Raw genomic sequence first — 56,487 nt, 5'->3', positions numbered from 1 at the left:
GATCATGATGCGGGCGATCCAGACGCGCGCGCCGACCCGGTGCAGGATGACGTTGGAGGGCACCTCGAACAGGAAGTAGCCGATGAAGAACAGTCCGGCGCCGAGGCCGTAGACCGTCTCGCTGAAGCCCAGCTCCTGGGACATCTGCAGCTTGGCGAAGCCCACGTTCACGCGGTCGAGATAGGCGACCACGTAGCAGAGCATCAGGAACGGCACGAGCCGCCAGAACACCTTCGTATAGGTCTGTTCGACGAAGTCCGGCGCGGGCGCGTCGACGCCCCGCGCGGTTGCGGCTTGCACGCTCATGTTTCCTCCTGCCGGCGCCCACGGGGTGGGGCGCTGTTCTGGCGTTGCAGCATCTTGTCGTGGCGCGACTCGTTTTGGCAGCGCTTGCATCTTGGATACCAGATGTTGGCAGCGCTGCCAATCTGATTGTTGTGGCCGACTAACCTTGCTATGGGCTTTGCAGCCTCTGGAACAGGACGGACGCCGCCGATGAACGTGCATGAGCCCGAACGCCGGCTCGTGACCCTGGCCGACGTCGCCCGCGCGGCGGGCGTCGGCGAGAGCACCGTCTCACGCGTCCTGCGCAACCAGGGCTCGTTCTCGAAGCGCACGCAGGACCGGGTCGCCGAGGCCGTGGCCCGCCTCGGCTACGTGCCGAATCGGCTGGCCGGCATGCTGGCGGGCTCGGGATCCACGGCGGGGGCCAAGCTCGTCGGCATCATCATCCCGTCGCTGACCAACATCGTGTTTCCCGACCTCCTGCGCGGGGCCACGGCGGCGCTCGACCGGGACGGATTCCAGAGCGTGATCGGGGTCTCGGACTACGACCCCGAGCGGGAGGAGGCGCTGATCGGCGCCCTGCTCTCCTGGCGCCCGGCCGGCCTCATCGTCACGGGGCTGGAGCACAGGGCGGGCTCGGTGGCGCGCCTGCGGGCCTCCGGCATCCGCATCGTCGAGATGATCGACACCGACGGCACCGGCCTCGACATCGTGGTGGGATTCTCCAACCGGGCGGTGGGGTGCGACAGCGCCCGGCACCTGATCGCGCGAGGGTATCGCCGCATCGGCTATGTCGGGCACGACATCACCCTCGACCTGCGCGCGGCCAAGCGGCTGACGGGGTTTCGCGAGACGCTGGCCGAGGCCGGACACCCGCTGGCGGAGACCGAGATCGCCCCCGGCCCCTCCTCGGCGGCGGCCGGGCGCGCCGCCCTGGGGCGGCTGCTGGCGGCCCGGCCGGATCTCGACGCGGTCTATTTCTCCAACGACGACATGGCGCTGGGCGGCTACTTCCACTGCCTCGCGGACGGGATCGCGGTGCCGGAGCGCCTCGCACTGTTCGGCTTCAACGCCCTCGACATCGCCGCCGCGATGCCCCAGCCGCTGACCACGATCCGCACCCCGCGCCTGGAGATCGGCGCGGTCGCGGCCGAGCGCCTGACCGCCGGCGGCCCGGCCGAGACCGTCGATCTCGGCTACGAACTGATCCCCGGCGCCACCGCCTGAGAGCGCCCTCCCCCCAGCCCGAGGAACGCCCCATGAGCGAGACCAAGCTTCGCGAGCAGATCTGCCGGTTCGGCCGCTCGTTGTTCGAGCGCGGGCTGACGCCGGGCTCGTCGGGCAACATCTCCCTGCGCCTCGACGACGGCGGCTGGCTGGTGACGCCCACCAACGCCTCGCTGGGCTTCCTCGACCCAGGCACGATCTCGCGCCTCAACGCCAGCGGCGCCCTGGTCTCGGGCCACGCGCCCACGAAGGAGATCCCGCTCCACGCCGCGCTCTACGACAGCCGCACCGAGGCCCGCGCCATCGTCCACCTGCACTCGACCCACGCAGTGGCGGTGTCGATGCTGCCCGAGATCGACCCGAGGGCGGTGCTGCCCCCGCTTACGCCCTATTACCTCATGCGGGCCGGGGCCACGGCGCTGGTGCCGTATTACCGCCCCGGCGACCCGGCGGTGGCGGACGCCATCCGGGGGCTGGCCGGGCGCTACGCCTCGGTGCTGCTGGCCAATCACGGCCCCGTGGTGGCGGGCACCACCCTGGAGAACGCGGTCTTCGCCACGGAGGAGCTTGAGGAGACGGCCAAGCTCTATCTCCTCCTGCGCAACCTCAACCCGCGCCACCTCAGCCCGGCCCAGGTGCAGGACCTCGTCTCGCATTTCGGCCTGACGCTGCCGGAGCCTGACGGGCACGACCACGGGCATTGAGGAGGGGCGGCGCACGGGCGTTTGCCGGAAAGGCCGGGGCGCGTTCCCGCCCCGTCCGGTGCCGTCGTCGGCATGGGCGGCAGGCACGACGCCGCCCGCCCCCTCAGGCCGCCGCCTCGATCCGCGCCGCCGGCAGGATCGCGGCGATCTCGGCGGCGATGCCGGCCGAAGCGAGGTTCTTGGATTTGGCCTCGATCTCGAAATCCGCCCAGGCCATGTGGCGCGCCACGAGCGCGTTGACGGCCCGGTTCCACATCATGTCGGAATGGGCGGCGAGATCGCGCCAGTTGTGGCCGGCCTCCGTGAGCGCGGCGAAATCCGGCAGGGCGTCGGGCGCGTGTCCGTCGAGCAGGCCCTCGCGCGAGACGCTGATATGGGCCACGGGGCGCACGCCGCGCCAGGATTCGCGCACCCTCAGGACGCGCGGGTCGTCGGGCGCGATGTACTCGCCCCGGCTCTCGACCCAGTGATGGTGCAGGTCGAGCACCACCGGGACGGCGTCGGCCAGCTCCAGCACCGTGTCGAGCCCGAAGAAATTCTCGTCGTTCTCGACGGTGAGGAGGTCGCGCGCCGTTTGCGAGAGCCTGGGCAGGCTGTCGCGAAAGCCCGCGATGCCGGGGTCGCGGGCGCCCACATGGATGTTGATGTGCGCGCCGTGCGGGTGCCAGCCCGTGCCGTAGCCGAGCATCGCCATGAGCTCGGCGTGGTGCTCCAGTTCCTCGATGCCGTTGCGCTGGGCGTTCGGGTTCTGCGAGGCGATGACGCAGAACGGCCCCGGATGGAAGCTGAGCCGCACCGCGCCGGCCCGCGCGATCTCGCCGATTCGCGCCAGCCCGTCCACGACGAGGCGGCGCATCTCGGGCTCGGCGTAGATGTCGCGCGCGATCCCGTGGGTGTAGCCCGGCAGCACGTTACTGGCGATGCGCAGCAGGCGCTCGATCGGCGGGCGGGCCGCGACCCAGTCCACCTGCCGCTCAAGGGCGCCGAGGTTGTGGCGCACCAGCCCTTCGAGCTTGGCCCGGCGGGCGGCCGGGGCCAGCGACGTCAGGTGCGCCATGGTGGCGTGGGTGAGGTTCATCCGCAGGGTCGCCTCGCGGGCGGCCTTCAGGGTCTTGAAGGCGTCCGGCGGCCCGTCGAGGATGAACTTGCAGCAGAAGCCGAGGCGGGGCGCGTGATCGGTCGGGATGGGATCGGTCGGGATGGGATCGGTCATGGGGCGACAACGCGGCGGCGCGCCATTGGTGCGCGGCCGGAACCGGGCGCCCGTGCCGGCGCGTTGCCACGTCGCCGGGCCAGCCGCCGGCACGGGAGCCCCGCGATGGACGCCAAACTCGCAGACCAGGTCCGGCACGCGGCCGACCTCGCCCGCCGCCTGACCCTGGCCTACCCGAGCGGCACCCGCCGCGACGACTTTCCCTTCGCGGTGGTCGCAGGCTTCGACGCCGACATCCGGGGCCGGGTCGAGCGCGACCGCCGGATCGAGGACGAGCGCGACCGGGTGCTCATCGCCGCCGTCGACTTCGCCGAGACGCCTCCCGAGGACGAGCCCGAGGCCGTCGAGCCGGCGCGGCGCGCCCTTCTGGCGGCGATCGACTACCTCGAACAGGCGGTGCTGCGCTTCGGGATCGTCAACCGCGAGGGCGCGCGCTCCGGCTACGGCGAGGCCGGGCAGCGGGTCACGGGGCGCGCCTGACGGCGTCGCCGACGATTGTGAGGCTCCCCCCTGCGACCTCGGGGCCGGCCCGCGCGTTACCCGTCTCCGCCGGCACGTCCCCGGCGGTCCGTCTCTCCCAGCGTGGTCCCGTCCGATGCGCCGCCTGTTTCCCGTCTTCATCGCCACCGCCGCCATCCTGGCGGGGCTGATCCTATTCGCCTTCGTCAGGCACGGCGACACCGCCCACACCGCGCCGGTGCCGGAAGCCGGTACGAGCGCCCGCTGATGCCGCGCTGGCTGCCGCTCGCGGGTGCCGCCCTGTTCGCCATCCTGGTGGTGATCGGCCTCGGCCTGTGGAAGTTCGACCGGCTGCAGGAGGCCCGGATCGAGAATGGCGGGCGCCCGGCCATTCCCGCCTGCGCGCCCGACCGCGTCGGCGACACGGGCCTGGCGGCCAACTGCCCCGGAACGGCCTTCCCGCCGGCCAAGGCGCCCTGAGGAGGATTTTCCGGCGCTTGGCGTCGAGCGGGACGGCGCGGCTCAGGCCCCCTTGCCCTCGGCGTGTTCCTGCTGCCGGTCGACCTCGTCGCGGATGCCGCGGCCGGCCATCAGGATCTCGACCAGGAAGGCGCCGACGGCCGCCACTGTGCAGATCAGCGCGAGGCCGAAGCAGGCGAACAGGACCGAGGCGGTGGCGGCATCCCGCAGGGCGCCGACGAACAGGGTGAGCACCGCGATGCCGGTCGTCACGGCCCCGGTCGAGGCGAGCACGACCGCCACATCCAGCATGAACGAGCGGCGGCGCAGGAACGAGAGCTGGCGCGACAGGCGCCCCGCCTCGCGCGGATCGGCGCCCCGCAGGCCGGCGGCCGCGGCATCGACCTTGTCGGCGACGCGTCCGAGGCGGGTCGAGAAGACGTTGAGCAGCGTCGCGAGCGCGGTGAGCAGGAAGGCCGGCGCGAGGGCGATCTGGATGACGTGGGCGATGTCGTCGGGAGCGGTGGCGGCGGGGAGCGGCATGGCGGCGTGATGTAAGCCAAACGGCGCCGCGCCGGAACACGCTCCGTGCCGGACGCCGCCGCTTTTGCCGGCCCGGGCAGGATTCCCGTCGGGTCGCGTGTCAGAGGTAGTGGCGGAACACCACGTGATCGCCGCTGACCTGAGGGATCGCGGATTCGCTGCGCCGGGATTCGGGCCGGTCCGTGGGGGCCGTGACCGGCAAGACCATCGCCAGGAGGGTGAGGAGCCAGCGAAAGGGACTTGCTGCCGTCATCGGATCGCCTCCACCGGACCTCGCACCGAACCTTGGCTCCGGCGACGATGGGCGATCCGCATCCCGCCGGCTGTGCTCGGACGCACGCGGCTCGAACCCGGGGGCATCGCGCGCCGGCGATGGCCCCGGGCGGCGGAGAACGGGTTTTCCCGGGCTACTGGCCGCTGATCGAGGGGCCGCCGGCCGCGCCGCCCGTGCCGGGCGGGCCGCTGGTCGGGGTGCCGCCGATGTTCACGCCCGGCGTGCTGCCGGGCACGGCGGCCGGGCTGGGATTGCCGGGGACGCTCGGGGCGGGGCGCAGGCCCGCGCCCGTCTCGTTCGGGGCGGTGCCCGGAACCGTGCTCGGAGGCGTGACACCGGTATTGCCGGCGCCCCCGGTCGGCGCGAGGGTCTGGGCTTGCGCTGCCAGACCGAGGGAGACGGACAGGGCCGTGGCGAGGGCGAGGCGGCTCGGCGTCAGGAATCTTGGCGTCATCGGTTCGTCCGTTGGTGTGCGGGTGCTCACGCAACGGCCGGCGCCGGGGTTGGTTCGCGGCCCCGGCGTGATCCCGCTCAGAACGCGAGCTTCATCCCCCCGACGACGTTGCGCGGCGCGCCCGCGAAGATCGATCCCGTCGTGCCGGACAGCACCGCCGCGCCGTTCTGGAGCCCCGTCGTGGCGTTGAGGCTGTTGGCGAGGTTCTGGGCCGAGACCGCGTAGGTGGTGTCGAGGACATTGCGCACCTCGACGTAGAGGGTGAGGCGCTTGGCATAGCCGCCCGTCAGGTCTGTGGCGTAGTGCAGGTTGGCGTTCAGGAGCGCGTAGCCGGGCGCCCGCAGCTGGTTGGCGTTGTCGAGGAAGAAGCCGTCCTGCACCACCGTCTCGAGGTAGCCGCCGAGGCCGGCGAGCGGTCCCGTCGGCTGGTCGTAGCCGATGCGGGCGAGGAGCTGGTGCGCGGGCACGCCGGGGATGACCTTGCCCGCGCGGTCGAAGCGCTGCGAGAACGCCCCGGCGCTGAGCTGCTCGACGTAGCGGGTGTAGGTCTGATCGTCGAGGGTATAGGCGAGCACGCCGCGCCAGCCCGGCGCGAAGGCCCAGTCCGCTCCGACCTCGATGCCACGGTGCTCCGAGGCCGGCGCGTTGAAGGTGTAGCTCTGCAACCCCGCGCCGGGCGACTGCGAGACCAGCTCGTTGCGGAAGAACTCCTGGAAGCCGGTGAGGCTGACGCGCAGGGTTTCGGTCGGGGTCCAGTCGAGCCCGAGGTCGAAGCCGAGGTTCTCCTGGGTCCGGAGACCGGTGTTGTTGCCCGGCAGGCCGGCCGCGGTGACGAACAGGTTGCTCGCGGCCGGCGTGGTGTAGCCCGTCGCGACCCGGCCCCGGAACGCCCATTCGGAGTTCGGGCGATAGACCAGGGCGGCCTCCGGCGCGACGTTCAGGAAGCTGCGGTCGGCATCCGCCACGCTCGTCCGGCGTCCGGCCGCCGAATAGGTGTAGGCGAGGTTGCGCCCCGTGATGCTCGTGTTCTCGGCGCTGAGGCCGAGCACGCCCGTCCACAGGTCCGAGAGCGCCACCTCGGTGCGCGCGCGGCCGCCGAGGTTGGATTGCACCGCCGCCTGCTCGCCGATCAGGGCGCCCAGCGCCGGCCCGCTGCCGAGCGCCCGGTTGAAGGTGGTGATGTGGTTGTCGATCGTGTTGTAGGCGAGCGCCACGTAGCCCACGGCCGGCAGGCCCATCAGGTCGTAGCGCCGGGTCACATCGGTCAGGACATTCCAGGACGGGTACGAGCCGCGCGAGGAGGTGGTGTAGAACGGCTGGTCGAAGTTGCGCTCGTCGAAGCCGAGCTGCATGCGCCAGGTCGTCTGCGCGTCGATGTCGTGCTCGAGGCGCGCCGCCACGATGGTGCGCCGGTCGTGGCGCCCGAAATCGGCCTCGTCCGCCGTCACGCCCACCGTCGGGCCGAAGGCGCCGTTGCGGAAGAGGTTCGTCAGGGTGCAGCCGGGGGCCGCCGCGGCGGCGGTGGCGCAGCCGCGCTGGTAGGGGTTGATCCGGTACTGGTCGAGGGAGGCGCGCGCCGGCAGGTTGGCCTGCACGACGTTGTTGATCACCTTCAGGGTGAACCGGGTGTCGGGCGTCGGCGTGTAGCTCGCCAGCAGGTTGATCGTCTGCGTGTCGTAGGAGGCGTGGTCCTGGTAGCCGTTGGCGCGCGCGTCGCTGGCGAACAGGCTGATCTCGAAGGGGCCGCTGGCCCCGCCCACGGTAAAGTAATTGCTGAGGTAGCCGAAGCTGCCCGCATCGGTGCCGATCTCGTAGCCGTCGATCTCGCGCCCCGTGCGGGTGCGGAAGGCGAGCGCGCCGCCGGTGGCGTAATTGCCGAACAGGGCCGATTGCGGCCCCCGGAACACGTCGATGCGGCTATAGGCGCGCGGGTCGACGAGGTCGAAGCGCGAGGCGCCGTCGGGCTGCGTCAGGATGAACCCGTCCTCCAGCACGACCGTGTTTTTGGTCACCCCGGTGGAGCGCGCGTTGTTGCCCCGGATCGAGATCACCACGTCGCGGGCGCCGTTGCCCTGGCGCACGGTGACGCCGGGGCTGTTGGCGAGGACCGCGCCGATGTTGGTGGCCGGCCGATCCGTGACGGTGCCGTCCCGCCCCACCGTGCCGACGACCTGACCCACAGGATGCTCGATCACGCCGGGCGCAGAGCCCGGCGGGGCCGCGACCCCGAAGGGCACGGAAGAGCCTCCGGCGGAGCCGGGTGATCCGCCGCCCTCGCCCATCACGGAGAGTTCGGCGAGGGTCACGCCTTCCGGGACAGCTTGAGCGAGGGCGGGGCCGGCGGCGAGCAGCACCAGCAGCGGAGCGAGACGGCGCTCGACCCGGACAGGGGGGGACATGGCGAGGATCCGTGGTCTGAGAGATCGGGAGGCGTTTCGATCGATCAGACGACGGGGGGCGCGCGCGCGCTGGCGCTGATGCCGGGCGGCGCCCGGGGTGTTGCGACGATCTCCGGGCGCCAGCGCGTCACGGCGATCCGGCGGACGGGCCAGACGATGGCGGCGGCCAGGACGGGGGCGTCGAGGGACGGCGCCACATGGGCGGCCGTGCAGCAGGAGAGGTGAACGTGGACCGGCGGCGCCGAATCCGGGCGGCCCTCGGCGGCGGCGTCCTGCAGGCAGAGGATGTGGGCCGGGTCCACCGGCGGGACCCCGATCATGCCGCTGAGCAGGGTCTGCAGGGCGAGCGCATAGAGCGCGGCCACGGCGATGACCGCGCGGCAGGCCGCCAGATCGGACCGCACGATGCGCATGACCCCGCGCCTAGAGCGGCGCTGGCCCGTCCGTCAACGCGCGGGCCCGGAACGGGCCGGATTCCCCGGGGCTGTGTCCAAAACAGCGCTATCCCGATCGCGTCCGACCGCCGAACGCATACGCGGTCGCGATGGAGACCGACCCATCGGTCGGTCTCCATCGCGACGAGGGCGCCTGCCAAATCCGGTCGATCCCTTCCGGCGATCCCTGAGGGATCGCGTTCGGGATGGCGGATTGGGGCTTCGCTCCGACGCCGCGCGGGCTGAGCGAGACCCTCTCCGCTTCGATCAAGCGGACAGGATCACTGCGTATACAGCCCGACCGACTCGAACGCACGGCGCATCGTCTTCACGCCGACGTCGAAGGCGTACAGCGACCTCACGAGGTCCTGACCTCTCTTGGAGAACGAGGACCACATCTCCCGGTTCTCGAGCAGCTGGGCGATGCTCTCCGCCCATTCCTGCGGCGTGTCGGCGATCAGGCAGTCGTACCCGTGCCGCAGCCCGGTGCCTTCCGCCGCGAGCGGGGAGAGCACGCACGGGACGCCGTGAGCGAGGGCGCTGATGACCTTGCCCTTGATGCCCGCGCCGCTCGTCAACGGCGCGACGAACACGAGGCAATGGTCGTAGACCTCGGAGACGTTCGTCACGTAGCCCTTGACGACGACGTCATCGGAGGACAGCGCCTCGATCTCCTTCGAGACGTTGCTTCCATAGACGTCGAACTGGACGCCGGCGTTCCTGCTTCTCAGGATCGGCATCACGCTCTTCACGAAGAACGCGACGGCCTCCCGATTCGGGTGATGGTTGAAGCCGCCCAGGAAGGCGATGTGCGAGCGGCTCTCGAACGCCGGCACCGTCTCGGAGACCCGCTCCACCCACGGAACGTACATGACCGGAGACGCGTCCAGGTTGTGGCTCATGATCACGGCATGTTCGACGTTGTTGTAGCTCAGGACGAGATCCACCAGCCGCATGATCGCGAGCTCCTCGTCGCGAACCCGGAGCGCCTTCTCCCTGAGGCTCTGGTCGCCCGTATTGATGGCGGCCCGCAGTTCACGCAGGAAGTGAAGGTCCGCGTTGTTCATGATCAGCTTGGCCTGCGGCGCCCAGCGCCGCGCCGCGCCGATGCAGTCGCTCGCGACGTAGTAGCGCGTCATGTAGATCGCATCGAACTCGTGGCCGTGCCTCTCCAGGACCTCGGAAATCGACTGATAGAACGGGGCGTAGTACGTCTCGACGCCGATCTTCTGGAGACTTTCGGTGTAGCCGCCGAGATAGGCCAAGTTCTGCGGCACGAACGACACCTTGTAGCCGAGCGCCTGGACCATCCGCATTTCCTGGATGGCGGCGTAGCTTCCCGCGTCGATGTCGGGCTTCGGCGTCTGGTAGTCGACGAACAGCACGCGGCCGCTGATGCCGCGATCCTTCTCGAGATCGGGCTTCTCACCCTCGCGGCCGTGATTGCGATAGGCCTTGGTCCACTTGGACTTGAACTTCGGCCGGTTGATCTCCTGGTTGCGCTTGGCGCCGGAGGAGACGTCCGTGCCGCTGGTTATGCCCTCGAAGTGGTAGACGACGGAGCTGGCGACGTAGAGCGTCTTGTAGCCGTGATCGCGGACCTTGAAGGCGAGATCGGTGTCTTCGAAGTAGGCCGGCATGAATTCGGTGCTGAATCCGCCGATCTCCTTCCAGACTGCCGTCGGAAGCATGATTGCCGCGCCCGAGAGGTAATCGGCCTGCCGGGTATAGGTGTAGCGCGGGTCGTGGGGATTCTGGCCCCGGCCGTAGTTCCACGGGTTGCCGCTGCCCCAGACGATGCCGCCCGCCTCCTGGAGGACGCCGTTCGGGTAGACGAGCTTGGAGCCGGCCAGGCCGACCTGGTCGAAGGTGTCGAAGCTCTCGACCAGCTCGTCGAGCCACCCGGCCGTGGGCTCGGTATCGTTGTTCAGGAAGACGACGAACTTGCCGCGCGCCTCCTCCGCGCCCCTGTTGCAGGCGCCCACGAACCCGAGGCCGACGTCGTTCCGGACGATCCGGATGCCCGCGACGAGACCGGCGAGTTCCTTCGTCCTGTCCTTCGAGCCATCGTCGACGACGATGACCTCATACGTGTTCCTGTTGTATCCGAGGATGAGCGCGCAGAGGCAGAAATACGTGACCTCGAACTTGTTATGGACCGGGATGACGATCGAGACGGTCGGTGCCTCGTGCGCCGGAAAGGTGAGCGGCAGAAACTCCCGGTTGAAGTCGAAGCCCCTGGTGACGACCCGATGGGCGTGGAGCAGCTGCTGCCGGCTGGTTTCGCTCGCCCCGCTCTGCAGATGCGCCTGGAGCGCCCGATAGCGGTCGGATGCCGCCGGAGCGAGGTGGGCCGGCAGCACCGCGCCGGAGTGCTCCTGCAGGATGTGCCAGGGCGTCGAGATGCCGGACACGCCATGATAGTCGCGCGCCAGGATCGTGAGGCCCAGGGGATCGCGGACTTCGAACAGGTGGACGCGGTGGTCGAGGAGAGCATCGGGAAGCTTGAAGTACAGGTTCGTCCCGTCCGCCCATTGCACCAGATTGTCGAGCCGGACCCCGTCGCAATACAGGCTGCAACCTGAAATTCCCCGCAGGGAGACACGAATCAACCGGCCCTGCTCCAGGGCGAAATCCACCTGGGACCCGGAGAAGACGTCGGCCGCATCGTAGAGCGTGAACGCTTCCGCCGAATCCGTGCTGGACACGACTTTGACCACGGACCGGTGCCTGTTCAGCGCTTCCGTGTCGACCTCGGCCTCGAAGATCTGGAGCGCCGAACGCCCCCCCGAGATCGCGATCAGGCTGCGCGTCCACGCATCGTCCGATGAATGTCCGCCGCCGATCGGCGATCCATCGCCGATCGTCAGGGACAGGTCCGTGAAGAACAGGAAGAAGTTCATGCCCCGTACGGAATTCTGAGACCGTACGAAGCGGATGCCGAGGCGCGCGGCGGTGGCGCTGGGTGGCGCCATCGCCGAGAGGTCGACCTGCTGCCAGTCGCTCGCGTTCGCGCCACCTTCATGTTCGGTGAGGGGGCACGCGAGGACGTGGACCGTTTTCTGCTGGGCGTCCAGGAACGTGATCTCCACGCGGCCCAGGGCGCGGTGCGCGGCGAAATAGCCCTTGAAGCGGTAAGCCTTGCCCGGGACGACCGGAAACTCGTCTCCCAATTCCGGGTCGCGATACGAGACGGAGAACGAGGGCACGTCGGCCTCGCCGGTAAGATAGGCGACGGACTTGCCTTCGAGGCGGGTGCTCTCGGCGAAGTCGGTGCTGAAGTTCACCGATCCCGGCAGGGCCGACGGCGCGGCCCAATTGTCCGTTCCATTCGAGAAATCGTGGTTGAGCAACAGATTTCCGTTGCCGAGCAGATTCGCCAAGGTTCCCTGAAATCTGTGGAACAGAACCCGCTCTTCGCCTACTTGAAGATTATATGCGTCTGAGAAATTAGGCAGATCAGATATAATGAAAGCGCTTCCATTATATATGTGTGCAAAGCGGTACGGAAGCATCATATCTCGAAAAACCTCAGCCATCAGTGATCAAGGCGGACAAAGTTTTCTACGGCCGGTGCTCTCTGCCTTGACGAAACCATCTGCTAACCACTACCGTCCAAGAGCGCAATAGCGCGGACGCGGCTCGCGGATGGATGAATTTTCCGCGTGCGCCAGTAGATCGTCGGCACTGGTATAGGTCCGGGGCCTGACTCTTCAAAGTCGGTCGTCATCAAGCTCGACGATGCGGCTGCAAGATCTCCGATCCGGCAAGTCACGACACGTTTCACGACACTCTCGGGAAAGATGGCTTGCCGACTCGGCGATGTTCCAGCCCCGGAGGGTCCGGCAGGGCGTGCGATCGCGTGGGCTGTGACGTCGGGCGGACGAAGGAGCGGGCTCCGAGGGGGCTCACCCAGAGGGGCGCCCTGATGAATCACGCAAGACGCACCGTCTGACGCCATCTCCTTCGAGCGATCGCCCTGGCGCGCCCCGCCGTCCCGATTGACGCCGACCCGTCGAACGGCCTAGCTTGCGCGGGACGGTTCCTCCTCGGAGGATCAAAAGGGAACGCGGTGAGGGGAAACCCGATGCCGCGGCTGCCCCCGCAACTGTAAGCGGCGAGCCCATCATCAACACGTCACTGGCGGCCTCGAGCCTCTGGGAAGACGATGAGAGGGCGGTGACCCGCGAGCCAGGAGACCTGCCGTCAGTCGTGGTCACACGCGAAACGCATCGGGCGGGGTGTCCTGGTGGGTGTCGAGGCGTTCGCATGCGGCGAACGGACCGGCGTCTTCGCGGTGACGTGCCACTTCGCGCGATCCGCGTCAGCCGTTCCGTCGATGCCCCTCTCCGCCCTCGCGCCCCGCGCGTCCCGTCCCCGCACGCTTCCGCCGGCCGCTCGACGCGGCTTCGGCGCGGCCGCGCCGTGGACGTGCGCGGCTCCGGCGTGGTCCTGCGATTGTAACATTATAACATTCGTATTAGCGAAGAGGTCTCGCCGGCTCCAGCCGATGCCCGTGCCCGTTCCCGGTTGCTCCATGCTCCTCGCTCATTCTCCCGTCTCGCCCGCTCCCGGCGCCCGCTCGGGACCGCGCCGTGCCCTGCCCCTCGCGGCCCTGCTGGGCGGCCTGATGCCCATGCCGGCCGAAGCTCAGCCGGCCGAAACACGACCGGCCGTGACCCTGGAGACCCTCGAAGTCTCGGGTTCGGGCTCGGGCGGGCGCGGCCCGGCGCCGGCCGAGGGCCTCAACCTGCGCACGCCCGGCCGAAGCGCCAGCCGCCTCGGCCTCACGCCCCTGGAGACGCCGGCCAGCGTCGACGTGATCGCGGGCGAGACCACCCGCCTGCGGGGCCAGAACACGGTGGCGGAGGCCGTGACCCAGAACGCCACCGGCATCACCACCGTGGCCGCGCCCGGCAACGGCAACGGCGCCTTCACGGCCCGGGGCTTCGCCGGCCCGAACTCGATCCAGCAGCTCTATGACGGCACCCGCCTGTTCGTGGGCGCCGGCACGGTGACCTTCCCGTTCGACACCTGGAACGTCGAGCGCATCGAGGTGCTGCGCGGGCCGGCCTCCGTGCTCTACGGCGACGGCGCCATCGGCGGCGTGGTCAACGTGGTGACGAAGAAGCCGGTCTTCACGCCGATCAACGAGGCCCGCGCCGCGCTCGGCTCGGACGGGCTCGCCCGCCTCGCCCTCGATTCCGGCGGCCCCATCGGCGAGGCCCTGGCCTACCGCCTCAACGTCAGCGGCAACCGCACCGAGGGCTGGATCTCGCCGGACGGGAGCTTTCGCAACCTCGCGGTCTCGGGCGCTCTGACGCTCCAGGCCACGCCGGACCTCGCCTTCACCCTGAGCCATGATTTCGGCTACCAGGAGCCGGCGCGCTACTGGGGCACGCCCCTGGTGAACGGGCGCATCCTCGAATCCATCCGCTTCAACAACTACAACGTCCGGGATGCCAAGATCCTCTGGACCGACAACTGGACGCAGTTGCGCACGGAGTGGACGCCCAGCGCCGACGTCACGATCCGCAACACCGCCTACCGGCTCCAGAGCCGGCGCCAGTGGCGCGACGTCGAGCAATACGCCTTCAACCGGGACACCGGCCGGATCGACCGATCGGACTACCTCGAGATCTACCACAGCCAAGAGCAGGTCGGGAACCGCTTCGACGCCGCCTTCCGGGGCACCCTGTTCGGCTTCCGCAACGAGTTCCTGGCGGGGTTCGACGTGAACCACATCGCCTTCCGGCACACCAACAACTTCTACTTCGACGCCAGCACCAGCGTCGATCCGTTCCTCTACGATCCGGGCGTGTTCCCGAAAGACGGCCTCGCCCGGCCGGCCTACGCCACCAGCACCAGCCAGGCCTCGGTCTTCGCCGAGAACCGCCTCGTCCTGTCGGATCAGGTCTCGCTGCTGGCGGGCGTGCGCTACGATGCGCCGACGCTCCACCGCCAGGACCTCGTCACCGGCGCCGGATTCGACCGGGACTTCCAGGCCCTGAGCTACCGCTTCGGCGCGGTCTACAACCCGACGCCGCTTCTGGCGCTCTACGCGCAAGTCGCCACCGCCACGGACCCGGTCGGCAGCCTGATCTCGCTCTCGCAGTCGCTGGCCAACTTCAAGCTCTCCACCGGCGAGCAGGTGGAGGTCGGCGCCAAGGGCGCGGCCCTCGACGGCCGGATCGAGTGGACGCTGGCGGGCTACCGCATCGTCAAGGACAACCTCATCTCGACGGTTCCGGGCCAGCCCACCCTCGTCACCCAGGTCGGCCGGCAATCCTCCCTCGGCGTCGAGGCGGCGGTGAGCCTGCACCTGTTCGAGGCGTGGCGCGTCGACGCCAACCTCGCCCTGCTCCACGCGCAGTACGATGCGTTCAACCAGACCGTCGCCGGCGCAGTGGTCTCCTATGCGGGGCGCCAGCCCATCGACGTGCCCGAGCGCGTCGGAAACCTATGGCTGAACTACGCCTTCGCCCCCGCCTGGGAGGCCCGGATCGGCCTGCAGCATGTCGGCGAGACCTTCAGCGATTTCGGCAACCAGGCGAAGCGTCCCGCCTACACCCTGGTCAATGCCGGGCTCGACCATCAGGTCACGCCGAATTCGCGCCTGTCGCTGCGCGCCTACAACCTCTTCGACGAGGTCTACGCGATCAGCGGCAACGCGGTGAACGGCATCGGCACCAACTGGCTGCTCGGCCGCCCGCGCTCGTTCGAAGTGGCCTACAGCGTGCGGTTCTGATGCGGCTGAAAGTCCTGAAGCGATGGCTGATCCTCGGCCATCGCTGGCTCGGCATCCTCACCGGCGCGTTTCTCGCCGCCTGGGTCCTGTCGGGGCTGGTGATGCTCTACGTGGCGTTTCCGGCCCTGACCGAGCCGGAGCGCCTGTCCTACCTGACGCCGATCGCCTGGGACCGGGTGATCCTCGGCCCCGACGAGGCCCTCGCCCGGGCCGGGCTCGACCCGGCGCCCGACGGGCTCGCCCTCTCCATGCGGGGCGGGGCACCGGTCTATCAGGTCACCACCCGCGACGGCGCCCGGCACCCGGTCTCGGCGGAGACCGGCGCCGTCCTCGGCGCCGTGGACGCCCTCGAGGCCGCGGCGCGGTTCGGGGTCGACGCCCCGGTGCGGGCGGTGGAGCGCGACCAGTGGACGGTGCGCGACCGCTACGATCCGCTCCGCCCCTTCCACGTGGTGGCCCTCGGCGACGCGGCCGGAACCGAGCTCTACGTTTCGGCCCGCACCGGGGCGGTCGTCCTCGACACCACCCGCCGGGAGCGCCTCTGGAACTGGCTCGGGGCGATTCCGCACTGGTTCTATCCCACGCCCCTGCGGGCGCGGGCGGACCTCTGGCGCGGCACCGTGCTCTGGGTCTCGGGCATCGGCATCGCGGGCGTGTTCAGCGGCCTCGTGCTGGGGATCTGGCGCCTGCGCCTGCGCCGCCCCTACGCCACCGGCGCGGTGACGCCCTATCGCGGCGCCGCGCGCTGGCACCACCTCCTCGGAACGATCGGCGGGTTGAGCCTCCTCAGCTTCGTGGCGAGCGGCTGGCTCTCGATGAATCCGAACCACTGGTTCTCGGGGCGGACGCCGCCGCCCGCGATGCGCGAGGCCTATGCCGGATCTGTCGCGCCCGTGTCCCGCGCGGCCCTGCGCGACATCCCCCTGCCCGGCGCCGTCGAGGTGCGGATCGGCGGGGTCGGCGGCGAACCGGTGCTGGTCGCCTCGGACGCGCGGGCGCGCCGGGTCGTGGTCTCGCCGCCGAGCCTGGACGCGGTGCGGAACGCGGCCGGCCATGCCCTGCCGGGGGCCGGGATCGCCGGGATCGAGGTGCTGACGGCCTTCGACGCCTACTGGTATCCCCATCACGACACGCGGCCCCTGCCCGTCCTGCGCATCCGCTTCGACGACCCGGCCGCGACTTGGCTTCACGTCGATCCCGAGAGCGGCGCCCTCCTCGACCGGCTCGATGCCAGCGGCCGGCTCCAGCGCTGGCTGTTCGAGGCGCCGCACCGTCTCGACTTCGCGATCCTGACCCGGGCGCGCCCGGCCTGGGACCTCGTGATGTGGCTTCTCAACGGCCTCGGGGCGGGCATCGCCCTCACGGGCGTCGTGCTCGGCTGGCGGCGCCTGCGCCGGACGCGCCGGCCGGGATAGGGCGGCCCGGACCTCGGCGTCGCGCGGGGACGTCGTCCTCGTGAACGGCGCCGTCCATCCACGCGGCCCGCGTGTCGCGGCGGATCGCGGCCACCTCCGCCAGGGCCGCGCGGCCCTGCGCCTCGGCCGACCCGGCATCGGGCAGCGCGTAGAGGGCCACCCGCACGGTGTGCCCGCCCTCCCGGACGACCCAGCGGTAACGGGTGAAATCCTCCGGGCAGGGCTCAACCTGCAGGGTCAGGGACCCTATCGCTTCGGTCGCCATCGTGATCTCCCATGGGCCCGCGTTCGCGCTCTCCGGGTCGGGCCTCGGTGCCGGGCGGGCAGTCGGGGAAGTCCATCCAGTCGGTGAAGGCATCGGCCGGGTAGCTGTGCTGGCAGGAGGCGACGTGCCAGGGCCGGGGATCGCCGGCGGCCTCCGGGTCCCAGCGGATCACCGCGCGGCGATCGGGGTCGTCGCGATGGATCGCGATGATCCATCGGCCGTCTTGCGGGGCGCGATCCATCGCCCTCCAGGTGCGCATGATGCCCTTTCCCCCTCGTATCCGAGGCGATGGCAACGCACGAAGGGCCGGAACCGTTCGAACCCGCGCCGTCCGGGTCCCCCGCGCGCTGAAGGTCGGCTCCGGGGGACGGTTGTCGCGCCTCCCGACCCCTGCCATGGTCGCGCCATGGTCCAGACGATCCCCCCGCGCTACAGCCCCGCCGAACTCATCGCCGAACTCCGCGAAGCCGCCGAGGAGATCGCCCCGGAACTCAATGGCATCCGGCCCGAAGAGACGCTGGAGGGCGAATCGGCCCAGACCCTCGAGGAGATGCTGGACGCCTTGCGGCGGATCGCCAGCGGCGCGCCGCGTCCGCAGGAGATCGCGCGCATCGCCCTGGAGGCCAAGGCGCCCCTCCGGCCGTTCGGCAAGCCCAGGCGGAGCGTGGCGAAGGACCCGGCCGTGAAGAGCACGGTGGTGAAGATGCCCAAACCTGTCGTTAGCAAGCCCCGTCGTTAAGGAAGCCCCGCCGCCGGAACGGCCTGCCTCGCGCGGCTCACCCCGTGCCACCGCCCCCACACCATCCGGAAGGTCTCGCGATGCTGAGCAGGCGCACGATCCTCACCACGGGTGCCGCCCTCCTGGCCGGTCTCGGGCCGGCGCCGGCGGCGTCGGATGCGGCCCTCGCGCAGCGTTTCGCCGCCCTGGAGGCGGAGAGCGGCGGGCGCCTCGGCATCCACGCGCGGGACACGCGGACGGGCGCCGGCTTCGGCCATCGGGCCGACGAGCGCTTTCCGATGTGCAGCACCTTCAAGCTGTTGGCGGCCGGCGCGGTGCTGGCGCGGGTCGATGCCGGCCGGGACAGCCTCGGGCGCCGCATCGCCTACACCGCCGCCGATCTCGTGGATTATTCACCGGCCACCCAGGCGCATCTGCGCGAGGGGAGCATGGCCCTCGCGGACCTGTGCGAGGCGGCCGTCACGCTCAGCGACAACACGGCCGGCAACCTCATCCTGTCCACGCTCGGCGGGCCCGCCGGACTCACGGCCCATCTCCGCACCCTCGGCGACCCGGTCACGCGGCTGGACCGCACCGAGCCGACCCTGAACGAGGCGGCGCCGGGCGACCCGCGCGACACCACCAGCCCCGCCGCGATGGTGGCGGATCTGGAGCGCCTGACCCTCGGCACGGCCCTGACCGCGGCTTCCCGGGACACGCTCGTGGGCTGGCTTCGCGGCAATCGCACCGGCGGCGCGCGGCTTCGGGCGCGTCTGCCCGAGGGCTGGCGCGTGGGCGACAAGACGGGCTCGGGCGAGCGGGGCACCACGAACGACGTGGGCCTGCTCTGGCCGCCGGACGGCGCGCCGATCCTGGTCGCGGCCTACCTGACGGACACGACCGCGCCCGTGGAGCGGCGCAACGCGATCCTGGCGGAGGCGGGGCGCGCCATCGCGGAGGCCTTCGGGCCGAACCCCGAGAACCCGCGCCCGCCGCGCTGAGCGCCGCGCCGTCGGAACACGCATGCCAGACCGATCCAATAAGACCGATCCAACAGGGAAAGCGCCATGCCGGAGGGACGCGTCATGCCGGACGAACCGCACGGACTCGATCGGGGCCTGACCAACTATGGAGACCGCGACTTCGCGCGCTTCCTGCGCCGCTCGTTCGCCCGCTCCATGGGGATCTCGCCCGCCCTGCTGGCGAAACCCGTCATCGGCATCGCCATGACGCCGTCCGGCTTCAACAATTGCCACCGTTCCATGCCGGAACTGGTCGAGGCGGTCTCGCGCGGCGTGCTGGCGGCCGGCGCCCTGCCGCGCCCCTTCCCGACCGTGTCGCTCGGCGAGGTTTTCCTCAATCCGACCAGCATGATGTACCGCAACCTCATGGCCATGGACACGGAGGAGATGATCCTGGCCCAGCCCATGGACGCGGTCGTGCTGATCGGCGGCTGCGACAAGACCGTGCCGGCCCAGCTCATGGGCGCGGCCTCCGCCGACCTGCCCGCGATCCAGCTCGTGACCGGCCCGATGTCGACGGGCCGCCATCGCGGCCAGCGCCTCGGCGCCTGCACCGATTGCCGCGGGTTCTGGGCCAAGTACCGCGCCGGCAGCGTCGACGCCGAGGAGATCGCCGAGGTCGAGGGCCGGCTCTCGGTCACCGCCGGCACCTGCGCGGTGATGGGCACCGCCTCCACCATGGCCTGCATCGCGGAGGTGCTCGGCCTGTCGCTGCCCGGCACCGCCGCGATTCCGGCGGTGCATTCCGACCGCCTCGTCGCGGCCGAGGAGACCGGGCGGGCCGCCGTGCGTCTCATCGAGACGAAGATCCGCCCGAGCCACGTCATCACCGAGAAGTCGGTCGAGAACGCGATTCGGGTGCTGATGGCGCTCTCCGGCTCCACCAACGCCATCGTCCACCTCACCGCCATCGCGGGACGCCTCGGGATTCGAGTCCCACCCGGGCGCTTCAACGCGATCTCGGACGAGACCCCGGTGCTGGTCGACCTGAAGCCCGTCGGGCAGGGCTACATGGAGGATTTCCACGCGGCCGGCGGCATGGGCGCGCTCCTGCGCGAACTCCGGCCGCTCCTCCATCTCGACACCCTGGACGTGGAGGGCCGCACGCTCGCCGAGCGCCTGGACGAGCCGCCCGGCTGGGTCGACCGCGCCGTGATCCGTCCCTTCGCCGATCCGGTCTCGCCGGTGGGCGGGCTCGTCTCGCTCTCGGGCAGCCTGGCGCCGGACGGCGCCATCTTCAAGCGCGCCGCCGCGACGCCCGAGCTGTTCGAGTCGGAGGGCCGCGCCGTGGTGTTCACGGGCCTGGAGGACCTGAGCCGGCGCATCGACGACCCCGACCTCGACGTTCTGCCCGGCGACATCCTGGTCCTGCAGAACGCGGGCCCGCACGCGGCGGGCATGCCGGAGGCGGGCTACCTGCCGATTCCGAGAAAGCTGGCGCAGGCCGGCGTGAAGGACATGGTGCGGATCTCGGACGCGCGCATGTCGGGCACGGCCTTCGGCTCGATCGTGCTGCACGTGGCACCGGAAGCGGCGGTCGGCGGCCCGCTCGCGGCGGTGCGCGACGGCGACCGCATCCGCCTCTCGATCCGCGACAAGCGGGTGGACCTGCTGGTCGAGCCCGGGGAGATCGCCCGCCGCCTCGAAGGCTTCCGGCCGCCGCCGGCCCCAAGCCGTGGCTACAAGGCGCTCTACCGCCGCAGCGTGACGCAGGCCCCCGAGGGCTGCGACTTCGACTTCCTGGCGGGGGGCGCCGAGCCGGGTTGAGGCGAACGGCCCGGACGCGGCGACCGGGCCGTCACGAGCCTTGCGGGGAGCGGGTCCGGTCGGGCAAGCCGTGTTCTGCGGCGGGTCGTCGCGTTGTGTGCCCCCACCGTACGAGGCAAACGCCCGCATGCCCCCCGCCCTCTCGCCGAGCCCCGAACCCCTCGCCATGGTCGACCGCCGCTCGCTTCGGGACGACACGACGGCATGAGGGCATTTCGAAGCGTCCGCGACGGCCGAGGCCCCGCCCCGCTCGCCCGATGTCCCTCGCGAGGCGCGCTACGTTGAGCGACGTCTCCTTCCTGCCGGGCGACACCCTGGCCTTCCTGTCGGGCGGCGGCGAGGCCGCCCGCCTGATCCGCGCGCGCGACTGGTCGGACCATCCCCTCGGACCGCCGGAGACCTGGCCCGTGGCGTTCCGCACGGCGCTCAGCCTCGTGCTGAACTCGCCGGAATCGATGATCCTCGCCTGGGGTCCGGACCTCCACTTCTTCTTCAACGACACCTACGTCCCGCTGCTGGGCCCGCGCCTCGCCTGGGCCATGGGCGAGCGCTTCGACGTGGTCTGGGCCGATGGCTGGGCGCAGGCCAAGCCCATCATCGACGATGCCTTCGCGGGCCGCAGCCACCGCTTCGAGAACCTGCCCTGGAAGCTCGATACCGACCGGGGCGCCGCCGATACCTGGTTCACGTTCTCCTACTCGCGCGTCCTCGACGGCGAGGGCCGCGTCGCCGGCCTGTTCATCCTCACGAACGAGACCACCGCCAGCGTCCTGGGCGAGGCGGCCCGGCACGAGAGCGAGGACCATCTCCGCCACACGGTCGAGTTGAACCCCCAGGTGCCCTGGACGGCCGACCCGCAGGGCAACATCGTCTCCTACTCGCCCCGCTGGCTCGAACTCACGGGGCAGGCCCCGGGCGAGCCGGACGGCACCGGCTGGACCAAGCCGCTCCATCCCGACGACCTGGAACCGACCCTGGCGGTGTTCGCGGCCCGGCTCGCCTCCGGCGAGCCCGTGGACGTCGACTACCGCATCCACATCGCGGGCACGGGCGAGTATCGCTGGATGCGGGCCCGCGCCTATCCGCGCCGGGACGCCTCCGGCGCGATCCTGCGCTGGTACGGCGTCGTCGAGGACGTGGACGACCGCAAGCGCGCCGAGGCCGCGCTGCGTGAGAGCGAGGAGCGCCTGCGCCTCGTGATCGAGGGCGCCAAGGACCACGCCATCCTCACGACCGACACCGCCGGGATCATCACGAGCTGGTCGGCCGGCGCCGAGGCGGCGTTCGGCTGGTCCGCCCCGGAGGCGGTGGGGCGGCCCTTCGGCCTGATCTTCACGCCCGAGGACCGCGCGCGGGGGGCGGACGCGCACGAACTCGCGACGGCGGCACGGACGGGCTCGGCCACCGACGCGCACTGGCACCTCACGAAGGAGGGCCGGCGCGTCTTCATGGACGGGTCGGTGCATCCGCTGCCGCCCGACGCGCAGGGCCGGCCGCGCGGCTTCCTCAAGGTCGCCCGCGACGAGACCGCCCGCATCCGGGCCGAGGAGGCCCGCCGCGCGAGCGAGGCCGACCTGCGCCTCGTGGCCGATGCGCTGCCCCTGCTGGTGTCCTTCGTCGACCGCAGCCTGACCTACCGGTTCGCCAACGGCGCCTATCGCGAGTGGTTCGACCGCGATCCCGAGGCCGTCATCGGCCGGACGATCCGCGAGATCGTGAGCGAGCAGGGCTTCCGGGTGCGGCTGCCGTATATCGAGCGGGCCCTGGCCGGCGAGGCCGTACGCATGGACCTGCCCTGGCCCTGGCCGGACGGCCGCCGCCGCATCGCCGACATCCGCTACACCCCGCGCCGGGACGGCCGAGGGGCGGTCGACGGCTTCTACGTCTTCGTGCAGGACGTCACCGCCCAGCGCGACGCCGAGGCCGGGCTGGCGGCCGAGCGCGACCGCCTCTGGGACCTCAGCGAGGATCTCCTCGTCAACGCCGATTACGACGGTCGCCTCCGGCGGGTCAGCCCGTCATGGACGGCCCTGCTCGGCCATGACGAGGCGACGCTGCTGACCCGTCCCTACGTGGAGATCATCCATCCCGACGACCGCCCGGTCGTGACGGAGGCGCTCCGCGACATGCGTGCCTCCGGGCGGCCGGTCCGGGTCGAGAACCGGATCCGGGCCGCGGACGGGACCTGGCGCTGGATCGCCTGGAAACTGGCGCCGGAGCCCGGCGGCGCGCGCCTGACGGGCGTCGGGCGCGACATCACGGGCGAGCGGGAGGCCGCCGAGGCGAAGGCGCTTCTGGAAGAGCAGCTGCGCCAGTCGCAGAAGATGGAGGCGGTGGGCCAGCTCACCGGCGGCCTCGCCCACGACTTCAACAACCTGCTGGCCGGCATCTCGGGTTCGCTGGAACTGATGCAGTCCCGCATGCAGCAGGGCCGGTTCGGCGATGTCGAGCGCTACATGGCGGCCGCGCAAGGGGCGGCCAAGCGCGCCGCCGCCCTGACGCACCGCCTGCTCGCCTTCTCGCGCCGCCAGACCCTCGACCCGAAGCCGACCCAGGTGGACGCCCTCGTGAGCGGGATGGAGGAGCTGATCCGGCGCACGGTCGGGCCGGCCATCGCGGTCGAGGTCGTCGGCGCCGCCGGGCTCTGGCCCACATTGGTCGATCCGCCGCAACTGGAGAACGCGCTCCTGAACCTCTGCATCAACGCGCGCGACGCGATGCCGGCGGGCGGGCGCATCACCATCGAGACCGCCAACCTTTGGCTCGACCGGGAGCACGACCTCCCCGCCGGGCCGTACCTCGCCCTCCGCGTGACCGATACCGGCACCGGCATGAGCCCGGACGTGGTCGCCAAGGCGTTCGACCCGTTCTTCACCACCAAGCCGCTCGGGCAGGGCACCGGGCTCGGCCTCTCGATGATCTACGGCTTCGCCCAGCAATCGGGTGGCCAGGTCCGCATCGATTCCGAGGTCGGCCGGGGCACGACGGTGTGCCTGTACCTGCCCCGCACCCGGCGCGCGGTGGGCGAGGACGCTCCGCTCGACGGGCCGACGGAGCCCTCCCGGGCAGGACGCGGCGAGACGGTCCTGGTCGTCGACGACGAGCCGACCGTGCGCATGCTGGTGACGGAGGTGCTGGAGGAACTCGGCTACACCACCATCGAGGCGGCCGACAGCGCCTCGGGCCTGAAGGTGCTGCAATCGGACGTGCGCCTCGACCTGCTGATCACCGATGTGGGCCTGCCCGGCGGCATGAACGGGCGCCAGATGGCCGATGCCGGCCGCGCGCGGCGGCCCGGCCTGAAGGTGCTGTTCATCACGGGCTATGCCGAGAGCACGGTGATCGGCGACGGACAGCTCGAGCCCGGCATGGCCGTGCTGACGAAGCCGTTCGTGGTCGAGACGCTGGGGGGCCGCATCCGGGAGATGATCGCCGGCCGGTCGCCGTAGGGGCCCGCGAAGCGGAGGGACGCCGCTGCGCCTTGACCGCGTCATACCGCTTGATCCCTTCGGGATGGCGGATTCGGTATGAAACCTTTCGCCTCGCGCGGTCGTACGGAGCCTTCGAGACCCCTTGGGAGCCCTAACGGGCGCTCACGCGCGAGCGGGCCGCTTCAGCGCTCGGTGAACTGTGTCCCGGGAGCATGCCCGGTGAAAATTTCTTATCTTTTTCAGGAACTTGGGCAAAGTTCATCGCTTCTCTCAGGGTCCGGAGAGGCAATCTTTCTTTCGTAGGAGATCATTCATGAAGACCAAGACCCTCGCGCTCGCCGCCACGATCCTCGGTTCGCTGGCTCTCGGCGCCGGTGCCGCCACCGCCGCGCCCATGGCCGTCAACGGCCTGCAGACGGATCATTCCAGTGTGACGCAGGTCCGCATGGACCGCAGCGAGCGGATGATGATGAAGAAGCGCATGATGCGGAAGCAGATGATGAAGCGCCGCATGATGAAGAAGCGGATGATGAACCGCATGTGATCCGACTCGAATCCGACCCTGGAGGGGTCCGCCCGGACCCCTCCTCCCGCCCTCGCGACGAGGCCCCGGTTTGGCTCCCACCGACCTGACGCGTTGCGCGCCCGATTTTCGCGAAGTCGAACGGCGGCGCTGGATGTTCCGGCACCCCCTCGTCATCCGCGTCACCCACTGGGTCAACGCGGTCTGCCTCCTCGTCCTGCTGATGAGCGGCCTGCAGATCTTCAACGCGCACCCCGCCCTGTACTGGGGCAATGTCTCGACCTTCGACACGCCGCTCCTGGCGATGACCTCGACCGAGGACGATCCGCCCAAGGGCGTGACCACGATCCTCGGGCGCCGCTTCGAGACGACCGGCCTGCTCGGGCTCTCCACCGGCCCCAACGGCGCGCCGGCCGACCGCGCTTTCCCGCCTTGGGCGACGCTGCCGGGCGACCAAGACCTCACGGGCGGCCGCTCCTGGCACTTCTTCTTCGCCTGGGCCTTCGTCCTCAACGGGCTCGCCTACCTGCTCTACGGCCTGTTCAGCGGGCAGCTTCGGGGCCGGGTGATTCCCGCGCGCGACCAGATTCGCCACTTCGGCGCCTCGGTCCGGGAGCACCTGACCCTGCGCTTCCCGCATGGAGAGGAGGCCAAGCGCTACAACGTCATCCAGAAGCTCACCTACGCCCTCGTCCTGTTCGTGCTCCTGCCGGTGCAGGTGCTGGCGGGGCTGGCGATGTCGCCGGCCATGAACGCGGCCTTCCCCTTCCTGCTGACGCTCTTCGATGGCCGGCAATCGGCGCGCACGGTCCACTTCGCGGTGGCCGGCCTCCTCGTGCTGTTCGTCCTCGTCCACGTCGCCCTGGTCGTGCTGTCGGGCTTCTGGAACAACATGCGGGGCATGGTGACCGGCTGGTTCGTGATCGAGCGGGACATCACCCCCGCCTCCCCGGCGCGGGAGCCCGAGGCATGAGCCGGATTCCGAGCCGCCGCACACTCCTGGCCGGGGCTTCGGCCACGGCCGCCGCGACCCTGCTCGGGGCCTGCGACCGGCTGGGCAACGTCGAGTGGTTCCGACGCACGCTCAAGACCGGCGAAGACGCGAACATGTTCGTCCAGCGCCTGCTCCTGACCGAACGGTCCCTCGCGCCCGAATACACCGCGGCCGACATCTCGCCCTGGTTCAAGCCGAACGGAACGGAGGACCCGCCGGACAAGGCCTACAAGGCGCTGGCGCGCCGCAAGTTCGCCGATTACCACCTGGAGATCGGTGGCCTCGTCGAGGCGCCGTTCAGCCTGTCCCTGGCCGAGCTGCGCGCGCTGCCGTCCCGGACCCAGATCACCCGCCACGATTGCGTCGAGGGCTGGAGCTGCATCGGCCAATGGACGGGGGTGCCGCTGGCCAACCTCCTGACCCGGGCCAGGCTGAAGCCGGCGGCGCGCTACATCGTCTTCCACTGCGCCGACACGATGGAACAGGCCAGCCCCCTCGAAGGCGGCGACGACCCGGAGACGACGGAGCCCGAGGCGGCACCCACCGGCGCCAACCCGAACATGACCCGGCGCCCGGCCGGCGCCGAGGACAGACGCGACAGCGGCAAGGGGGAGGATACGGCGTCCGGGGACGACGGCACGGCCCCGATCCGGTTCTACGAGAGCATCGACCTCGTCGACGCCTTCCATCCGCAGACCATCCTCGCCTACGCACTCAACGGCGAGACGCTTCCGATCGCGAACGGCGCGCCCTTGCGCCTGCGGCTCGAACGCAACCTCGGCTACAAGCAGGCCAAGTACGTGATGCGCATCGAGGTGGTCGCGAGCTTCGCCGATATCGGCCAGGGCAAGGGCGGCTACTGGGAGGACCAGGGCTACGCTTGGTACGCGGGCATCTGAGCGTCGAGGCGGTGGCCGGCGCCGGCCTGCCATCGACGGGCCCCATGGGCCGCTCGAAGATCACCCAAGCATCGCGCGACTCCGCTGCTGGAACCCGGCAGGCTTCGTCGGATCGGATTCTGACCAGTCGGATGCGGGTCAGATGATTTCGCGGTTCGCCGGACTGCGGGGCGTCGGCCCAATTCGCGTCTTGGTGATTGCCGGTGCCTGTGATAGCGGGTTGCCCGCGGCAACGCTTCGATGATGGTCTGTTCCGTGATGTGTCCGATCGCGATGACGAGTTCTATTCGTGGCGCGCGTTGTTCAGCAGAGGCTGCGTCGTCGTTTGAATTCGACGTGTCACGCGAAGGTGATGTCATCGATCAATACGGTGCAATGAAGCTGGCGTGAGATTTTACGATCATCTACGAGCGCTCATGACTGAGGCCTTCCCCTGTCCGACACGAAGGGGAAGGCGTCGGAGGCTTGATCGGACCCGTCCGGGGTTGGGTCCGATGCGAGCGAGAGACGGGAAGCGCCGTGCTGCGGCCGCATGGAGGAGAGCACTTTGACCGAGCCGATGACGATCGTCATTCCCATGGCCGGGCGGGGCAGCCGCTTCGCGGTCGCCGGATACAAGGACCCCAAGCCGCTCATCCCGGTGAAGGGCGTCCCGATGATCCGCCTGGTCATCGAGAACCTGCGTCCGTCGCGGCCGCACCGCTTCGTCTTCATATGCCAGCGCGATCACGTCGCCGACTACAAGCTGGCGGAATTGCTGCCGACCTGGGCGCCGGGCTGCGCGATCGTGGAACTCGACGGGATCACCGAGGGCGCGGCCTGCACCGTTCTGGCAGCGGCCGACGAGATCAGCGACGCGCCCCTGATGATCGCCAACAGCGATCAGTATGTCGACGTCGCGATCGACGACTACCTCGCGGTTCAGGATCAGGGCTACGACGGATTGATCATGACCATGACGGCGCATGACCCGAAATGGTCGTTCGTCGGCCTGAACGCGGAAGGGCTGGTCACCACCGTCGTGGAGAAGCAGGTGATCTCGGACGAGGCCACGGTCGGGATCTACAACTTCGCGCGCGGACACGATTTCCTGCGCGGCGCGCGGCGCATGATCGCCGACGGTAAGCGCGTGAACGGCGAGTTCTACGTGGCGCCGGTCTATAACGAGATCATCGCCGAGGGCGCCCGGATCGCGATCAGCAACGTGGGCACGGATACGGCCGGCATGTACGGCCTCGGCATTCCCGCCGACCTCGAATACTTCGTGTCTCAGCCGGTCGCCGCGCGCGCCACGGCGGCGATCCGGTGAGGATTATCAGCCATCGCGGCTTCTGGCTGACGCCGGAGGAGAAGAACGCGCGGACGGCCTTCGATCGAACCCTGGCCGCCGGCTTCGGAACCGAGACGGACGTTCGGGACTGCGGCGGGAAACTCGTCGTGTCCCACGATCCGCCGGCTGGAACCGAGATGCCGTGGGACGCGGTGGTCCGCGCCTTCGACGGAACCGGCCTGCCGCTGGCCGTCAACGTCAAGGCCGACGGCTTGGCGCCCCTGCTGGCGACGGCGTTCGACGGCCGCGCCATCGACTGGTTCGCCTTCGACATGTCCGGCCCCGAGATGGTTCGGTTCCGCCGCGCGGGGCTGCCCTATTACACGCGTCACAGCGACGTCGAGCCCGATCCCATCCTGTACGCGGAGGCGGACGGCGTATGGCTCGACGCCTTCGAGACGCAGTGGTTCGACGACACGACGATCACCGCCCATCTGGCGCGCGGCAAGGCCGTCTGCATCGTCTCACCGGAGTTGCACGGACGCGACCCCGCTCCCCTCTGGCGCGCGCTGGCCCGGCTGTCCGGAACGCCCGGCGTCACGCTCTGTACGGATCAGCCGGATCAGGCACGGCAGGTGTTCGAGCAATGATCAAAGCAGTCGTCTTCGATATGGACGGTGTCCTCATCGACGCCAAGGAGTGGCACTACGATGCCCTCAACCGGGCCCTGCGCCTGTTCGGGACGGAGATCAGCCGCGCCGATCACCTGACCACGTTCGACGGGTTGCCGACCAAGCGCAAGCTCGAGCTCCTGTCGACCACCGAGAACCTGCCGGGCGCGCTGCACGGGTTCCTGAACGAGTTGAAGCAGATCTACACGATGGAGATCGTCAGCGTCCGCTGCAAGCCGGTCTTCATGCACGAGATGGCGCTGTCGGCCCTCAAGAGCCGCGGCGTGAAGCTCGCCGTCGCGTCCAACTCCATCCGGCCCACCGTCGAGGCCATGATGAGCCGCGCGCGGCTGACGAAGTATCTCGACCTCATGCTGTCGAACCAGGACGTCAGCCGGGCAAAGCCCGACCCCGAGATCTACACCCTGGCGATGCAGCGTCTCGGCACGTCGCCGGACGAGACCCTGATCGTCGAGGACAACGAGCACGGCATCCGGGCCGCGCGTGCCTCGGGCGCGCACGTGCTGGTCGTGAAGTCGGTCCAGGACGTGAACATCGCCAACATCGATAGCCGTATCGCTGCCATCCACGGAGGCGCAGCATGAACGTTCTCATCCTTGCCGCCGGCGAAAAGCAGCCGGCCTCCGGAAGCCCGGTCTACCCGACCTGGCTGTCCGAGATCGAGGGCACGCTCCTCCTCGAGCGCCAGGTCAAGGCCCTGCAGGCGGCCGAGTCGGCCCGCTTCATCTTCCTGTTTCGGCACGAGGATGTCGAAACCTACTACCTGAACGACATCATCGGGCAGATCGCACCCGGATCCGTGACGATCGGCCTGCGGGGCGAGACGGCGGGGGCGGCCTGTACCGCCCTGCTGGCGATCGGCGACATCGACATGGACGCCGAGCTCGTCGTCGCGAGCGCGACGGACCAGATCGATGTGGATTTCGCGGCCGTCATCGCGGGTTTCCGAAACCAGGGCGCCGACGCGGGCATCCTCACCTTCCCGTCGCTGCATCCCCGCTACTCCTACGTGCGCATCGATGCCGAGGGGTGGGTGGTGGAGAGTTCGGAGAAGCGTCCGATCAGCCGTTCGGCCAGCACGGGCCTGTACTGGTTCAGGAAGGCCTCCGACTTCTTCGACGGCGCCAAGGAGATGATCCTCAAGGACGCGCACGTTCAGAACAAGTTCTTCATCTGCCCGATCCTCAACGAATTGATCCTCTGCCAGAAGAAGATCGGCGTCTACCGCCTGACGACGGACCAGTACCATCCCCTGAAGTCCGACAAGCAGGTCGACCACCTCGAATCCCTCCTGGAAGAAGGCGCCACGGCATGAAGCGTGCTCGACTTGCGGACATGGTGGGGGGCTGGTTCATCGGAAACTTCGAGCCATCCGTGCTGAGGACGGGCGACTTCGAAGTCGGCATCAAGCGCTACAAGGCCGGCGACGTCGATGTCGCCCATTACCACCGCATCGCCACCGAGATCACGGTGGTCGTGTCCGGAGAGGTCGAGATGCTCGGCGAGCCTTGCAGCGCCGGAGACATCCTCACCGTCGAGCCGGGCGAGGTGAACCAGTTCCGCGCCATCACGGATGCCGTGCTGGCCGTGGTGAAGACCCCGTCCGTGGCGGATGACAAGTTTCAGTAGACCGACGCCGTCTGGTCCGACGTTTCCGGGCTCGTAGAGACCAAGGCTGACGGAACCAGCCGCCCGCCTTGGAGATGTCTCGGGGGGCCGGATCGCCACGCGCAACCCGGCCGTCCCCGCAAGGGCGAGCGACGATCGTCAAACACCACCAGACCAGACGCGAGCGGCTCCGGGCCATCTCCGAGAGCCTCCGAGACGCGATCGGGCGTCCCGGAGGTCCCGTGGCTCCGTGTCAGCGGGCCAGGAGGGCGGCGGGGTCTTCCTTGGCGAGCTTGAGCAGGTTCTGGCCGTAGGCGGTCTTGGCGAAGAGCTTGCCGCGCGCGATCAACTGCTCCTGGCCGATGAAGCCCTGCAGGTAGGCGATCTCCTCCAGGCAGGCGACCTGGAGGCCCTGCCTGTGCTGGAGGGTGCGCACGAACTCGGACGCCTCCAGCAGGCTGTCATGCGTGCCGGTGTCGAGCCAGGCGTAGCCGCGCGACATCCGCTCCACATGGAGCTGGCCGCGCTCCAGGTAGGCCTCGTTGATGCTGGTGATCTCCAGTTCGCCGCGAGCCGACGGCTTCACGGCGGCGGCGATGTCGACCACCTGGTTGTCGTAGAAGTACAGGCCCGTCACCGCCCAGGGGCTCTCGGGCTCCGGCGGCTTCTCCACGAGACGCAAGGGGCGGCCGTCCTTGTCCAGGGTCACCACGCCGTAGGCCGACGGATTGTCGACGTGGTAGGCGAACACCGTGGCCCCGGTCTCGCGCTCGCGCGCGCGCCGCAGCAACTCGCCCATGCCGTTGCCGAAGAACAGGTTGTCGCCCAGCACCAGGGCGACGCTGTCGTCGCCCACGAAATCGGCGCCGATGATGAAGGCCTGCGCGAGGCCCTCCGGGCGGGGCTGGACCGCGTAGGAGAAGGACAGGCCGAACTGCTCGCCGGTGCCGAACAGGCGCTTGTAGTTGTCGAGGTGCTCGGGCGAGGAGATGATCAGGATGTCGCGGATGCCGGCCAGCATCAGCACCGAGACCGGGTAGTAGATCATCGGCTTGTCGTAGACCGGCAGCAGCTGCTTGTTGATCGACAGGGTCGCCGGGTGCAGCCGCGTGCCGGTGCCTCCGGCCAGAACGATCCCCTTCATGCCTGTGTCTCCTTGGGCTGGTGTGCGGGCCCGACCAGGCGGTCGAGGATGTCATCGACGGCCTCCGTCCACGGCCGGGGCGTCAGGCCGTAGGCCTCCGTCAGGCTCCGCGTCGAGAGCTGCGAATTGGCCGGGCGGCGCGCCGGGGTCGGGAAGGCGCTGGTCGGAATGGCGTCCACCGGCACGAGGCGTCCGCCGCGACGGGCGGAGGCCGCGATGATCCCGCGCGCGAACCCGCACCAGGTGGTGGCGCCCGCATTGACGAAGTGGTGCGTGCCCGTGGGGGCATCGGGATCGCGCGCCATCGCCTGGGCGATCACCGCCAAGCCGGCGGCGAGATCGCCCGCGCTGGTCGGATTGCCGTGCTGGTCGTCGACCACGCTGAGGCGGTCGCGCTCGGCGGCCAGACGCAGCATCGTCTTGACGAAGTTGCCCCGGTGCGGGCTCACCACCCAGGCGGTGCGGATGATGGCGTGGCGCGGGTTGGCGCTCCGCACCGCCATCTCGCCGGCGGCCTTGCTGGCGCCGTAGACGCTTCGGGGGTTCACCGGCGTCTCGGGGATGCAGGCGCCCGTGCCCTGCCCGTCGAAGACGTAGTCGGTTGAGACGTGGACGAGCGGGATGCCGGCGCGGGCCGTGGCGGCGGCCAGGAGCGCCGGGGCCACCGCGTTCAAGGTCCAGGCCGCCGCGATCTCGCTCTCGGCCTTGTCGACGGCGGTGTAGGCCGCCGTGTTGACCACGGCGGCGTAGGGGCGCTCGCTCAAGGCGGCCTCGATCGCGGCCGCGTCGGTGACGTCGAGCTGCGCACGGGTCGGGGCGTGCAGGCGCACGTCCGGCCCCCAGAGCGCCGGGACCTGCAACTCGGTGCCGACCTGCCCGGCGCCGCCGAGGATCAGGATGTCCATGTCGTCAGGCCTTCCCGGCGGGGCTCGCGCTCAGGCCGAGCCCGAGGCGCTCGCCGGTGTAGCGGCCCTCGCGGATCGGACGCCACCAGGATTCGTTGTCGAGGTACCAGCGCACGGTCTCCTCCAGGGCCTGCTCGAAGTCCTTGGTGGGGTGCCAGCCGACCTCGGCCTCGGCCTTGGAGGGGTCGATGGCGTAGCGCCGGTCGTGGCCCGGGCGGTCGGTGACGTAGGTGATCAGCCGGTCGTGCGGCGCGTGCTCGGGGCGCAGCCGGTCGAAGGCGGCGCAGAGCGCCTTGACCACGCTGAGGTTGTTGCGCACCGAGCGGCCGCCGAGGAGGTAGGTCTCGCCGAGACGCCCCTTCTCCAGCACCGCCACGAGGCCGCGGGCATGGTCCTCCACGTGGATCCAGTCGCGCTCGTTCAGGCCGTCCCCGTAGACGGGCAGGCTCTTGCCCTCGAGCGCGTTGAGGATCATCAGCGGGATGAGCTTCTCGGGGAAGTGGCGCGGCCCGTAATTGTTCGAGCAGTTCGTGACCAGGACCGGCAGGCCGTAGGTCTCGTGCCAAGCGCGCGCCAAGTGATCGGAGGCCGCCTTCGAGGCCGAGTAGGGCGAGCGCGGGTCGTAGCGACTCTCCTCGGTGAAGAACGCGTCCGGCGGCAGGGAGCCGTAGACCTCGTCGGTGGAGACGTGGAGGAAGCGGAACCTCGCCTTGGCCTCGCCCGTCAGCCCGTCCCAGTAGGTGCGGGCGCCGTCGAGCATGACCTGCGTGCCGACCACGTTGGTGCGGATGAAGGCGCCCGGATCGGTGATCGAGCGGTCGACGTGGCTCTCGGCGGCGAGATGCATCACCGCGTCGGGCTGGAACTCCGCGTAGAGCGCGTGCACGGCCTTGGGGTCGCAGATGTCGGCCTCGACCAGCCGGTGCCGGGGGTCGTCCGCCAGGGGCTGGAGCGAGATCGGGTTGGCCGCGTAGGTCAAGGCGTCCAGCGTCGCGACGTCGTGTCCGAGATCCTGGACCAGGTGCAGGACCAATGCCGATCCGATGAAGCCGCAGCCGCCGGTGACCAAGATGCGCATGGGATGAAACGATCTTTCGAGGATAAGGAGTCGGGCCCGGTGTAGTGGGCTCAGAACAGCGGCGGAAGTTCGGCCAGCCGCGGCGCGACCCGGTCCTTGGCCGAGAGCTGCGCCTCCGCTTCCGTCACCGGCCAGGCGATGCCGAGGTCCGGATCGTTCCAGAGCAGGCCCGCATCGTGTTCCGGGCTGTAGACGCCGCCCGCGACCTTGTAGGCCACCATCGTGTCCGGCACGAGGGTGCAGAAACCGTGCCCGAACCCGATCGGGATATACAATTGCTCGCCGTTCTCGGCATCGAGCCGCACGGCCACGTGCTGGCCATAGGTCGGAGACGCGCGCCTCAGGTCGACCGCGACGTCCAGGATGGCGCCGGCCAGAACGCGGATGAGCTTGGCCTGCGCCATCGGGTGGCGCTGAAAATGCAGGCCGCGCACGGTGCCTTGAGGGGCGGAGAAGGACTGGTTATCCTGAATGAAGACGTCGTCGATCCCGTTCTTGGCCAGGACATCCGTCCGGTACGTCTCGGAGAACCAGCCGCGCTCGTCGCCGAAACGTTTGGGAACGATACGCCGCACGTGCGAAATGTTCGTCTCGATCACCTGCATGGTGGAAGGACCCCAAACTTCGAGATTTCGACCGTTCTAGGCAGTTTTCGGTTGCGCCCTGTCAAGGGGCACGGGTGCTTTAACGAGCGGCACGGGGCCTGATGGCTTCCGGCGCGGCGACGCGGAACGTCCCTGCCTTGCTTCCGACATCCGGCCTTGCAACGGATGGGCGAAGCTTCGACGGTCCGGCGTTGTCCTTGTTCTTGCTCTCGATTTCGCGCGCCTCGCGTCGCGCGGGCAGAAAGTACCGATGACGAAGATCCAGATTGTTGCGGGTACCTTTGGCGAAGGTCCGGGATCTTACGAAACCGGGGTCCTTTCCTTTCCGGACGGGAGTGTCCGGGGTGTCGAGGATTTGGTGGACCTGATCCTGCCGCATGAATCCGGTGCGGTGACGCGACGCGGCGGCATCGCGCGGGGCCTGCGGGACGCGCTGGCCGCCACCGGTCCCCTGCCGCGTCCCCTCGGGCTGGCGGCCTCCGTCCTCGGGGCCGGGCTCGACGTGCTCGGCGGGGATGGGCGCCCCACCCTGTCGATCGACCTTCGCTTCGAGGACGGCGCCACGGCGTCGATCCGCGCGGATGCCGAGACCGCGGCGCGGATGAGCCGGGACCGCGAGGTGGTTCGTCTGGCGGTCCTGCGCCGGGCGACGGCCCCGATCGCCGCGCCCGCGGGCGCCGCTCCCGCCGCCGAAACGCGATGGCCCGAGACTCCGGGGCCGGACGCGCCTGCCCTGGCGTCAATCTTCGCCTACGAGAAGCGCGGGGGACGCCTGCGCCGCCTCGCGGCCAAGGCGCGGGACGACGCCTGATCGGACCCCTTGCCGCCGCACCCCGGGGGGCGTGCGCGGCGTCATGGCGCTTCCCGGATGCGCATCATGGCTGGTGACGATCGCCTCGACCTCGCGCAGGCTGACGACGACGATACGGCGTCTTCGCGAGATCAGGACACAGGAGTGACGGAGAGCATGGTCGAATCCGGTCCATCCAAGCGCCTCTGGATCCGCAACCCGCTGGCGATCCTCGCCGCCGATGCGGGTGGGGGCGTCGTCGTCGCGGGCACCCGCATCGTCGAGCGGGTGCCCGCGGGCGGCAGGCCCGCCGCCCCCGTGGACGAGACCTTCGAGGCCGGCCGCCACGTGGTCATCCCCGGTCTCGTCAACACCCATCACCACTTCTTCCAGACGCTGACCCGCGCCCACCCGGTGGCGATCAACAAGCCGCTCTTCCCCTGGCTGAAGGCGCTCTACACGGTCTGGGACAAGATCACGCCGGACGCGTTCCGGCTGGCCACGCGCCTCGCCTACACGGAACTGCTGCTCTCCGGCTGCACCACGGCCGGCGACCACCATTACCTGTTCCCCAAGGGACTCGAATCTTCCGTCGACATCCAGGTCGAGGAGGCGGGGCCGATCGGCATCCGCGCCTTCGTCACCCGCGGCTCGATGAGCCTGTCGGTGCGCGACGGCGGCCTGCCGCCCGAATGCCTCACGCAGGGTGACGACACGATCCTGGCCGACAGCGAGCGGGTGCTGCGCCTGTTCCACGATCCCACGCCCGGCGCGATGGTGCAGATCGGCCTCGCGCCCTGCTCGCCCTTCAACGTCACGAAGCGGCTGATGCGCGAGAGCGCGGCGCTCGCCGAAGCCCACGATTGCCGCCTGCACACCCATCTCGGCGAGACCCTGGACGAGGACCGCTACTGCGTCGAGATGTTCGGCCAGCGCCCGGTCGATTATCTCGAGGAGGTGGGCTGGCTGGGGCCCCGCACCTGGCTCGCCCACGGCATCCACTTCGACGACGCGGAGGTGAAGCGCCTGGGCGCCGCCGGTGTCGGCGTCTGCCACTGCCCGACCTCGAACATGACCCTGGCGTCGGGCCGGTGCCGGACCTGCGAGCTGGAGGCGGCGGGCAGTCCCGTCGGCCTCGGCGTCGACGGCTCGGCCTCGAACGACAATTCGAACCTGATGGAGGGCGTGCGCCACGCCCTGATGCTCAACCGCCTGACCTACGGCGCGGAGGCCGTGACCCATCTCGACGCCCTGCGCTGGGCCACCGAGGGCTCCGCCGCCTGCCTCGGGCGGACGGATATCGGCCGGATCGCGGAGGGCCGCGAGGCGGATCTGGCGCTGTTCACCCTCGATGAACTGCGCTTCTCCGGCGCGCACGATCCGCTCGCCGCCCTGGTGCTCTGCGGCGCCCACCGGGCCGACCGGGTGATGGTGGCGGGCGCCTGGCGGGTGATCGACGGCCAACCCCTGGGCATCGAGACCGGGCAGCTGCGCGAGGCCCATACCCGCCTCGCCCACGCCCTGTTCGGGAGCCTCTGAGCGTGGCCCCGGCCGCAGCCCCGCTCCGGAGGCAGGGGCAGAGACGCCCCTGTTTAATGCCCACGACATCTTCGTGCGTTTCGGCGATTTCACGGGGGCTCGCATGAGACACGCCATCCGCTTCCTACTCGGCCACGAGGCGCGCACGATCGAGTCCTGCGACCCGACGCTGACGGTGCTCGACTGGCTGCGCGGCCCCGAGCGGCTGATCGGCACCAAGGAGGGCTGCAACGAGGGCGATTGCGGCGCCTGTACCGTGGTGGTCGTGCGCCCGGAGGGGCCGCCCGGCGCCGAGCGCCTGCGCTACCGCGCGGTCGATGCCTGCATCACCTTCCTGGGTCAGCTCGACGGCTGTCAGCTCCTGACCGTCGAGCACCTGCGCGGAGCCGACGGCACGCTCCACCCGGTCCAGCGCCTCATGGTGGAGGAGCACGGCTCGCAATGCGGCTTCTGCACGCCGGGCTTCGTCATGTCGCTGTTCGCGCTCACGAAGGATCCGCCCGCCGCGACCGGCGACGCCCGGTCGTCGGCGAGCCCCATCGACGACGCGTTGGCGGGCAATCTCTGCCGCTGCACCGGCTACGCCCCCATCGTGCGCGCCGCCGAGCGGGCGCTGGCCGCCCCCGAGGCGGACGCGTTCGACGCCGCCCATGACGCGACCCTCGCCCGGCTGCTGCGCCTGCACGACGCGGAGACCGTCGCGGTCGCCGGGCCCAGGGGCCGCTTCCTCGCCCCCGCCACCATCCCGGCGCTGGTCGACCTCGTGGCCGAGCATCCCCGCGCGACGATCGTCGCCGGGGCCACCGACGTGGCCCTGTGGGTCACCAAGGGCCTGCGCGTGCTCGATCCGGTGATCTGGCTCGGGCGGGTGCGTGCCCTGCGCGTCGTGGATGAAACGCCCGACCACCTCTCTCTCGGGGCGGGCGTGAGCCTCGCCGAGGCCGGCACCCACCTCGCCCGGCTGCATCCGGATCTCGGCGAGCTCTTCCGCCGCCACGGCGCGGCACAGACCCGCAATGCCGGGACGCTCGGCGGCAACATCGCCAACGGCTCCCCCATCGGCGACGCCGCGCCGGCCCTGATCGCCCTCGGGGCGCGCCTCCACCTGATCGGCCGGGGCACCGAGCGCGAGATTCCGCTCGAGGATTTCTTCATCGCCCATGGACGGCAGGACCTGCGCCCGGGCGAGATCGTCGCCGGCGTGCGGGTGCCGAAGCTCGGCCCGGAGACGATCTTTCGCGCCTACAAGGTCTCGAAGCGCTTCGACGAGGACATCTCCGCGCTCCTCGGCGCGTTCCGGCTCACCCGCGACGGCGGCACGGTCACGCAGGCGCGGATCGCCTATGGGGGCATGGCCGGCACGCCGAAGCGCGCGCTCCGGGCCGAGGCCGCCCTCGCCGGCCTGCCCCTCGACGCCGCGCTCGTCCCCGCCGTCCGGGCGGCGCTCGCGCAGGATTTCACCCCGCTCTCGGACATGCGCGCCTCGGCCGGCTACCGCCTCAAGGTCGCCGGCAACCTGATCGAGCGCCTGATCCACGAGAGCGGGCCGCACGCGCCCGAAACCTGCCTCGCGGCGATCCGGGAGCCGGCCCATGCTTGACCGCCCGCTTCCCGCCCCGAAGGCCGACGACCGGATCGCGGGCGGCGCCCACACGCCGCGCGCCCACGACAGCGCCGCCCGCCACGTGGCCGGCTCGGCGATCTACATCGACGACATGGCCGAGCCGGCGGGGCTCCTGCACGTCTGCCTGGGCCTGAGCGAGCGGGCCCATGCCCGCCTCGTCGCGGTGGACCTCGGCCCCGTGCGCGCGGCCGAGGGCGTGGCGGCGGTGCTCACCGCCGCCGACGTGCCGGGCGTCAATCAGATCTCGTCCTCGCACCGGGGCGACGAGCCGATGCTGGCCGAGGACCGGGTCTTCTATCTCGGCCAGCCGATCTTCGCGGTGGCGGCCCTGACCCGCGACGCGGCGCGCCGCGCCGCCCGGCTCGCGGTCATCGCCTACGAGGACCTCGCGCCCGTCCTCAGCTACGGGCAGGCCCGCGCGGACGGAACCCTCGTCTGGCCGCCCATGACCCTGAAGCGCGGCGATTCCGACGCGGTCCTGGCCGAGGCGCCCGGCATCGTGCGCGGCCGCGTGGCCATCGGCGGCCAGGAGCACTTCTACCTCGAGGGCCAGATCGCCCTCGCCATCCCGGGCGAGGACGACGAGGTCACGGTCCACACCTCGACGCAGCACCCGTCCGAGGCCCAGGCCCTGGTCGCCCGGGTGCTCGGCACGGTCAATTCGGCGGTGACGGCGGAGGTCCGCCGCATGGGCGGCGGCTTCGGCGGCAAGGAGAGCCAGTCGAACCTCTTCGCCTGCGTGGCCGCCCTGGTGGCGAAGAAGACCGGCCGCGCGGCCAAGATCCGGCCCGACCGCGACGACGACATGCGCATCACCGGCAAGCGCCACGATTTCGAGGTGGACTACCTCGTGGGCCACGATCCGGAGGGCCGGATCCTGGCCGTCGACATGCAGCTCGCCGCCCGCTGCGGCTGGGCCGCCGACCTCTCGGGGCCCGTCACCGACCGCGCCCTGTTCCACGCCGACAATTGCTACCACTACCCGGCGGTGCACCTGACCTCGCGGCCCTACCGCACGAACACCCAGTCCAACACGGCCTTCCGGGGCTTCGGCGGCCCGCAGGGCATGGTGGCGGCCGAGCGGGTGATCGAGGAGGTGGCCTATGCCTGCGGGCTCGACCCGCTGGAGGTGCGCAAGCGCAACTTCTACGGCACTGAGACCGACAACGTCACGCCGTACCACCAGGTGATTTCCGACAATTGCATCCGGGACCTGGTGGCGAAGCTCGAAGCGGATTGCGACTATGCCGGGCGCCGCGCGGCGCTGCACGCGGCCAACGCGGCGAGCCCGGTGATCAAGCGCGGCATCGCCCTGACGCCGGTGAAGTTCGGTATCTCCTTCACCTCCACCGCCTACAATCAGGCCGGTGCCCTGGTGCACATCTACAACGACGGCTCGGTCGGCCTGAACCACGGCGGCACCGAGATGGGCCAGGGGCTCCACGTCAAGGTCGCGCAGGTGGTGGCCGAAGAGTTCCAGATCGACGCCGACCGCGTGCGCATCACCGCGACGACCACGGGCAAGGTGCCCAACACCTCGGCCACCGCCGCCTCGTCGGGGGCCGACCTCAACGGCATGGCGGCGCGGGCCGCCGCCCGGACCCTGAAGGAGCGCCTCGTCGCCTTCGCGGCGCAGGCCTGGAGCGTCGCGCCCGAGACGGTGCTGTTCCTGCCCAACCAGGTGCGGGTGGGCAACCGGGAGATCGCCTGGGCCGAGCTGATCCACGCGGCCTATCTCGCCCGGGTCCAGCTCTCGGCCACGGGCTTCTACAAGACGCCGACGATCCACTGGGACCGCGAGGCGGGCCGGGGCCACCCATTCTACTACTTCGCCTACGGGGCGGCCTGCGTACAGGCGGCGGTCGACACCCTGACCGGCGAGTACCGGATCGAGAGGGCCGACATCCTGCACGATTGCGGCCGCTCCCTGAACCCGGCCGTGGACCGGGGCCAGATCGAGGGCGGCTTCATCCAGGGGCTCGGCTGGCTCACCACGGAGGAATTGTGGTGGGACGGCGCGGGCGCGCTACGCACCCACGCCCCCTCCACCTACAAGATCCCGGCCTGCGGCGACCGCCCGCGCATCTTCAACGTCGCCCTCTACGAGAACGAGAACCGCGAGGCGACGATCTACCGCTCGAAGGCGGTGGGCGAGCCGCCCCTGATGCTCGGCATCGCCGGCCTGCACGCGCTCTCGGACGCGGTGGCGTCCGTCGCCGGCCACCGGCACTGCCCCCGCCTCGACGCGCCCGCGACCCCCGAGCGCGTCCTCGACGCCGTCGACCGGATGCGGGCCCTGGCGGAAGACTCCAGAATTGCGCGGCCGTGAGCGCCGACCCGTCGGAGGCGCTGTCCGGGCCCCTGTCCGCCGCCCTCGGCGCGGGCGAGCCGGCCGCCCTCGTGACCCTGGCGGAGGCGCGGGGCTCGACGCCGCGCGAGGCGGGCGCCGCCATGCTGGTGATGCCGGGCCGCGTGGCCGGCACCATCGGGGGCGGCACCTACGAGTGGGCGGGCATCGCCCGCGCCCGGCGGCTCCTGGCGTCGGGCGAGGGAGCGGCCGCCCTGTCCCTGCCGCTGGGGCCGGAGACCGGCCAGTGCTGCGGCGGCCACGTCACCCTCGCGATCGCGCGGGCCGATGCCCGCACCCTCGCGGCCTTGCGCGCCCGAGAGGCCGAGGCGGCGGCGCGGGCACCGCTGGTGATCATCTACGGCGCCGGCCATGTCGGGCGCGCCCTGGCGCTGGCGCTCGATCCGCTGCCGTTCCGCATGCGGATCGTCGATGACCGACCCGAAGAGATCGCCCGCGTGTCGAGCACCCGCGCCGCGCGCGAGGCCGGTCCGGCGGGCGCGGTGGCCGGGTCCGCGCCGCCGGGGGCCGCCCACGTGGTGGCGACCCACAGCCACGCCCTCGACAGCCTGATCTGCGCCGGCCTGCTGGAGGCGAACCGCTTCGCCTATCTCGGCCTGATCGGATCGGCCACGAAGCGGGCCACCTTCCTCGGCGCCTTCCGGGCGATGGGGCTCGACGAGGCGGCCCTGGCGCGACTCGTCTGCCCCATCGGCGGCACGCCGGTGCGCGACAAGCGCCCCGCCGTGATCGCCGCCCTGGTGGCGGCCGAACTCATCGCGGTGTTCGCGACCTGATCGGGGGCGCGCCGGCAACCTCGCCAACACCGCGGAAATGTGGTCTGGCGGCGATCCGCCCCGCGTGACGGGTCGGGCGGTTTCCCACGCGCGCCGGGGCGCGGTCCCCTGTCAGGCGAGGTCACATGATCCAGAAGACCCATCTTCCGCCGGACGCGACGCTGATCCAGATCGCGGGCGAGCTCGCCGAGCCCGAGGAATACCTGCGCCGGATGCTCGGCAACATGCGCTTCTGTCAGAAGCGGCACGGGGACGCGCTGGTGCGCATCGGCGTCACCGGCAAGCGGAAGGGCCAGTGGCTCAGCCCCTCCTACCGCATCGACTACCACGCCGACGGGGTCGTGACCGTCTTCAACGGCTTCGGCGGCACCTCGCATAGCGCCTTCACCGAGACCAACGTCCGCGAGACCAACTGGAGCCGGGGCCACGCCACGATCCAGGAGGTCCAGCGCCTCTACGACGACCTGCGCAAGGGCCCCCTCAGGGCCCCGCCGCCGCCCGCCGATCAGGGCTGATCGTCCGCCTTGCGGGCGGCCGCGACGAGGCGCTCGGCATCCTCCGGCAGGAGCAGCCTGTCCGCCACGAGGCCGTCCGCCGCGCGGGTGACGGCGGCGAGACGGTCGCCCCGCTCCGGGTAGCGCTCGGCCAGGGAGGGGCGCGGATCGCCGAGCGCCTCCCGCTCGGCTTGGCCCTTCGCCAGGGGCAGCCGGCTGCCCTCCCGGTCGCAGAGCTCCCCGGCCGGGAACGGCTCGGCGTAGAGGTTCCAGCCCGTATGGGTCGCGACCGGCGCCGCGATCTCGGGCAGGCGGATGCCCGCGCGCTCGTGGCCGTCCGCGTCCACCCTCGGCACCAGGGGTCTGTATTGCGGGCCGGCCTCTGGACGCGGGTCGACGGCGCTGGAAAAGCGCGCGATCGCGTTCGGCGCATCGGGCATGCGCAGGCCCGGGATGTAGGGAAAGCCCGTCTCCTCGGCCGGCCCGAGCGTTCCGTCCGCGAGACGCGGCACCCGGCTCGGCGGGGGCGCCGTGCCGCGCGTGACCCACTCCTCCAGGGCCACCAGCAGGGCCCGCAGGGCCGGGGCGGGGTTGAGGGTGTTGCGGGGGTGCAGGCACGGCCCCCGGGTCGAGGTCAGGCCCGCGCGCCCGTAATGGAAGCCGCTGGAGACGAGGTAGGCCCGCGCGGTCTCGGGGAGCGCCACGTCCGTCTGGCCGAGGGGATCGGTGGTCAGCAGCGAGGCGCCCTTCTGCCAGTACTCGGTGCTGGTGTTCACCTCCATCAGCAGCGGGTCGAACCCGTCCCCGCGCAGCAGGGCGCCGGATTGGCCCGTCACCGGATCGCGCAGGGTGGCGGCCGAGAACGGAAAGGCGTTCTCGGGGTAGAGGTGGTCCTCGTGCTGGGTGTTGGTGCGCGAGGGCTGGCCGAAGCGGGCGTTGAGGTAGACGCCGCCGATGCCGGAGATGTGCAGGAGCATGCCGTCGAAGACGCGCCGGCCGGCCTCGTCCTGGTTGAAGCCCTGGTGGATGTAGTCCCGCAGGAAGCGCCCGCTCTGCGAGATGCCCAGCGCCACCGCGTGCCGGATCGCGCCGCCCGCCGGGTTCTCGGCCGAGGCGGGCCCGCGCAGGTAGGCCACCACGTCGCGCGTGGCGGCAAAGCCGATGCCGAGCACCTTCGGCTGGGTCGCCGGGTAGGTCAGCGTGTAGAGCGTTCCGGGCTCGGGCTTCACGCTTCCGGGCAGCAGGCGCAGTTCGCCCGGCGCGACGAAGGTCCAGGCTTGCGGCGGGACGGTGCGGGGCGTGTCCGCCTCCCGCCGGCGCACCGTGAGGCGGGCATTCGCCTGGTCGAGGGCGGCGGCCCTGAAGGTCAGCACGAACGGCGCCTCGGGCGGCCCCCGCGTGGCGCTCACGAGTTCGTCGCGCACGGTTTCGACGATCGGCGCCCCGTCACGGGTCGCGACCGGCACGTCGATCGCCATGCCGCCCTGCTGGCGCAGGGCATCCGCCTCCCAGCCGGACCAGACCAGCGTGTCGCCCCGCCGCAGGACCAGGGCCGTGCCCGCATCCTGCAGGCTCCGTGGATCGTTCACCGCCTGGGCGGCCTGCGGGGCTGCGTCGAGCACCCAGTTGAACAGGAACTTCCGGCCGCGATTGAGGACCTCGTAGAGCAGCGTACCGCTGGCGCGGGCGGGGTCCTTCGGCCGCAGCATGAAGAAATCGGTGCGGTATTCCACCAGTCCGCGCGCGTTGCGGGGCGCCAGCGCCAGGTCGACGATGCCGGCGTTGCGCGGGTCGGCCGGGTCGAGTTCGCCCCGCGCGACGCCGATGACGCGCTCGTAGGCCCCGGCCGCGCCGAAATCCTGCCCCTCGGCGAAGGGCTCGACCGCCCGCACCTCGATGGCGGTGACCCGCGCCAGGGCGGGCTCCCCCGGGCTCCCGCACAAGCCCCCGCAGAGGACCGCGCCCAGGCGGACGGCCTTGCGAGAAAAGTCCATGCGCATCCGCGTTTCCTCGCCCTGCCAGCGTCGAGCCCGCGCTGTTGGGCCGGATCTTACACCGAGTCCGTTCGCGGTCGAGGGCGGAGGGGGCGCCCTCAGGCGGCGTCCTCGCGCCGCGCCGGTCCGCCCAGCGTCACGGTGTGATAGCCCCGGTCGGCATAGACGAGGGCGTGGCCCGCGCCCGGCTCGGCGAGCCCCACAACCTCGCAGTAGAGTACGTCGTGGGTGCCGACCGGGTGGCGCGCGACGATGCGGCAATCGAAGGCGGTGAGCGCGTCCCGAAGGGCCGGCGCGCCGGTGACGAGGGTGGTCCAGGCGGCCGCCGCGAAGCGCGCCGCCATCGGCGTGCGTCCGCCGAAGGCGGCGGCGATGGCGGCCTGTTCCGCCGCCAGGGTGCTGACGCAGAGGGCGTCATTCTCGCGCAAGGCCGCGTAGGCCGAGGTGGTGCGGTTGACGCAGACGAGGAGCGTCGGCGGCGCGTCGCTGACGCTGCAGACGGCCGAGGCGGTGAAGCCGGCCCGGCCGCCCGGTCCGTCGGTGGTGACGAGGTGGACCGCGCTGGCGACCCGCGCCATGGCGCCGCGAAAGGCGTCGGCCTCGATGCTGGCGGGCGTCGCCGCGCTCGGCCTCGTCTGGGTCACGGCGGTCACTCCTGGGAATCGGGGAACGCCACGAGCGTCCGGTTGAAGGCCTCGGCGCGGGGCGCGCCGTAAGCGTGGCCGCCGCTCGACACCCGGTCGAGGCGCGCAGGAGGAAGCTCCCGGGCCAGCGCTTCCGAAGATAGATAGGGCGCCCGGACGCCATCGTCCGCCGCCAACATCGGGCCCTCCTGCACAAGGGTCTCTCGCACCAGGACCTTTTGCACCGGGACCTCCTGCGCGATGCCGGCGAGATCCGCCGCCGGGTCGACGGCCTCGAGGGCCGCGATCCGAAGCGGGACGGTGCCGAGGTCAGGCCGGCGGGTGCGTCCGGATCCAGTGCTCGGCGATGTCGATGCGCCGGGCGACCCAGACCTGCTCGTGGGCGGCGATGTGGTCGAGGAAGCGGACCAGCGCGCCGATCCGGCCCGGCCGGCCGATCAGGCGGCAATGCAGGCCCACCGACATCATCTTGGGCGCCTGCGCGCCTTCCGCGTAGAGCGCGTCGAAGGTGTCGCGCAGGTAGGTGAAGAGGTGCTCGCCCGTGTTGAAACCCTGCACGGCGGCGCATTTCATGTCGTTGGCGTCCAGCGTGTAGGGCACCACGAGGCCCCGGCCGCTCGGCTCCGCGATCCAGTAGGGCAGGTCGTCGGCGTAGGAATCGGCGAGGTAGGTCATCCCGGCCTCGATCCCGAGGTCGAGGGTGTGGGGCGAGGAGCGCCCGGTGTACCAGCCGCGCGGGCGCGTGCCCGTGACCTCGGTGTGGATGCGGATCGCCTCCTCCATGTGCGCCTTCTCCTGCTCGCGGGTGAAGTCGCGGTAGTCGATCCACTTCAGGCCGTGGCAGGCGATCTCCCAGTCGGCCTCCCGCATCGCCGCGACGGCGTCGGGGTGGCGCGCCAGGGCGGTCGCGACCCCGAACACCGTCACGGGGATGTCGCGGGCCCGGAACAGCCGCCAGAGCCGCCAGAACCCGGCGCGCGCGCCGTACTCGAACAGCGATTCGATGCTCATGTGGCGCTGGCCCGGCCAGGGCTGCGCCCCCACGATCTCGGACAGGAAGGCTTCCGAGGCCGGATCGCCGTGGAGGATGCAGTTCTCGCCCCCCTCCTCGTAGTTGAGCACGATCTGCACCGCGATGCGCGCGCCGTTCGGCCAGTTCGGATGCGGCGGGGTGCGGCCATAGCCGACGAGGTCGCGGGGGTAGGTCACGGCACCGGTCTCTCGCTTCGGAGGTTGGGAATTGGGGTCGCGCATCCCTCGCTGTTCGACCCGGGCCCGGCGTCCTGTCAACCGCTCCCGCGCGCGCTGAAGTCCTTGCGCTCGGCGTCCGGGAATGCATGCATGCGCGCCGCGTCTCGCCCGCTCGAGCCCCGGCGCGCACAATCCTTGCCTTCACGGGCCCGACACGTCCCGCGCCCAACCCCCGAGGTTTCCCCGTGCTCCTCACCCCTCGCGAAAAGGACAAGCTCCTCCTCGCCATGGCCGCGCAGGTGGCCCGCAACCGGCTCGGCCGCGGGGTGAAGCTGAACTACCCGGAAGCGGTGGCGCTGATCAGCGACTTCGTGGTGGAGGGCGCGCGGGACGGGCGCTCGGTCTCGGACCTGATGCAGGCGGGCGGGCACGTCCTCACCGCCGAGCAGTGCATGGACGGCATCCCCGAGATGATCCACGACATCCAGGTCGAGGCGACGTTCCCGGACGGCACCAAGCTCGTCACGGTGCATCATCCGATCCGGGGCGCGGCCTCGGCGGAGGTGCCCGGCAGCGTCGTCACCATGCCGGGCGAGATCGTCTTCAACGCAGACGCGCCCCGCACCCTGGTGACGGTCTCCAACGTCGGTGACCGGCCGATCCAGGTCGGCTCGCACTACCACTTCTACGAGGTCAATCCGGGCCTGACCTTCGAGCGCGAGAAGGCGCGCGGCCAGCGCCTCGACATCGCCCCCGGCACGGCGGTGCGCTTCGAGCCCGGCGTGACGCGGGAGGTGGTGCTGGTGCCCCTCGGCGGGAACCGGACCGTGTACGGGTTCCGCGGCGACGTGATGGGGAGACTCTGAAGACCATGGCCAGCATGCCCCCTCGCGCCGCCCTCCCCCGCGCCGCCTATGCCGACATGTTCGGCCCCACCACCGGCGACCGTATCCGGCTCGCCGACACCTCCCTGGTGATCGAGGTCGAGCGCGACCACACCACCTACGGCGAGGAGGTGAAGTTCGGCGGCGGCAAGGTGATTCGCGATGGCATGGGCCAATCGCAGGTCACGAACCAGGACGGCGCGGTCGACACCGTCATCACCAACGCGGTGGTGCTCGACCATTGGGGCGTGGTGAAGTGCGACGTCGGCATCGTGAAGGGGCGCATCGCCCGGCTCGGCAAGGCCGGCAACCCGGACATCCAGGCGAATGTCGACATCGTGGTCGGCCCCGGCACGGAGGTGATCGCGGGCGAGGGCAAGATCCTCACGGCGGGCGGATTCGACAGCCACATCCACTACATCTGTCCGCAGCAGATCGACGAGGCCCTGTGCTCGGGCATCACCACCATGCTCGGCGGCGGCACCGGGCCGGCGCACGGCACCTTCGCCACCACCTGCACGCCCGGCCCCTGGCACCTGGCCCGGATGATCGAGGCGGCGGATTCCTTTCCGATGAACCTCGCCTTCGCGGGCAAGGGCAACGCGGCGCGCCCCGAGAGCCTGGTGGAGATGATCCGGGCCGGGGCCTGCGCGCTGAAGCTGCACGAGGATTGGGGCACCACGCCCGCCGCCATCGACACATGCCTCACCGTGGCCGACCTCCACGACGTGCAGGTGATGATCCACTCCGACACGCTCAACGAATCGGGCTTCGTCGAGGACACGATCCGGGCGTTCGCCGGGCGCACCATCCACGCTTTCCACACGGAAGGGGCGGGCGGCGGCCACGCGCCCGACATCATCAAGGTGGCGGGGTTGTCCAACGTCCTTCCGTCGTCGACCAACCCGACGCGCCCCTACACGAAAAACACCATCGACGAGCATCTCGACATGCTGATGGTGTGCCACCACCTCGACCCGGCGATCCCCGAGGATCTCGCCTTCGCCGAGAGCCGCATCCGCCGCGAGACCATCGCGGCCGAGGACATCCTGCACGACATCGGCGCCCTCTCGATGATGTCGTCGGACAGCCAGGCCATGGGACGGGTCGGCGAGGTGGTCCTCCGCACCTGGCAGACGGCGGACAAGATGAAGCGCCAGCGTGGGGCGCTTCCCGGCGACACGTCCGGCAACGACAACCTGCGCGCTCGCCGCTACGTGGCGAAGTACACCATCAACCCGGCCATCGCGCACGGCGTCTCGGGGCATATCGGTTCGGTGGAGCCCGGCAAGCTCGCCGACCTCGTGCTCTGGACGCCGGCCTTCTTCGGGGTGAAGCCCGACCTCGTGATCAAGGGCGGCGCCATCGCCACGGCGCCCATGGGCGACCCCAACGCCTCGATCCCGACGCCGCAACCCGTGCATTACCGGCCGATGTTCGGCGCCTTCGGCCGCGTGCCCTTCGCCACCGCGCTGACCTTCGTCTCGAAGGCGGCCATCGAGGACGGGCTCGGGGACAGGCTCGGCGTGCAGAAGCGGCTGGTGGCCGTCGAGAACGTGCGCGGCGGCATCTCGAAGAAGAGCATGATCCTCAACGACGCCACGCCGAACATCGAGGTCGATCCCGAGACCTACGACGTGCGCGCCGACGGCGAGTTGCTCGTCTGCGAGCCGGCGGACGTGCTGCCGATGGCGCAGCGCTACTTCCTGTTTTGAGACGACATACCGGTTCGCGGCCGTGAGCGCGCTCTCGGTCCGATCGAGCCCGAAGCGCCGTGACGTCCTCGCCCCGATGCCCGAGATGAGCCCAGCCCGGTTGTCCAACCCATGATCCGTGCCACGACCGTCCTGCGCCGCGACGCCCTCCAGGGCGAGATCGTCGACCGCATCGTCCTGGACCACGGCGACCGGCACCGCCGGCGCGTGGCGATGCGGACCGCGAACGGACTGTCCTTCCTGCTCGATCTGCCCGAGCCCACCGTGCTCGACGACGGCGATGCCCTGGTGCTTCAGGACGGGCGCCTCGTCTGGGTCGAGGCCGCGCCGGAGCGGCTCCTGGCGATCCGGGCGCCCGACGACCACGCCCTGAAGCGGCTGATCTGGCATATCGGCAACCGGCACATCCCGGCCGAGATCGCCCCCGATGCCGTCTACATCGCGTACGATCACGTGCTCGCCGAGATGGTGCGGGGCTTGGGTGGCACCGCGGACGCGGTGGAGCGCCCGTTCCGGCCCGAGGGCGGGGCCTATGCGGGCGAGGCGGCGGGCCACCATCACCACGGTCACGACCATGGTCATGCGCACGGTCATTCCCACACGCATGATTGACGCCCTGCGCCTGATGGCCTGGCTGTCGCCGGGCTATCCCGTCGGCGCCTATGCGTACTCGCACGGGCTCGAAGGCGCCGTGGAGTCCGGGGCTGTCGCCGACGAGACCTCCCTGGCGACGTGGCTCGCCGACGTGTTGGAATTGGGATCGGGCCGCAACGACCTCATCCTCGTGGCGCAGGCCCATGGCGCGGCCCGGACGGGCGATGTGCGGGCGCTCGCCGCGGTGAACGATCTGGCGCTGGCCCTGGCCCCCTCGCGAGAGCTTCACTTGGAGACGAGCCAGCAGGGCCTGAGCTTCCTCGAGGCGACCCGCGTCGCGTGGCCGGTGCCGGCCCTCGCGGGCCTCGCCGAGGCTCTGCCCGGTCCGGTGGCCTATCCGGTGGCCGTGGGGCTCGCGGCCGGCGCCCACGGCATGACCCTGGAGCCCGTGCTGGCGGCCTTCGGCCTCGCCTTCCTGCAGAACCTCGTCTCGGCGGCCCTGCGTTGCGCGCCCATCGGCCAGAGCGCGGGCACCCGGGTGATCGCCGCCCTGACCCCACGCGTGGTCGCCCTCGCCGCCACGGTGCCGGACCTGACCCTGGACGACCTCGGTAGCGCGACCTTGAGCCTCGATCTCGGCTCGTGCCGGCACGAGACCCAGTATTCCCGCATCTTCCGTTCGTGAAGGATTCTACGATGGCTTCTCCCAGCGGTCGCTCTCCCAACGGTCCCTTGCGCGTGGGCATCGGCGGCCCCGTGGGCTCCGGCAAGACCGCCCTGATGGAGCAGCTCTGCAAGCGGTTTCGCGAGACTTACGAGATCTGCGCCATCACCAACGACATCTACACCAAGGAGGATGCCCGCCTGCTCACGGTGGCGGGCGCCCTGCCCGAGGAGCGCATCATGGGCGTCGAGACGGGCGGCTGCCCGCACACGGCGATCCGCGAGGATGCCTCGATCAACCTCGCGGCCGTGGCCGAGATGCGCCGGCGCTTTCCGAAGCTCGACCTGATCCTGATCGAATCCGGCGGCGACAACCTCGCGGCGACCTTCTCGCCGGAACTCGCCGACCTGACCCTCTACGTCATCGACGTCGCGGGCGGCGAGAAGATCCCCCGGAAAGGGGGCCCCGGCATCACCCGCTCGGACCTGCTCATCGTCAACAAGACCGACCTCGCGCCCCTCGTCGGCGCCGATCTCGGCATCATGGAATCCGACACGAAGCGGATGCGCGGCCCCCGGCCCTATGTGTTCGCCTCGCTCCGCGACGGCCACGGGGCGGACGCCATCGCGGGCTTCGTGGTGGAGGCGGGAGGGCTGGGGTGATGGATTGGTGCCGGAGCGCGGCCGGCGGGGCCGTCGACGCCCCCGAGCGGACATACCGTTCACGACCTCGTATGGACTTTCGCCCGACCGTTCATGCCGCTTGCATCGATGTGAAAAGTGGACGCCCCGGCGTGTGACGTGAAGCCCTCACGTCACAAATGACCGCCGATCCTCTGCCGGGATAGACCAGCGTATAGTCGCCGTTGTCTAGCATTGTTCTAATTAATCAATGTTGCGTCGTGGCAACATGCTGACGAAGAGGCTGGGTTTCATCTGAATTTCCATTGCATAGGGTCTCGTCTTATCAAATAGGGCTCTCGGTAGGATGGATTGCGTTTCGATCGATCCGCAACGTTGCTGACCTCGGGCCTCGATCACCATGCCGTGCTGCGAAATCCGTCGTGTCAGCCTCTGCTTTGCTTTGTTGGCCTCGGTGGGCGGCGTGCAGGCCGCTATCGCGCAGGCCGATGTTCAGCTCGATGAGCTCTCTGTGGAGGGACGAGGCGGTGGCCGGACCGCGCCGAGCGGCTCGACCGGCATCGTCGGGCCGCCGCCCCCCGCCTATCCGGGCGTCGTCGTCGCCTCGGGCTCGCGGCTCGGCCTGCTCGGCAACCGCAACGTCTTCGATCAACCCTTCAGCTCGACCAGCTACACCGAGAAGCTCGTCCGCGACCAGCAGGCGCGCAACGTTCAGGACGTGGTCAACAACGACCCCTCGATCCGCACCAACGTGCCGGCCTTCTCCGGCATCCTGGGCTTCTTCATCCGCGGCTTCCCGGTCTTTGCCCAGGACATCGGCTTCAACGGCTTGTTCGGCGTCGCCGATGCGTTCAACCCGGCGATCGAACCGATCGAGCGCGTCGAGGTCCTGCGCGGTCCCTCGACGCTGCTCTCGGGCGTCCCGCCCTTCGGCAACATCGGCGGCATCATCAACCTGATCCCGAAGCGGGCGGGAGACGAGCCGCTGAACCGCGTCACCCTCGGCTACGCCTCGGACGCGCAGATCTACAAGGCTGTCGATATCAGCCGGCGCTTCGGCGACGCGAAGGAATGGGGCATCCGCTTCAACGGGGCGTTCAACAACGGTCGCACGCCGATCGACAACCAGAGCCTGCATCTGGGCGTCGCGTCCCTGGCCCTCGATTATCGTGGCGAGCGCCTGCGGGCCAGCCTCGATCTCGGCTACCAGGAACTCGACTTCTCCTCGCCGCTGCGCAATCGCAACGTGGCGACCGGCGTGCGCATCCCACGCGCGCCGGACCTGACCCTGAACCAGCACCAGCCCTGGGAATATCGCAACAGCGCCAACCAGCAGATCGCCACCCGGGTCGAGTACGACCTCACCCCGGACCTGACCGTATACGGCGCGTATGGCCGCTCGAACTTCCGGCAGGAATATTTCGGCGGCGTCCTGACGATCTTCAACGCGCGCGGCGATTACCGCGATCCGATCAGCTACCTTCCTTTCCATATTGTCAACGAGACGGCGGAGGCGGGTCTGCGCGGCACCCTCGAGACCGGCCCGATCAAGCACAGCTTCGGCCTTGCCGCGACGGGGTTCTGGCAGGACCTTGCCCAGCCCTCGGCACAGACCGTCGGTTCGACCATCGTGTCGAACCTCTACGAGCCGATCTATGTCGCGCCGCGCTCGACCGTCGGATTGTCGAACGCGACGCCGCGCACGTCGAGCCGGATCAACCGCAGCATCGCCATCGCCGATACCCTGTCGGCCTTCGACGACCGCGTCCTGCTCACCCTCGGCGGCCGCTGGCAGGGCCTCGATGTGAATTCCTACAGCGCCGTCACCGGCGCGCGGACCGGTTCCAGCGACACCGGTGCGTTCTCTCCGGGGATCGGCCTGGTGATCAAGCCAATCGAACGTCTCTCGCTTTACGCCAACTACATCGAAGGCCTGACCTCACCGGCACCGCCCGTGAACGCCGTCAACGCCAGCGCCGCCTTCCCGGCCTCCGTCTCGCGCCAGGCCGAAGTCGGCGCCAAGTACGATTTCGGCAGCGTCGGCGTCGGTTTCGCCGCCTTCCGGATCGAGCAGCCCTTCGGCTTCCTCGACACCAGCACCCTGGTATTCTCCGTCGACGGACGCCAGCGCAACGACGGCGTCGAACTCACGGTGTTCGGCGAGCCGATGCCCGGCATCCGCGTGCTCGGCGGTGTCAGCCTGCTCGACGGCATCCAGGTCCGCGCGCAGCTTGCCAGCAATGTCGGCCGCGTCGCGGTGGGCGTACCGGACGTGCAGCTCAACCTCTACGGCGAGTACGACCTGCCGCCGAACCTCATTCCGGGCCTGACACTGACGGGCCGGGTCATCTACACCGCGGCCCAGTACTATGATCTCGCCAACAGCCAGAAGATCCCTGACTGGGCGACTCTGGACGTCGGCCTGCGCTATGCCACAACCTTCCGGGATCGGCCGCTGACCCTGCGGGCGAACGTCGTCAACGTGACGGCCAACAATTACTGGGCCTCGACCGGCCGAGGCATCCTGAGCCAGGGAACTCCACGGACGTTCCTGCTCTCGGCATCGATGGATTTCTGAACGGCATACCCTGGCTTGACGAGGTGGACGCGTCGGCGGCTGCGCGGCGGGACCGAGGTGCCCTCCGAGCGCTTTACCGGGCTCCGCCCACGCCGACGCGCGCCCCCCAAGACCTCAGATTCCCGCGTACCAGGGGAACCCGAGTTCGGCGACCATGCTGCCGCGGCCCTTGCCGAAGCCGTCGACCCGCTCCACGGCCTCGATCGCGCTGACGTATTTGAGGCTCTTGTAGCCGAGCTGGCGCTCCACCCGCAGGCGGACCGGGGCGCCGTGGGCCACCGGCAGGGCGCCGCCGTTCATGCCGTAGGCCAGGATCGTCTGCGGGTGGAGGGCGTCGAACAGATCGTAGCTGTCCCACCAGCCGTCGACGCTGCGGATGACGATGAAGCGCGCCTCCAGCTTGAGTCCCACGTGGGTCAGCAGGTGCGCGAGGGGCACCCCCGTCCACTGGCCGATGGCCGACCAGCCCTGCTCGCAGGCATGCAGGGTGATCTGGGTGCGGGCCGGCATGCCCCGCAGGTCGGCCAGCGAGACCGCGCCGGGCCGTTCCACGAGGCCGCCGACGGGGAGCTTCCAGTCCGAGAAGCCGAGCGCCCGCGAGCGCCGATAATCGGGGTTGTCGGGGTCCGTGGTGTTGATGGTCGGAAACACCGACGAGATCGCCTCCGGCCCGAACTCGCGCACCAGGGGCTGGTGGCGCTGGAGCCAGCGCTGGACCGCGAAGGTGAGGCCGTTGCTCCAGTCGTAGGGGGTGGCGAGGCGCGACAGGGCCGGCGCCTCGCAGCCGCCGAGCAGGCCGGCCCCCAGCAGCGTGCCCGATCCGACGAGGAGGCGGCGGCGCGAGAGGTCATGCATCGGGGGGCTCCGTGGAGCGGTCCGGTGGAACGCGGAAGCGCCCGGTGATCATCGAGCGCATGAGGTTGCCGGCCCCGCCGACGAAGACCTGGGCCACGTGCACCACGAGGAACAGCACGAGCAGGCAGGCGGTCAGGAAGTGCAGCGTGCGCGCCGACTGGCGTCCGCCGAACAGGGTGAAGAGCTCCGGATAGGCCGCCGTGACGCCCGGCGACATGGTCAGGCCGGTGAGCACCATCAGGGGAAACAGCACGAACAGCACGGCCAGATAGGCGAATTTCTGCAGGGCGTTGTAGCGCAGGGCCTCGCGCCCCCGCGCGGGCCGGAGGCGGGCATGGTCGGCGATCTCGCGGGCGAGGTGGCGCGGCGTCAGCTGGTCCCGATCCGGCACGAGGTCGCGCGCGAAGTGGCCGCCCACGAAGGCGACGATGCCATAGACGATGCCGTTGAGGACGAGGATCCAGGCGGCGAGGAAGTGCAGGTTGCGGCCCCACCCCGTCTGTTCGAGGTTGACCGGCAGCGGCAATTCGAAGGCGGCGGGGGCCGCGTTGGCCCCGGTCTCGCCCCAGAACAGGCGCGGCAGGGCGAGCAGGATCGCGATGCCGCTGACGACCAGGGCCAGGAACGCGGCCGCGTTGAGCCAGTGGGTCAGGCGCACCCAGGCGGCGTGCCGGTGAACCAGGGACGGGCCCGGATCGTCGGACATTGGCGGGCGCCTCACGCGGGGGCCCGCAGCACGTCGAGGCGGTAGCGCTCGGTGCGGCTCTGGTGCGCGGGGGCGAGACGGTCCCGCGTCAGCCCGATCAGCGTCTCCACGGCCTCGTCGGCGCTGAGGGGATAGTTCGTCTCCCCGAGCCAGTGGACCAGGACCACCTCGGCGCCGGGCTTCAGCGCCGCGGCGAGGTGCGCGGCCAGGGCCGCGAGGTCGCCGGGCGTGAAGAAGTACAGCACCTCCGAAATCACCACGAGGTCGAAGCGGCCCGGCGGCCATTCCGCCGGCACCGCCGCGCGCAGGAAGTCGACATGCGGGCTGTCGGCGCAGCGCGCGCGGGCGGCCGTGAGGGCGTTCTCCGCCACGTCGAGGGCGAGCAGGGCCTCGCAGCGCTCGGCCAGCCGGCGGGTCAGCACGCCGATGGAGCATCCCACTTCCAGGGCCTCTGGGTAACGGGGCCGGCCGAGGGCCGCCAGGGTGGCCTCGTACTTGGCCTGCTCGTAGGCCGAGGTGGTGAAGCCCCAGGGATCGGGATTGGAGGCGTAGAGCTCCGTGAAGTATTCCGGCGGGAGCGAGTGCGTGGCGCGCGTCATGGGGCCTCGTCCGAAGAACCGGCCGGCACGGCGGGGCGCACGGCGGCGGGCGGATCGCGCCAGAGCTCGTCGGCGGAGCACGTCTCGGCGAGGACGTGGGCGGCGGCGCTGGTGAGTGCCCGGTCTGGGCCGGGCTGGCGCAGGTAGGTCGCCAGATCGCGGGCGAGCCGTTCCAGGGGGTGAGGGCTGAGGAAGCCCGCGAGCCCCACCGAGCGCTGGGCGCGCTCCAGCACGTCGAGCCCCGCCCGCTCCACCGCGAGACGGGTGAGGTTGACGTAGGCGATCACCCGCGCCGGCTCGGCCTCCGGGTCGCCGGCGAGGCGAGCCGCTCGGTCCACGAACAGGCGGGCGGTCTCCACCGCGATCGCGGCCTCCCCGAGGCGGGCCGCCTGATGGGGATCGCCGCCGCGCCCACTCTCGCGGAGGTGGTCGCGCAGGGCGTCGAACACCGCCTCGATGCCGCCGAGCTGCACGGCGGCGAAGCGCCAGGCGCCGCCCGAGAAATGCGGCTCGCGAAAATAGTCGTCGGGGCCGCCGACGAAGTCGCCCGCGCCGACGCGCAGCCCCGAGAAGTCGAGGATTCCGGAGGTCGAGGCGCGCATGCCCTGCGCCCGCCAGCTCGACAGGTCGGCGCGGGTCCCGGGCTCCAGGCTCGCCACCAGCATCTGCTGGCGCCCGTCGGGCCGGCGCGCGGTGACGAGGGGGCGGGTCACCGACCCGGCACCGGAGGCGAAGGACTTCACGCCGCCGAGGGTCCAGGCGCCCTCCGCCGCGTCGGGGGCTCCGGCGTTCTCGAGAACGAGGCCGCCGGTCTGGGGCTGGGTGTTCCAGACCCCGAACAGATGTCCGGCGCGGACGTCCCGTGCCAGGCGCTCGGCGACGGCCGGCTCGGCGTAGCGCAGGACGAGGGCGAGGGCGTTGACGTGACCTTCGTAGAGGCGTCCGAGCGCGAGGCTGCCGCGCCCGATCTGCGCCAGGAGGCCGGCCAGCACCGGCGCCATCGCGGGCGCGCCGAGACCGGCCCCGCCGAGCGCCACCGGCAGCGGCGCGGTGAGCAGGCCGGCCGCATGGGCGTGGGCGACGTCCTCGGCGGGAAAGCCGCCGTCCCGGTCGAGGGCCTCGGCGCGCTCGGCCGCGAGGCGGGACACGGCTCGCGCGGCGGCCCCGATCCGGGCCGGAATCGCCTGGATCCGGGCCTGCTCGACACAGTCTTCCGACAGGTGATCCTGCGGCAGGTGATCCCCCGAAAGGTGATCGTGCAGCCGGGGATCGTGCAGAATGAAATTCATCCCAGGGAAATGGATCACCGGCGCGCGATCGCCAGACCCGGTTTTCATACCAAACCTGGTTTTTCCCGAACTCGATGACTCCCCGGACCCGATTCTTCCGGCGCCGGAGGTTCTTTCACGCCCCGGGATCAGCCCGCGTCGGAGATCCGTGCCCGATCCGCCCGCCCGGCGCGCAGGTCGTGGAGCATGTCCCGGATCATCCAGCCCACGGTGAGCACGGAGAATGCGCCGATGGCGACGACGAGGGCGGCCCCCACCAGCATCTTGGCGGTTTCGATGTCCATGATCCCGGTATTCACGGTCTTGCGTCCTGGAAGAAACAGTCCTGGCTCGCGCCAATCTGCGGCGAGAGAGATGACGATGGTCTTAAGATGCGCCTCCATCGTCGCGACGAGGAGGGCCGATCGGCGAAACGCTGCCATGCGGCCCGTCGATGAGGCCGCGTGCCGTGGCGCACGCCGTCTGGTCCGTGCTGTGCTTTTGCGAAGGCCCGAAGTGTTCTGGGCTTGATTATTCACCGAGGCGGTCCACCGAACAGCCCAGGGTGGTCGAGAGAGCTGGAGAGCGGCGGCCAGGTGCTACGTCATCAGTGCTACGTCATCCGTGCGACGACGGTGAGGGTGGCGCGGGCGGGCGAGCCCGGCGGATGCCCGGATGGATCCCAAGAAGTCCGTCAAGCGGTACGATGATGACGGCCATGACCGGCTTCGGAGACCAGCTTCGGACCCGTCCGCCCTGATCACCGATGCCGACAGCCCTGCTCGCAGGCGCAAGACCCTGTGCGGCCTGAGTTCCTCCTCGACGCCCGGACGAGAGAGCCGGATCGCTTCAGGGTCCACCCAGCACGACTCAACCGGGACCATACGTCTAGGGCCTGTCGTCGCCTGGACGGATTGGCTGGGCTTGCGTTTTCGTTTCTCTGAGGCAGGAGGGACGATGCTGAGCGACGCGCAATGGTCTGAACTGGAGCCCTTGGTCGAGGCCTGCCGGCCCAAGGCCAAGACGCC

Annotated in this window: 53 protein-coding genes, 1 pseudogene and 1 riboswitch (1 of these 55 only partly in view); of the genes and pseudogenes, 32 read left to right on the top strand and 22 right to left on the bottom strand. The window is 70.5% G+C overall.

All coding sequences use genetic code 11. From position 1 onward, the window contains the following. A protein-coding gene (locus MKK54_RS03325; protein WP_244009122.1) for an MFS transporter crosses the window boundary here: on the bottom strand, positions 1-306 show its start. Its footprint begins 1,011 nt before the window's first position; the window shows 306 of its 1,317 coding nt (coding positions 1-306); its start codon is at positions 304-306; the stop codon falls past the left edge of the window. 189 nt (positions 307-495) lie between these two features. Between MKK54_RS03325 and MKK54_RS03320 the strand changes: the two genes are divergently transcribed. Together MKK54_RS03320 and MKK54_RS03315 are read left to right on the top strand one after the other, a co-directional pair. After that, positions 496-1,512 (top strand): LacI family DNA-binding transcriptional regulator, encoded by a 1,017-nt coding sequence (locus tag MKK54_RS03320; protein WP_279597146.1) that lies wholly within the window; start codon positions 496-498, stop codon positions 1,510-1,512. Between the two features lie 32 nt (positions 1,513-1,544). Continuing rightward, positions 1,545-2,216, top strand: a complete 672-nt coding sequence (locus MKK54_RS03315; RefSeq protein ID WP_244009120.1) for an aldolase — start codon at positions 1,545-1,547, stop codon at positions 2,214-2,216. A 103-nt stretch (positions 2,217-2,319) separates the two neighbouring features. Here the strand turns inward: MKK54_RS03315 and MKK54_RS03310 are convergent, their stop codons facing one another. After that, positions 2,320-3,429: a UV damage endonuclease UvsE gene (locus tag MKK54_RS03310; protein WP_244009118.1), complete on the bottom strand. Its 1,110-nt coding sequence runs from the start codon at positions 3,427-3,429 to the stop codon at positions 2,320-2,322. Positions 3,430-3,534: 105 nt separating this feature from the next. On the opposite strand from MKK54_RS03310, the gene MKK54_RS03305 reads away from it, so the two are divergent. From MKK54_RS03305 to MKK54_RS03300, 3 genes are all read left to right on the top strand, one after another. Further along, positions 3,535-3,909, top strand: a complete 375-nt coding sequence (locus tag MKK54_RS03305) for a hypothetical protein (RefSeq protein WP_244009117.1) — start codon at positions 3,535-3,537, stop codon at positions 3,907-3,909. A 115-nt stretch (positions 3,910-4,024) separates the two neighbouring features. Continuing rightward, positions 4,025-4,156, top strand: coding sequence for a hypothetical protein (locus tag MKK54_RS24475; RefSeq protein ID WP_279597145.1), 132 nt, complete (start codon positions 4,025-4,027; stop codon positions 4,154-4,156). Beyond that, positions 4,156-4,368 (top strand): hypothetical protein, encoded by a 213-nt coding sequence (locus MKK54_RS03300; protein ID WP_244009116.1) that lies wholly within the window; start codon positions 4,156-4,158, stop codon positions 4,366-4,368. Before MKK54_RS24475 ends, MKK54_RS03300 begins: the two co-directional genes overlap by 1 nt. 42 nt (positions 4,369-4,410) lie before the next feature. Here MKK54_RS03300 and MKK54_RS03295 read toward each other — a convergent pair whose 3' ends face one another. From MKK54_RS03295 to MKK54_RS03270, 6 genes are all read right to left on the bottom strand, one after another. Then, on the bottom strand, positions 4,411-4,890 hold the full coding sequence (locus tag MKK54_RS03295) for a DUF2721 domain-containing protein (protein ID WP_244009115.1): 480 nt from the start codon (positions 4,888-4,890) through the stop codon (positions 4,411-4,413). 100 nt (positions 4,891-4,990) lie between these two features. Further along, positions 4,991-5,143 (bottom strand): hypothetical protein, encoded by a 153-nt coding sequence (locus tag MKK54_RS03290; protein WP_244009114.1) that lies wholly within the window; start codon positions 5,141-5,143, stop codon positions 4,991-4,993. Between the two features lie 154 nt (positions 5,144-5,297). After that, positions 5,298-5,618 (bottom strand): hypothetical protein, encoded by a 321-nt coding sequence (locus tag MKK54_RS03285; protein WP_244009113.1) that lies wholly within the window; start codon positions 5,616-5,618, stop codon positions 5,298-5,300. 77 nt (positions 5,619-5,695) lie between these two features. Next, positions 5,696-8,017 carry a TonB-dependent receptor family protein gene (locus MKK54_RS03280; RefSeq protein ID WP_244009112.1) on the bottom strand — a complete coding sequence of 774 codons (2,322 nt, stop codon included), beginning with the start codon at positions 8,015-8,017 and terminating at the stop codon, positions 5,696-5,698. A 44-nt stretch (positions 8,018-8,061) separates the two neighbouring features. Further along, on the bottom strand, positions 8,062-8,430 hold the full coding sequence (locus tag MKK54_RS03275) for a hypothetical protein (RefSeq protein WP_244009111.1): 369 nt from the start codon (positions 8,428-8,430) through the stop codon (positions 8,062-8,064). Positions 8,431-8,732: 302 nt separating this feature from the next. Beyond that, positions 8,733-11,804: a glycosyltransferase gene (locus MKK54_RS03270; RefSeq protein WP_244009110.1), complete on the bottom strand. Its 3,072-nt coding sequence runs from the start codon at positions 11,802-11,804 to the stop codon at positions 8,733-8,735. Positions 11,805-12,473: 669 nt separating this feature from the next. Then, positions 12,474-12,674, top strand: a riboswitch (cobalamin riboswitch). A 314-nt stretch (positions 12,675-12,988) separates the two neighbouring features. On the opposite strand from MKK54_RS03270, the gene MKK54_RS03265 reads away from it, so the two are divergent. Together MKK54_RS03265 and MKK54_RS03260 are read left to right on the top strand one after the other, a co-directional pair. Continuing rightward, positions 12,989-15,199: a TonB-dependent receptor gene (locus MKK54_RS03265; protein WP_409564119.1), complete on the top strand. Its 2,211-nt coding sequence runs from the start codon at positions 12,989-12,991 to the stop codon at positions 15,197-15,199. Beyond that, complete coding sequence (locus MKK54_RS03260; protein WP_244009109.1) at positions 15,199-16,614, top strand: PepSY domain-containing protein; 1,416 nt, start codon at positions 15,199-15,201, stop codon at positions 16,612-16,614. The genes MKK54_RS03265 and MKK54_RS03260 overlap by 1 nt, the downstream gene beginning before the upstream one ends. On the opposite strand, the gene MKK54_RS03255 is transcribed toward MKK54_RS03260, so the two are convergent. Then, a complete protein-coding gene (locus MKK54_RS03255) occupies positions 16,559-16,879 on the bottom strand; it encodes a hypothetical protein (protein WP_244009108.1) in 321 nt (106 codons plus the stop codon). The genes MKK54_RS03260 and MKK54_RS03255 overlap by 56 nt on opposite strands. 406 nt (positions 16,880-17,285) lie before the next feature. On the opposite strand from MKK54_RS03255, the gene MKK54_RS03250 reads away from it, so the two are divergent. From MKK54_RS03250 to MKK54_RS03195, 12 genes are all read left to right on the top strand, one after another. Next, positions 17,286-17,618 carry a hypothetical protein gene (locus tag MKK54_RS03250; RefSeq protein ID WP_244009106.1) on the top strand — a complete coding sequence of 111 codons (333 nt, stop codon included), beginning with the start codon at positions 17,286-17,288 and terminating at the stop codon, positions 17,616-17,618. 80 nt (positions 17,619-17,698) lie between these two features. After that, positions 17,699-18,598 carry a class A beta-lactamase gene (gene bla, locus MKK54_RS03245; RefSeq protein ID WP_244009105.1) on the top strand — a complete coding sequence of 300 codons (900 nt, stop codon included), beginning with the start codon at positions 17,699-17,701 and terminating at the stop codon, positions 18,596-18,598. Between the two features lie 84 nt (positions 18,599-18,682). Continuing rightward, positions 18,683-20,386: a dihydroxy-acid dehydratase gene (locus MKK54_RS03240; RefSeq protein ID WP_244009151.1), complete on the top strand. Its 1,704-nt coding sequence runs from the start codon at positions 18,683-18,685 to the stop codon at positions 20,384-20,386. A gap of 281 nt (positions 20,387-20,667) precedes the next feature. Beyond that, positions 20,668-23,835, top strand: coding sequence for a PAS domain S-box protein (locus MKK54_RS03235; RefSeq protein WP_244009103.1), 3,168 nt, complete (start codon positions 20,668-20,670; stop codon positions 23,833-23,835). A gap of 295 nt (positions 23,836-24,130) precedes the next feature. Then, positions 24,131-24,361 carry a hypothetical protein gene (locus tag MKK54_RS03230; protein WP_244009102.1) on the top strand — a complete coding sequence of 77 codons (231 nt, stop codon included), beginning with the start codon at positions 24,131-24,133 and terminating at the stop codon, positions 24,359-24,361. A 133-nt stretch (positions 24,362-24,494) separates the two neighbouring features. Continuing rightward, positions 24,495-25,313 carry a cytochrome b/b6 domain-containing protein gene (locus MKK54_RS03225; RefSeq protein WP_244009150.1) on the top strand — a complete coding sequence of 273 codons (819 nt, stop codon included), beginning with the start codon at positions 24,495-24,497 and terminating at the stop codon, positions 25,311-25,313. Further along, positions 25,310-26,233: a molybdopterin-dependent oxidoreductase gene (locus tag MKK54_RS03220; RefSeq protein WP_244009100.1), complete on the top strand. Its 924-nt coding sequence runs from the start codon at positions 25,310-25,312 to the stop codon at positions 26,231-26,233. The genes MKK54_RS03225 and MKK54_RS03220 overlap by 4 nt, the downstream gene beginning before the upstream one ends. A 547-nt stretch (positions 26,234-26,780) precedes the next feature. After that, positions 26,781-27,542, top strand: a complete 762-nt coding sequence (locus tag MKK54_RS03215; RefSeq protein WP_244009098.1) for a glycosyltransferase family 2 protein — start codon at positions 26,781-26,783, stop codon at positions 27,540-27,542. Continuing rightward, positions 27,539-28,153 carry a phosphodiesterase gene (locus MKK54_RS03210; RefSeq protein WP_244009096.1) on the top strand — a complete coding sequence of 205 codons (615 nt, stop codon included), beginning with the start codon at positions 27,539-27,541 and terminating at the stop codon, positions 28,151-28,153. The genes MKK54_RS03215 and MKK54_RS03210 overlap by 4 nt, the downstream gene beginning before the upstream one ends. Next, a complete protein-coding gene (locus MKK54_RS03205) occupies positions 28,150-28,779 on the top strand; it encodes an HAD family hydrolase (RefSeq protein WP_244009095.1) in 630 nt (209 codons plus the stop codon). The genes MKK54_RS03210 and MKK54_RS03205 overlap by 4 nt, the downstream gene beginning before the upstream one ends. Beyond that, complete coding sequence (locus MKK54_RS03200) at positions 28,776-29,510, top strand: glycosyltransferase family 2 protein (protein WP_244009093.1); 735 nt, start codon at positions 28,776-28,778, stop codon at positions 29,508-29,510. The genes MKK54_RS03205 and MKK54_RS03200 overlap by 4 nt, the downstream gene beginning before the upstream one ends. Beyond that, positions 29,507-29,824: a cupin domain-containing protein gene (locus tag MKK54_RS03195; protein WP_244009091.1), complete on the top strand. Its 318-nt coding sequence runs from the start codon at positions 29,507-29,509 to the stop codon at positions 29,822-29,824. The genes MKK54_RS03200 and MKK54_RS03195 overlap by 4 nt, the downstream gene beginning before the upstream one ends. A 232-nt stretch (positions 29,825-30,056) precedes the next feature. Here the strand turns inward: MKK54_RS03195 and rfbA are convergent, their stop codons facing one another. The 4 genes from rfbA to rfbC are packed head-to-tail and all read right to left on the bottom strand — an operon-like array spanning position 30,057 to position 33,535. Next, positions 30,057-30,947: a glucose-1-phosphate thymidylyltransferase RfbA gene (gene rfbA / locus MKK54_RS03190; protein WP_244009089.1), complete on the bottom strand. Its 891-nt coding sequence runs from the start codon at positions 30,945-30,947 to the stop codon at positions 30,057-30,059. Beyond that, entirely contained in the window at positions 30,944-31,852 is a 909-nt protein-coding gene (gene rfbD, locus MKK54_RS03185; protein WP_244009088.1) for a dTDP-4-dehydrorhamnose reductase, read from the bottom strand. The genes rfbA and rfbD overlap by 4 nt, the downstream gene beginning before the upstream one ends. 4 nt (positions 31,853-31,856) lie before the next feature. Then, complete coding sequence (gene rfbB, locus MKK54_RS03180; protein WP_244009086.1) at positions 31,857-32,930, bottom strand: dTDP-glucose 4,6-dehydratase; 1,074 nt, start codon at positions 32,928-32,930, stop codon at positions 31,857-31,859. Between the two features lie 50 nt (positions 32,931-32,980). After that, positions 32,981-33,535, bottom strand: coding sequence for a dTDP-4-dehydrorhamnose 3,5-epimerase (rfbC, locus tag MKK54_RS03175; protein WP_244009084.1), 555 nt, complete (start codon positions 33,533-33,535; stop codon positions 32,981-32,983). 358 nt (positions 33,536-33,893) lie between these two features. On the opposite strand from rfbC, the gene MKK54_RS03170 reads away from it, so the two are divergent. The 6 genes from MKK54_RS03170 to MKK54_RS03145 all read left to right on the top strand — a co-directional run bounded on the left by MKK54_RS03170 (position 33,894) and on the right by MKK54_RS03145 (position 41,147). After that, on the top strand, positions 33,894-34,346 hold the full coding sequence (locus MKK54_RS03170) for a hypothetical protein (RefSeq protein WP_244009083.1): 453 nt from the start codon (positions 33,894-33,896) through the stop codon (positions 34,344-34,346). A 156-nt stretch (positions 34,347-34,502) separates the two neighbouring features. Continuing rightward, positions 34,503-35,864, top strand: coding sequence for an 8-oxoguanine deaminase (locus MKK54_RS03165; protein ID WP_244009148.1), 1,362 nt, complete (start codon positions 34,503-34,505; stop codon positions 35,862-35,864). Between the two features lie 103 nt (positions 35,865-35,967). After that, entirely contained in the window at positions 35,968-37,464 is a 1,497-nt protein-coding gene (gene xdhA, locus MKK54_RS03160; protein ID WP_244009082.1) for a xanthine dehydrogenase small subunit, read from the top strand. Beyond that, on the top strand, positions 37,457-39,817 hold the full coding sequence (xdhB, locus tag MKK54_RS03155; RefSeq protein ID WP_244009081.1) for a xanthine dehydrogenase molybdopterin binding subunit: 2,361 nt from the start codon (positions 37,457-37,459) through the stop codon (positions 39,815-39,817). The genes xdhA and xdhB overlap by 8 nt, the downstream gene beginning before the upstream one ends. Then, positions 39,814-40,632, top strand: coding sequence for a xanthine dehydrogenase accessory protein XdhC (gene xdhC, locus MKK54_RS03150; protein WP_244009080.1), 819 nt, complete (start codon positions 39,814-39,816; stop codon positions 40,630-40,632). Before xdhB ends, xdhC begins: the two co-directional genes overlap by 4 nt. Positions 40,633-40,757: 125 nt before the next feature. Continuing rightward, entirely contained in the window at positions 40,758-41,147 is a 390-nt protein-coding gene (locus MKK54_RS03145) for a hypothetical protein (RefSeq protein ID WP_244009079.1), read from the top strand. Here MKK54_RS03145 and MKK54_RS03140 read toward each other — a convergent pair. From MKK54_RS03140 to puuE, 4 genes and pseudogenes are all read right to left on the bottom strand, one after another. Beyond that, the gene (locus tag MKK54_RS03140; RefSeq protein WP_244009078.1) at positions 41,138-43,120 is read right to left on the bottom strand and encodes an alpha/beta hydrolase domain-containing protein; all 1,983 of its coding nucleotides are present in this window, start codon (positions 43,118-43,120) and stop codon (positions 41,138-41,140) included. The two genes, MKK54_RS03145 and MKK54_RS03140, sit on opposite strands and share 10 nt — an antisense overlap. 98 nt (positions 43,121-43,218) lie before the next feature. Further along, the gene (locus MKK54_RS03135; protein ID WP_244009147.1) at positions 43,219-43,698 is read right to left on the bottom strand and encodes a flavin reductase; all 480 of its coding nucleotides are present in this window, start codon (positions 43,696-43,698) and stop codon (positions 43,219-43,221) included. 71 nt (positions 43,699-43,769) lie between these two features. Next, positions 43,770-43,988, bottom strand: a complete 219-nt coding sequence (locus tag MKK54_RS03130) for a hypothetical protein (protein ID WP_244009077.1) — start codon at positions 43,986-43,988, stop codon at positions 43,770-43,772. A gap of 94 nt (positions 43,989-44,082) precedes the next feature. Further along, positions 44,083-45,018 (bottom strand): annotated as a pseudogene (gene puuE / locus MKK54_RS03125) (allantoinase PuuE); the annotation flags it as partial. 182 nt (positions 45,019-45,200) lie between these two features. On the opposite strand from puuE, the gene MKK54_RS03120 reads away from it, so the two are divergent. The 6 genes from MKK54_RS03120 to MKK54_RS03095 all read left to right on the top strand — a co-directional run bounded on the left by MKK54_RS03120 (position 45,201) and on the right by MKK54_RS03095 (position 52,031). Next, positions 45,201-45,821 carry an urease subunit gamma gene (locus MKK54_RS03120; protein ID WP_244009076.1) on the top strand — a complete coding sequence of 207 codons (621 nt, stop codon included), beginning with the start codon at positions 45,201-45,203 and terminating at the stop codon, positions 45,819-45,821. Between the two features lie 14 nt (positions 45,822-45,835). Next, positions 45,836-47,554 carry an urease subunit alpha gene (gene ureC / locus MKK54_RS03115; protein WP_409564120.1) on the top strand — a complete coding sequence of 573 codons (1,719 nt, stop codon included), beginning with the start codon at positions 45,836-45,838 and terminating at the stop codon, positions 47,552-47,554. Positions 47,555-47,665: 111 nt separating this feature from the next. Further along, entirely contained in the window at positions 47,666-48,166 is a 501-nt protein-coding gene (locus MKK54_RS03110; RefSeq protein ID WP_244009073.1) for an urease accessory protein UreE, read from the top strand. Then, positions 48,159-48,833 (top strand): urease accessory protein UreF, encoded by a 675-nt coding sequence (locus tag MKK54_RS03105; protein WP_244009071.1) that lies wholly within the window; start codon positions 48,159-48,161, stop codon positions 48,831-48,833. Before MKK54_RS03110 ends, MKK54_RS03105 begins: the two co-directional genes overlap by 8 nt. Before the next feature lie 11 nt (positions 48,834-48,844). Then, positions 48,845-49,474 (top strand): urease accessory protein UreG, encoded by a 630-nt coding sequence (gene ureG, locus MKK54_RS03100; protein ID WP_244009069.1) that lies wholly within the window; start codon positions 48,845-48,847, stop codon positions 49,472-49,474. Positions 49,475-49,916: 442 nt separating this feature from the next. Continuing rightward, a complete protein-coding gene (locus tag MKK54_RS03095) occupies positions 49,917-52,031 on the top strand; it encodes a TonB-dependent receptor (protein WP_244009067.1) in 2,115 nt (704 codons plus the stop codon). A 114-nt stretch (positions 52,032-52,145) separates the two neighbouring features. Here MKK54_RS03095 and MKK54_RS03090 read toward each other — a convergent pair whose 3' ends face one another. From MKK54_RS03090 to MKK54_RS03070, 5 genes are all read right to left on the bottom strand, one after another. Then, positions 52,146-52,886, bottom strand: a complete 741-nt coding sequence (locus MKK54_RS03090; protein WP_244009065.1) for a molybdopterin-dependent oxidoreductase — start codon at positions 52,884-52,886, stop codon at positions 52,146-52,148. Further along, positions 52,879-53,592: a cytochrome b/b6 domain-containing protein gene (locus tag MKK54_RS03085; protein WP_244009063.1), complete on the bottom strand. Its 714-nt coding sequence runs from the start codon at positions 53,590-53,592 to the stop codon at positions 52,879-52,881. Before MKK54_RS03085 ends, MKK54_RS03090 begins: the two co-directional genes overlap by 8 nt. Before the next feature lie 11 nt (positions 53,593-53,603). Continuing rightward, the gene (locus MKK54_RS03080) at positions 53,604-54,191 is read right to left on the bottom strand and encodes an SAM-dependent methyltransferase (protein ID WP_244009062.1); all 588 of its coding nucleotides are present in this window, start codon (positions 54,189-54,191) and stop codon (positions 53,604-53,606) included. Further along, positions 54,188-55,480, bottom strand: coding sequence for an acyl-CoA dehydrogenase family protein (locus MKK54_RS03075; protein ID WP_244009060.1), 1,293 nt, complete (start codon positions 55,478-55,480; stop codon positions 54,188-54,190). The genes MKK54_RS03080 and MKK54_RS03075 overlap by 4 nt, the downstream gene beginning before the upstream one ends. A gap of 128 nt (positions 55,481-55,608) precedes the next feature. Beyond that, positions 55,609-55,764: a hypothetical protein gene (locus tag MKK54_RS03070; protein ID WP_244009058.1), complete on the bottom strand. Its 156-nt coding sequence runs from the start codon at positions 55,762-55,764 to the stop codon at positions 55,609-55,611. Positions 55,765-56,134: 370 nt separating this feature from the next. Between MKK54_RS03070 and MKK54_RS03065 the strand changes: the two genes are divergently transcribed. Next, positions 56,135-56,487, top strand: a 353-nt coding sequence (locus MKK54_RS03065) for a hypothetical protein (RefSeq protein WP_244009056.1), incomplete at its 3' end; no start/stop codon positions are given.

Origin of the sequence: Methylobacterium sp. J-068, assembly GCF_022829445.1 — a bacterium.
Lineage (GTDB): Bacteria > Pseudomonadota > Alphaproteobacteria > Rhizobiales > Beijerinckiaceae > Methylobacterium.
This window is presented reverse-complemented; position numbering and strand designations above follow the sequence as displayed.

Bases quoted from the DNA above. Each gene is read 5' to 3' on its own strand.
- MKK54_RS03070 (WP_244009058.1), bottom strand. From the start codon at position 55,764: ATGGACATCGAAACCGCCAAGATGCTGGTGGGGGCCGCCCTCGTCGTC.
- MKK54_RS03250 (WP_244009106.1), top strand. From the start codon at position 17,286: ATGGTCCAGACGATCCCCCCGCGCTACAGCCCCGCCGAACTCATCGCC.
- MKK54_RS03285 (WP_244009113.1), bottom strand. From the start codon at position 5,618: ATGACGCCAAGATTCCTGACGCCGAGCCGCCTCGCCCTCGCCACGGCC.
- MKK54_RS03310 (WP_244009118.1), bottom strand. From the start codon at position 3,429: ATGACCGATCCCATCCCGACCGATCCCATCCCGACCGATCACGCGCCC.
- rfbA (WP_244009089.1), bottom strand. From the start codon at position 30,947: ATGAAGGGGATCGTTCTGGCCGGAGGCACCGGCACGCGGCTGCACCCG.
- rfbD (WP_244009088.1), bottom strand. From the start codon at position 31,852: ATGGACATCCTGATCCTCGGCGGCGCCGGGCAGGTCGGCACCGAGTTG.
- MKK54_RS03090 (WP_244009065.1), bottom strand. From the start codon at position 52,886: ATGCATGACCTCTCGCGCCGCCGCCTCCTCGTCGGATCGGGCACGCTG.
- MKK54_RS03265 (WP_409564119.1), top strand. From the start codon at position 12,989: ATGCTCCTCGCTCATTCTCCCGTCTCGCCCGCTCCCGGCGCCCGCTCG.
- MKK54_RS03225 (WP_244009150.1), top strand. From the start codon at position 24,495: ATGTTCCGGCACCCCCTCGTCATCCGCGTCACCCACTGGGTCAACGCG.
- MKK54_RS03230 (WP_244009102.1), top strand. From the start codon at position 24,131: ATGAAGACCAAGACCCTCGCGCTCGCCGCCACGATCCTCGGTTCGCTG.
- MKK54_RS03220 (WP_244009100.1), top strand. From the start codon at position 25,310: ATGAGCCGGATTCCGAGCCGCCGCACACTCCTGGCCGGGGCTTCGGCC.
- rfbB (WP_244009086.1), bottom strand. From the start codon at position 32,930: ATGCGCATCTTGGTCACCGGCGGCTGCGGCTTCATCGGATCGGCATTG.
- MKK54_RS03255 (WP_244009108.1), bottom strand. From the start codon at position 16,879: ATGGCGACCGAAGCGATAGGGTCCCTGACCCTGCAGGTTGAGCCCTGC.
- MKK54_RS03290 (WP_244009114.1), bottom strand. From the start codon at position 5,143: ATGACGGCAGCAAGTCCCTTTCGCTGGCTCCTCACCCTCCTGGCGATG.
- MKK54_RS03110 (WP_244009073.1), top strand. From the start codon at position 47,666: ATGATCCGTGCCACGACCGTCCTGCGCCGCGACGCCCTCCAGGGCGAG.
- MKK54_RS03080 (WP_244009062.1), bottom strand. From the start codon at position 54,191: ATGACGCGCGCCACGCACTCGCTCCCGCCGGAATACTTCACGGAGCTC.
- MKK54_RS03320 (WP_279597146.1), top strand. From the start codon at position 496: ATGAACGTGCATGAGCCCGAACGCCGGCTCGTGACCCTGGCCGACGTC.
- MKK54_RS03260 (WP_244009109.1), top strand. From the start codon at position 15,199: ATGCGGCTGAAAGTCCTGAAGCGATGGCTGATCCTCGGCCATCGCTGG.
- xdhB (WP_244009081.1), top strand. From the start codon at position 37,457: ATGCTTGACCGCCCGCTTCCCGCCCCGAAGGCCGACGACCGGATCGCG.
- ureG (WP_244009069.1), top strand. From the start codon at position 48,845: ATGGCTTCTCCCAGCGGTCGCTCTCCCAACGGTCCCTTGCGCGTGGGC.
- bla (WP_244009105.1), top strand. From the start codon at position 17,699: ATGCTGAGCAGGCGCACGATCCTCACCACGGGTGCCGCCCTCCTGGCC.
- MKK54_RS03145 (WP_244009079.1), top strand. From the start codon at position 40,758: ATGATCCAGAAGACCCATCTTCCGCCGGACGCGACGCTGATCCAGATC.
- MKK54_RS03165 (WP_244009148.1), top strand. From the start codon at position 34,503: ATGGTCGAATCCGGTCCATCCAAGCGCCTCTGGATCCGCAACCCGCTG.
- MKK54_RS03105 (WP_244009071.1), top strand. From the start codon at position 48,159: ATGATTGACGCCCTGCGCCTGATGGCCTGGCTGTCGCCGGGCTATCCC.
- MKK54_RS03085 (WP_244009063.1), bottom strand. From the start codon at position 53,592: ATGTCCGACGATCCGGGCCCGTCCCTGGTTCACCGGCACGCCGCCTGG.
- MKK54_RS03240 (WP_244009151.1), top strand. From the start codon at position 18,683: ATGCCGGACGAACCGCACGGACTCGATCGGGGCCTGACCAACTATGGA.
- MKK54_RS03295 (WP_244009115.1), bottom strand. From the start codon at position 4,890: ATGCCGCTCCCCGCCGCCACCGCTCCCGACGACATCGCCCACGTCATC.
- MKK54_RS03135 (WP_244009147.1), bottom strand. From the start codon at position 43,698: ATGGCGCGGGTCGCCAGCGCGGTCCACCTCGTCACCACCGACGGACCG.
- rfbC (WP_244009084.1), bottom strand. From the start codon at position 33,535: ATGCAGGTGATCGAGACGAACATTTCGCACGTGCGGCGTATCGTTCCC.
- MKK54_RS03075 (WP_244009060.1), bottom strand. From the start codon at position 55,480: ATGAATTTCATTCTGCACGATCCCCGGCTGCACGATCACCTTTCGGGG.
- MKK54_RS03280 (WP_244009112.1), bottom strand. From the start codon at position 8,017: ATGTCCCCCCCTGTCCGGGTCGAGCGCCGTCTCGCTCCGCTGCTGGTG.
- MKK54_RS03275 (WP_244009111.1), bottom strand. From the start codon at position 8,430: ATGCGCATCGTGCGGTCCGATCTGGCGGCCTGCCGCGCGGTCATCGCC.
- MKK54_RS03200 (WP_244009093.1), top strand. From the start codon at position 28,776: ATGAACGTTCTCATCCTTGCCGCCGGCGAAAAGCAGCCGGCCTCCGGA.
- xdhA (WP_244009082.1), top strand. From the start codon at position 35,968: ATGAGACACGCCATCCGCTTCCTACTCGGCCACGAGGCGCGCACGATC.
- MKK54_RS03205 (WP_244009095.1), top strand. From the start codon at position 28,150: ATGATCAAAGCAGTCGTCTTCGATATGGACGGTGTCCTCATCGACGCC.
- MKK54_RS24475 (WP_279597145.1), top strand. From the start codon at position 4,025: ATGCGCCGCCTGTTTCCCGTCTTCATCGCCACCGCCGCCATCCTGGCG.
- MKK54_RS03140 (WP_244009078.1), bottom strand. From the start codon at position 43,120: ATGGACTTTTCTCGCAAGGCCGTCCGCCTGGGCGCGGTCCTCTGCGGG.
- MKK54_RS03195 (WP_244009091.1), top strand. From the start codon at position 29,507: ATGAAGCGTGCTCGACTTGCGGACATGGTGGGGGGCTGGTTCATCGGA.
- MKK54_RS03305 (WP_244009117.1), top strand. From the start codon at position 3,535: ATGGACGCCAAACTCGCAGACCAGGTCCGGCACGCGGCCGACCTCGCC.
- ureC (WP_409564120.1), top strand. From the start codon at position 45,836: ATGCCCCCTCGCGCCGCCCTCCCCCGCGCCGCCTATGCCGACATGTTC.
- MKK54_RS03315 (WP_244009120.1), top strand. From the start codon at position 1,545: ATGAGCGAGACCAAGCTTCGCGAGCAGATCTGCCGGTTCGGCCGCTCG.
- MKK54_RS03300 (WP_244009116.1), top strand. From the start codon at position 4,156: ATGCCGCGCTGGCTGCCGCTCGCGGGTGCCGCCCTGTTCGCCATCCTG.